General features: G+C 53.2%; 43 protein-coding genes (2 of these 43 running past the window's edge). 21 read left to right on the forward strand and 22 right to left on the reverse strand.

Going from position 1 to position 57,671, the window contains the following annotated elements:
- The 4 genes from SHEW_RS12245 to SHEW_RS12260 all read left to right on the forward strand — a co-directional run.
- Positions 1–216, forward strand: the 3' end of a protein-coding gene (locus SHEW_RS12245; RefSeq protein ID WP_011866160.1) for a 4-hydroxyproline epimerase. 786 nt of this gene lie to the left of the window's left edge; 216 of the gene's 1,002 nt are visible here — the last part of the coding sequence; its start codon lies beyond the left edge, outside the window; it ends in the stop codon at positions 214–216.
- Positions 217–242: 26 nt separating this feature from the next.
- A complete protein-coding gene (locus tag SHEW_RS12250; RefSeq protein WP_011866161.1) occupies positions 243–1,808 on the forward strand; it encodes an aldehyde dehydrogenase (NADP(+)) in 1,566 nt (521 codons plus the stop codon).
- 106 nt (positions 1,809–1,914) lie between these two features.
- Positions 1,915–2,586: a GntR family transcriptional regulator gene (locus SHEW_RS12255; protein WP_011866162.1), complete on the forward strand. Its 672-nt coding sequence runs from the start codon at positions 1,915–1,917 to the stop codon at positions 2,584–2,586.
- 99 nt (positions 2,587–2,685) lie between these two features.
- The gene (locus SHEW_RS12260) at positions 2,686–3,753 is read left to right on the forward strand and encodes a ketoacyl-ACP synthase III (RefSeq protein ID WP_011866163.1); all 1,068 of its coding nucleotides are present in this window, start codon (positions 2,686–2,688) and stop codon (positions 3,751–3,753) included.
- A gap of 102 nt (positions 3,754–3,855) precedes the next feature.
- Here SHEW_RS12260 and SHEW_RS12265 read toward each other — a convergent pair whose 3' ends face one another.
- The 13 genes from SHEW_RS12265 to smc form a co-directional block, all read right to left on the reverse strand.
- Positions 3,856–4,446 (reverse strand): lecithin retinol acyltransferase family protein, encoded by a 591-nt coding sequence (locus SHEW_RS12265; RefSeq protein WP_011866164.1) that lies wholly within the window; start codon positions 4,444–4,446, stop codon positions 3,856–3,858.
- A gap of 138 nt (positions 4,447–4,584) precedes the next feature.
- On the reverse strand, positions 4,585–5,217 hold the full coding sequence (locus SHEW_RS12270; RefSeq protein WP_049766527.1) for an exonuclease domain-containing protein: 633 nt from the start codon (positions 5,215–5,217) through the stop codon (positions 4,585–4,587).
- A 48-nt stretch (positions 5,218–5,265) separates the two neighbouring features.
- Positions 5,266–7,113: a DUF294 nucleotidyltransferase-like domain-containing protein gene (locus tag SHEW_RS12275; protein ID WP_011866166.1), complete on the reverse strand. Its 1,848-nt coding sequence runs from the start codon at positions 7,111–7,113 to the stop codon at positions 5,266–5,268.
- Positions 7,114–7,233: 120 nt separating this feature from the next.
- Positions 7,234–7,854, reverse strand: a complete 621-nt coding sequence (locus tag SHEW_RS12280) for a class I SAM-dependent methyltransferase (protein WP_041406654.1) — start codon at positions 7,852–7,854, stop codon at positions 7,234–7,236.
- A gap of 150 nt (positions 7,855–8,004) precedes the next feature.
- Positions 8,005–9,723 carry a sodium:solute symporter family protein gene (locus tag SHEW_RS12285; RefSeq protein WP_011866168.1) on the reverse strand — a complete coding sequence of 573 codons (1,719 nt, stop codon included), beginning with the start codon at positions 9,721–9,723 and terminating at the stop codon, positions 8,005–8,007.
- Positions 9,724–9,734: 11 nt separating this feature from the next.
- Complete coding sequence (locus SHEW_RS12290; protein ID WP_011866169.1) at positions 9,735–10,001, reverse strand: DUF4212 domain-containing protein; 267 nt, start codon at positions 9,999–10,001, stop codon at positions 9,735–9,737.
- A gap of 299 nt (positions 10,002–10,300) precedes the next feature.
- Positions 10,301–10,933 carry a thiol:disulfide interchange protein DsbA/DsbL gene (locus SHEW_RS12295; protein ID WP_011866170.1) on the reverse strand — a complete coding sequence of 211 codons (633 nt, stop codon included), beginning with the start codon at positions 10,931–10,933 and terminating at the stop codon, positions 10,301–10,303.
- Positions 10,934–11,170: 237 nt separating this feature from the next.
- Positions 11,171–12,070, reverse strand: a complete 900-nt coding sequence (locus tag SHEW_RS12300; RefSeq protein WP_011866171.1) for an SDR family oxidoreductase — start codon at positions 12,068–12,070, stop codon at positions 11,171–11,173.
- 63 nt (positions 12,071–12,133) lie between these two features.
- Positions 12,134–13,342 carry a cyclic di-GMP phosphodiesterase gene (locus tag SHEW_RS12305; RefSeq protein ID WP_041406655.1) on the reverse strand — a complete coding sequence of 403 codons (1,209 nt, stop codon included), beginning with the start codon at positions 13,340–13,342 and terminating at the stop codon, positions 12,134–12,136.
- 498 nt (positions 13,343–13,840) lie between these two features.
- Positions 13,841–14,311: a DUF2919 domain-containing protein gene (locus tag SHEW_RS12310; RefSeq protein WP_011866173.1), complete on the reverse strand. Its 471-nt coding sequence runs from the start codon at positions 14,309–14,311 to the stop codon at positions 13,841–13,843.
- A gap of 161 nt (positions 14,312–14,472) precedes the next feature.
- Complete coding sequence (gene ligA, locus SHEW_RS12315) at positions 14,473–16,482, reverse strand: NAD-dependent DNA ligase LigA (protein WP_011866174.1); 2,010 nt, start codon at positions 16,480–16,482, stop codon at positions 14,473–14,475.
- A 67-nt stretch (positions 16,483–16,549) separates the two neighbouring features.
- Positions 16,550–17,557: a cell division protein ZipA gene (zipA, locus tag SHEW_RS12320; protein ID WP_011866175.1), complete on the reverse strand. Its 1,008-nt coding sequence runs from the start codon at positions 17,555–17,557 to the stop codon at positions 16,550–16,552.
- A gap of 23 nt (positions 17,558–17,580) precedes the next feature.
- On the reverse strand, positions 17,581–21,006 hold the full coding sequence (gene smc / locus SHEW_RS12325) for a chromosome segregation protein SMC (protein ID WP_011866176.1): 3,426 nt from the start codon (positions 21,004–21,006) through the stop codon (positions 17,581–17,583).
- Positions 21,007–21,194: 188 nt separating this feature from the next.
- On the opposite strand from smc, the gene cysZ reads away from it, so the two are divergent.
- Positions 21,195–21,968, forward strand: coding sequence for a sulfate transporter CysZ (cysZ, locus tag SHEW_RS12330; RefSeq protein ID WP_011866177.1), 774 nt, complete (start codon positions 21,195–21,197; stop codon positions 21,966–21,968).
- Positions 21,969–22,018: 50 nt separating this feature from the next.
- Here the strand turns inward: cysZ and SHEW_RS12335 are convergent, their stop codons facing one another.
- The gene (locus SHEW_RS12335) at positions 22,019–23,263 is read right to left on the reverse strand and encodes an RDD family protein (protein WP_011866178.1); all 1,245 of its coding nucleotides are present in this window, start codon (positions 23,261–23,263) and stop codon (positions 22,019–22,021) included.
- Positions 23,264–23,526: 263 nt separating this feature from the next.
- Between SHEW_RS12335 and cysK the strand changes: the two genes are divergently transcribed.
- Positions 23,527–24,495: a cysteine synthase A gene (gene cysK / locus SHEW_RS12340; RefSeq protein WP_011866179.1), complete on the forward strand. Its 969-nt coding sequence runs from the start codon at positions 23,527–23,529 to the stop codon at positions 24,493–24,495.
- 62 nt (positions 24,496–24,557) lie between these two features.
- Here the strand turns inward: cysK and SHEW_RS12345 are convergent, their stop codons facing one another.
- Entirely contained in the window at positions 24,558–25,214 is a 657-nt protein-coding gene (locus tag SHEW_RS12345; protein ID WP_011866180.1) for a TetR/AcrR family transcriptional regulator, read from the reverse strand.
- Positions 25,215–25,469: 255 nt separating this feature from the next.
- On the opposite strand from SHEW_RS12345, the gene SHEW_RS12350 reads away from it, so the two are divergent.
- Entirely contained in the window at positions 25,470–26,537 is a 1,068-nt protein-coding gene (locus tag SHEW_RS12350) for a methyltransferase (RefSeq protein WP_011866181.1), read from the forward strand.
- Positions 26,538–27,516: 979 nt separating this feature from the next.
- Positions 27,517–30,204: a TonB-dependent receptor gene (locus SHEW_RS12355; RefSeq protein ID WP_011866182.1), complete on the forward strand. Its 2,688-nt coding sequence runs from the start codon at positions 27,517–27,519 to the stop codon at positions 30,202–30,204.
- Positions 30,205–30,276: 72 nt separating this feature from the next.
- On the opposite strand, the gene yfcC is transcribed toward SHEW_RS12355, so the two are convergent.
- Complete coding sequence (gene yfcC / locus SHEW_RS12360) at positions 30,277–31,806, reverse strand: putative basic amino acid antiporter YfcC (RefSeq protein WP_011866183.1); 1,530 nt, start codon at positions 31,804–31,806, stop codon at positions 30,277–30,279.
- A 342-nt stretch (positions 31,807–32,148) separates the two neighbouring features.
- On the opposite strand from yfcC, the gene SHEW_RS12365 reads away from it, so the two are divergent.
- Positions 32,149–33,063: a LysR substrate-binding domain-containing protein gene (locus SHEW_RS12365; RefSeq protein WP_011866184.1), complete on the forward strand. Its 915-nt coding sequence runs from the start codon at positions 32,149–32,151 to the stop codon at positions 33,061–33,063.
- Between the two features lie 134 nt (positions 33,064–33,197).
- On the opposite strand, the gene focA is transcribed toward SHEW_RS12365, so the two are convergent.
- Complete coding sequence (gene focA / locus SHEW_RS12370; RefSeq protein WP_011866185.1) at positions 33,198–34,724, reverse strand: formate transporter FocA; 1,527 nt, start codon at positions 34,722–34,724, stop codon at positions 33,198–33,200.
- Between the two features lie 960 nt (positions 34,725–35,684).
- On the opposite strand from focA, the gene SHEW_RS12375 reads away from it, so the two are divergent.
- The 3 genes from SHEW_RS12375 (at position 35,685) to pflA (ending at position 40,908) form a co-directional block, all read left to right on the forward strand.
- Positions 35,685–37,217, forward strand: coding sequence for a DUF3360 family protein (locus SHEW_RS12375; RefSeq protein WP_011866186.1), 1,533 nt, complete (start codon positions 35,685–35,687; stop codon positions 37,215–37,217).
- A gap of 564 nt (positions 37,218–37,781) precedes the next feature.
- Positions 37,782–40,064, forward strand: a complete 2,283-nt coding sequence (gene pflB / locus SHEW_RS12380; RefSeq protein ID WP_011866187.1) for a formate C-acetyltransferase — start codon at positions 37,782–37,784, stop codon at positions 40,062–40,064.
- A gap of 103 nt (positions 40,065–40,167) precedes the next feature.
- On the forward strand, positions 40,168–40,908 hold the full coding sequence (gene pflA / locus SHEW_RS12385) for a pyruvate formate lyase 1-activating protein (protein WP_011866188.1): 741 nt from the start codon (positions 40,168–40,170) through the stop codon (positions 40,906–40,908).
- Positions 40,909–40,914: 6 nt separating this feature from the next.
- On the opposite strand, the gene yfbV is transcribed toward pflA, so the two are convergent.
- On the reverse strand, positions 40,915–41,358 hold the full coding sequence (gene yfbV / locus SHEW_RS12390; protein WP_011866189.1) for a terminus macrodomain insulation protein YfbV: 444 nt from the start codon (positions 41,356–41,358) through the stop codon (positions 40,915–40,917).
- 195 nt (positions 41,359–41,553) lie between these two features.
- Between yfbV and ackA the strand changes: the two genes are divergently transcribed.
- The 4 genes from ackA to SHEW_RS12410 all read left to right on the forward strand — a co-directional run bounded on the left by ackA (position 41,554) and on the right by SHEW_RS12410 (position 46,699).
- Entirely contained in the window at positions 41,554–42,750 is a 1,197-nt protein-coding gene (gene ackA / locus SHEW_RS12395; RefSeq protein WP_011866190.1) for an acetate kinase, read from the forward strand.
- A gap of 96 nt (positions 42,751–42,846) precedes the next feature.
- The gene (gene pta, locus SHEW_RS12400; RefSeq protein ID WP_011866191.1) at positions 42,847–44,985 is read left to right on the forward strand and encodes a phosphate acetyltransferase; all 2,139 of its coding nucleotides are present in this window, start codon (positions 42,847–42,849) and stop codon (positions 44,983–44,985) included.
- Between the two features lie 327 nt (positions 44,986–45,312).
- Positions 45,313–45,744, forward strand: a complete 432-nt coding sequence (locus tag SHEW_RS12405) for a hypothetical protein (protein ID WP_011866192.1) — start codon at positions 45,313–45,315, stop codon at positions 45,742–45,744.
- A gap of 730 nt (positions 45,745–46,474) precedes the next feature.
- Positions 46,475–46,699, forward strand: a complete 225-nt coding sequence (locus SHEW_RS12410) for a hypothetical protein (RefSeq protein ID WP_011866193.1) — start codon at positions 46,475–46,477, stop codon at positions 46,697–46,699.
- A gap of 103 nt (positions 46,700–46,802) precedes the next feature.
- On the opposite strand, the gene SHEW_RS12415 is transcribed toward SHEW_RS12410, so the two are convergent.
- Both SHEW_RS12415 and SHEW_RS12420 read right to left on the reverse strand, forming a co-directional pair.
- On the reverse strand, positions 46,803–47,720 hold the full coding sequence (locus SHEW_RS12415; protein ID WP_011866194.1) for a class I SAM-dependent methyltransferase: 918 nt from the start codon (positions 47,718–47,720) through the stop codon (positions 46,803–46,805).
- 63 nt (positions 47,721–47,783) lie between these two features.
- On the reverse strand, positions 47,784–48,953 hold the full coding sequence (locus SHEW_RS12420; protein WP_011866195.1) for an AI-2E family transporter: 1,170 nt from the start codon (positions 48,951–48,953) through the stop codon (positions 47,784–47,786).
- Positions 48,954–49,028: 75 nt separating this feature from the next.
- On the opposite strand from SHEW_RS12420, the gene folX reads away from it, so the two are divergent.
- On the forward strand, positions 49,029–49,394 hold the full coding sequence (gene folX / locus SHEW_RS12425) for a dihydroneopterin triphosphate 2'-epimerase (protein WP_011866196.1): 366 nt from the start codon (positions 49,029–49,031) through the stop codon (positions 49,392–49,394).
- 96 nt (positions 49,395–49,490) lie between these two features.
- A complete protein-coding gene (locus SHEW_RS12430; protein WP_011866197.1) occupies positions 49,491–50,420 on the forward strand; it encodes a TIGR01777 family oxidoreductase in 930 nt (309 codons plus the stop codon).
- 134 nt (positions 50,421–50,554) lie between these two features.
- Here the strand turns inward: SHEW_RS12430 and SHEW_RS12435 are convergent, their stop codons facing one another.
- Together SHEW_RS12435 and SHEW_RS12440 are read right to left on the reverse strand one after the other, a co-directional pair.
- Positions 50,555–53,005 carry an ABC transporter permease gene (locus SHEW_RS12435; RefSeq protein WP_011866198.1) on the reverse strand — a complete coding sequence of 817 codons (2,451 nt, stop codon included), beginning with the start codon at positions 53,003–53,005 and terminating at the stop codon, positions 50,555–50,557.
- Positions 53,005–53,745, reverse strand: coding sequence for an ABC transporter ATP-binding protein (locus SHEW_RS12440; protein WP_011866199.1), 741 nt, complete (start codon positions 53,743–53,745; stop codon positions 53,005–53,007). Before SHEW_RS12440 ends, SHEW_RS12435 begins: the two co-directional genes overlap by 1 nt.
- Before the next feature lie 34 nt (positions 53,746–53,779).
- On the opposite strand from SHEW_RS12440, the gene SHEW_RS12445 reads away from it, so the two are divergent.
- The 3 genes from SHEW_RS12445 to SHEW_RS12455 form a co-directional block, all read left to right on the forward strand.
- The gene (locus SHEW_RS12445; protein WP_011866200.1) at positions 53,780–54,373 is read left to right on the forward strand and encodes an arylesterase; all 594 of its coding nucleotides are present in this window, start codon (positions 53,780–53,782) and stop codon (positions 54,371–54,373) included.
- A 569-nt stretch (positions 54,374–54,942) separates the two neighbouring features.
- On the forward strand, positions 54,943–57,594 hold the full coding sequence (locus SHEW_RS12450; protein ID WP_011866201.1) for a parallel beta-helix domain-containing protein: 2,652 nt from the start codon (positions 54,943–54,945) through the stop codon (positions 57,592–57,594).
- 52 nt (positions 57,595–57,646) lie between these two features.
- On the forward strand, positions 57,647–57,671 hold the beginning of the coding sequence (locus SHEW_RS12455) for an SO2930 family diheme c-type cytochrome (RefSeq protein ID WP_011866202.1). 1,211 nt of this gene lie beyond the right edge of the window; only the first 25 of its 1,236 coding nucleotides appear in the window; it begins with the start codon at positions 57,647–57,649; its stop codon lies beyond the right edge, outside the window.

A 57,671-nucleotide genomic window follows, 5' to 3' on the forward strand; every position in this document is an offset into this window, starting at 1 on the left:
CAGCTCTATAGCCGCGGCGAGCTCAAGGTCGGCGATGAGTACACCCACGAGAGCATCATAGGCAGCCAGTTTGTCGGCCGCATCGAAGCCGCCACCAAGGTTGGCGCGTTTGACGCCATCATGCCAAGTATCAAGGGCTGGGCGCGGATCACCGGGCACAACGCCATCACGGTCGACGATAACGATCCCTATGCCTTCGGATTTCAGGTGGTCTAACCGGCCAGCCCAAAAGGACAATTGCTATGACACTAAGCATCACCAACAGATTAACCGGTCAGCATTACATCAATGGCGAGTGGCAGGGCGAAGCAGACGCCTTTCAAAGCTTTAACCCCGTCGCTAATACTCAGATTGATTGGCACTTTGCCAGCGCAAGCGACGAGCAGCTCGCCCAGGCCACCAAGGCGGCTGAGCAGGCCTTTAATAGCTATCGCAACAAGAGCGACAGCGAGCGCGCCGCTTTTCTGAGCTCCATTGCCGAGCATATCGAGGCCGACAAAGAGACGATCATAGAAGCCGCCCACCTCGAAACCGGCCTGCCTCTGGCCAGGTTACAGGGCGAAACCGGGCGCACCTGTGGTCAACTGCGCCTGTTTGCCCAAAATCTTGTTAACCCAATAGAGCAGTTAATTGCCGACATGGCTCAGCCAGAACGTCAGCCGCTACCAAAGCCAGATACCCGCCTAGGCAAGGTTGCCTTAGGGCCTGTGGCCGTCTTCGGCGCCTCTAACTTCCCGCTGGCATTTTCCACTGCCGGGGGCGATACCGCATCGGCGCTCGCCGCTGGTTGTCCCGTCATCGTCAAGGGCCACCCGGCGCATCCGGCCACCAGTGAGCTGGTCACCCAGGCCATAGAAAAGGCGATCAAGGCTTGCGACATGCCGGCCGGCGTATTTAGTCTGCTGCAGGGACATACCCCGGACCTCTCGACGGGCTTGGTCGAGGCGCCAGAGATCAAGGCGGTGGGTTTCACCGGCTCATTAAAGGTAGGCCGCATCCTGGCCGATCGCTGCGCGGCGCGCCCCGAGCCAATCCCCTTCTATGGTGAACTGGGCTCTACCAATCCACAATTCCTACTACCTGGGATACTCGCCGAGCAGGCAGAGACGCTGGCCGAGACTCAGGTGCAGTCTATGATGATGGGCCATGGTCAGTTCTGTACCAGTCCAGGGCTGATTGTCGCCGTCAAGGGCGAGGCGCTGACCCGCTACTGCGATAGACTCAGCCAGACCCTGGCCGAACAAGCCGCCAGCGCCATGCTCACCCCAGGCATCGCCGCCACCTATCAGCAGCAGACAGAGGCACTGCTGGCACACCCGCAGCTGACGCTTTTGTCCCAGGGCAAGGCAGCCGAGGCCAGCCACCATACCCGCCCGGCGGCGGTAAAGGTGGATGCGGCAGGTTATCTGGCCGACAGCGCCCTGCAACAGGAGGTCTTTGGTCCCTTCGCGATAGTAGTCGAGTGCCAGGACGCCGCGCAGATGCAAGCCGTTGCCGAGCAGATTGAGGGGCAGCTTACCGCCACACTTCATGGCAACGAGAGCGATTGGGCTCATGCCCATAGCCTAGTGGATGCCATAGGCCAGCGTGTCGGCAGGCTTATCTTCAATCAGATGCCAACAGGCGTCGAGGTGTGTCACTCGATGAACCATGGCGGTCCCTACCCTGCCAGCACCGACAGTCGCAGCACCTCGGTGGGCAGCATGGCGATACATCGCTGGACACGGCCCATCTGCTATCAAAACATGCCAACCGCTTTGCTGCCCGAAGCATTGCGAGATGGACAAAGTCTCCTAAAGCGCTTCTAACAGGCATATTAAATAAAGGGAAACCACGGTTTCCCTTTATTTATAGTGCTATAAGCGGTAATCTTATGCGGATCACATATAATAACGAAAAGACATTACGGGAACTATGAGCCGAACAACTCCAATCGTTCATAAAACGCGCACCCAGGTCGTGGTGGAAGTCTTAAGAGAGAAAATCCTTTCAGGCGAAATTGCCGCCGGCGAACCTTTACGCCAGAGCGCCTTAGCCGAGGCACTGAACGTCAGTCGCATCCCGGTAAGAGAAGCCCTGCTGCAACTCGAAGCCGAAGGACTCGTAAAGTTTGAAGCCCATAAGGGCGCTACCGCCACCGAATTGTCGGTCGATCAGGTCACCGAGCTGTTTGAGCTAAGGGCCCTAATCGAAACCGATCTGCTTGCCAAGGCGATCCCGAATCTCGATGATGAGATGCTGGCTCAGGCCCAGGGTTACCTGGATGAACTGGAGGCGGCTTTCCAACAGGAAGATGCCGTGAGCAGCTGGAGTGAACTCAATACCAAGTTCCACACCTGCCTGTATCAGGCGGCCGATCGTCCTCACACCATGGATGTGGTACACGGTCTAAATACCAACTGTGATCGCTACATACGTCTACAGCTTCTGCTGGCAGGCGGCATCCCCAGAGCGGCGCAAGACCATAGAGACTTGCTCACCTACTGTCGTAACCAAGAGATTGACAAGGCAGTAACGCTTCTGAGAGACCATATATTACATGCAGCCAATGCCATACGTGAGCTGGTTGCCCAACAGGTGAGCTAAATCACTGTAGCTTGCTTGACTTATTGCTAGGCTTATTAGATTAGTTTGATAAGGCAGAGCTGATGTACTCTGCCTTTTTATTTTTGAGAGAATATTCAGATGCAGTACGCCACCATTACCGGCTGGGGAAAATGTGTTCCCCCCGCAACGCTTACCAACCATGATCTTGCCACTTTTATCGACACTTCCGATGAATGGATTAAGCCGCGTACTGGGATCAGTCAGCGACACATCAGTCATGTCAACACCTCTGAGCTAGCGACCGTTGCCGCCCAGCGCGCCTTGGCCGCTGCCGGTGTTAAGGGCGAAGAGATAGATCTTATCATACTGGCGACCGCCAGCCCTGATACGCTGATTCCAAACATAGCATCAACCGTACAGGCCAACATTGGCGCCAGCTGCGGTGCGTTCGATATCAACGCCGCCTGTAGTGGTTTCCTTTATGGCTTAGGTTTGGCCAGCTCACAGATCAAGAGTGGTCAGTCGAAGAAGGTATTGGTGATCGGCGCCGAGCGCCTCTCCTTCTACCTCGACTGGTCTCGCCGCGAAACTGCGGTCCTCTTCGGTGACGGCGCAGGTGCCGTGGTCGTCGAAGCCACAGACCAGCCTGGCGGCGTATTGGGCTATGAGCTCAACAATGACCCAGCCGGTCGCGATATCCTCAAGGCGGGCTTTGGTACCGCCATGGACAGATTCAACGCCGCTTCACTGGATTTCTACATCGAATTCAACGGTCAGGAGATCTTCAAGCGCGCCATCGCCGGTATGGGTAAGCTCAGCAACACAGTGCTGGAAAAATGTGGCGTCGACAAAGACGAAGTGGATCTGGTGATCCCGCATCAGGCGAACGAGCGCATTATCGATACTCTGATCAACCGCATGAAGATCCCGAAAGAGAAGGCAGTGGTGAATATCGCCAACTACGGCAACACTTCGGCGGCCACTATCCCTATCGCCATCTGCGATGCGCTGGAGAAGGGTCTGATCAAGCCAAATCAAACCATCTTGTCTTGCGCCTTCGGTGCCGGCCTGACCTCGGCCGCAGTGCTGTTCAAGTGGGGCGAGCGCGTGACACCGATCAGCGAATCGGATGCCGAGCTACCGCCATGCGAACAGACAGGCATCGAGCTGGTCAAGCGCGCCGTGAACTACTTCTGCGGCGAATAATCGCCAGATTTAAAACAGAAAATGCCGACATGATGTCGGCATTTTTTTTTAGCTTAAGACTTAATGAATTGACCTTCGGACCAGGCCCAAGCTAAGCCTTTCTTAATCACACTTAGCTATTGCGGCCTCATCCCAATAGATGGCCTGGGCGAAATGGCTGGCCAGCAGACGATTAAACTTATCGAAACTCGAGATACTCAGCTCCTCGCCGGTAAGACAATACCAGACGAAGCGATGGCAGTTGTTATCGAAGAGATCATAGTCGCGATACTGATAGATGGCCTGCTGCGCCCTCTCAAGCACGGATTCACCAATTAAGGGTCTATGTTGATGGTCACAGGCGACGAAGATACGGCTACCGGTGCGCCCCGCCAAGAAACGCTTAGATGACACAGGCCGGATCAGACCGCAGCCGTGCAGCTCAACCAAGGTATCGTCGCCAAGCCAGATACCTGTATGCTCTATCACCCCGAAGACGAAGCAGCACACCATAGCGCCGGGAGGCGGCGTGACCTTGACCTCACCAAGGTGCAACACACTGGGGGCGAGTGGGCTCACCCGCTTACCCTCTGGCGCCTTGGGCGCACGGCCTAACCGCCTGTCTAAGGTCAACTGTCGTTGTTTCTGTTTGGCGTCGGCGATAAAGGCGGCCCCTAGTGCGGCCCCGCCGAGCCAGAGTAAAGGAAGCGCCATGATTAACCTCTTTGCTCTAACCGTTACACTGCCGGACACCTACTTGTCTCAATGCGTCCAACATCTTGTCTCTACTGAGATAATGGCGGAAAGTCGCCAAAGATAAAGGCGCAAAATGTAACCAAGTATAATCAGGTATTAAGGCAGCAGCTCGGCGATCTTCACCTTAGTTGCGCCGCCCATGGCCGCCACCTGCGCCAGCAGCAACTCGCCGCAGGCCAGCGCGTCGATGAGTGCGTTATGAGCGGCATACACGGGCAGACCATATCGGGCGCGGCTGCGCCCCAGGCGCAGACAGCCCTCTTGCAGATGTTCCTGTTGTCTGAGCAGTCGCTGCTTCTCTAGCAATAAGGTATCGATGGCTAGCAGGCGCGGCTTCTCTCCCAAACAGGCCTGCAGGCCAGATTGTAAGAAGGCGAGATCCAGCGGCGCATGGTGGGCCACCAACACCATGCCCTCACTCACGGATAAAAACCAGGCCATCGCCTGCTCCGGGGTCAAGGCCGCATCCAGATGGGTATCTAAGATGCCGTGTATGGTGGCGCTCTGGCCGACGCTGCCCTCTATCTGCACCAACTTATGCTGCGCCTCGCTGAGAATAAGCTGCCCCTGACGGATAGGCACCACGCCGATACTTAAGATCTGATCGAAGCTGGCATTGAGCCCTGTCATCTCGAGATCTATTGCCAGCAGCTCCGCCTCCGCGAATGGCTTGTCGATAACCGGCATCAGCGCCTGCTGATAGGCCTTGAGCCCGGCATCTTTTGCCATCAGGGCTCGCCAACAGAGCTGCGACCTGACCTTAATCCCTGCCAGCACCTAGAAGCTCCGGGTAAATTTAAGTTTTAGGCCCGCCTGCGCGTCATGCACCACCTTGAAGGCGTCTCGCAGCTGATGACGTACCAGAGAGGAGAGCTGCTGGGGCATCAGATAGTTGGTGAGGGGCTGGTTGTGAGTATACTGATAGCCCTGATTCGACAGGCGCATGTGAGCGATAAACTCGTGGGCATCGGCGAGATTCAGGGCATCTTTGCGATTGATGATGTTCTGCTCCATCAGCAGGCGAATGCGCTTGGCGGTGTTGACCTCGCTAATGCCCGCCGACAGGGCGTAGACTCTGGCGATGTCGTTGATGAGTGCACTGCCCTTGTGCTTAAGATCGATCCCCTTCACCTCCTGGCCGTCACGCTCCAGCACAAACTTCTTGAAGAAGCCTAGGGGCGGTGACACCTGTAGGGCGTTGCCCGCCATGCCCGCTAGGAAGATATCGTTATCCTTGGTGGATTCCAGCACCTGAGACTGCAGCCCCTCAAACAGGCTCGACGGCCCATAGACACAGCGCATATCGAAGAAGATGCTGGCATGCATCAAGGCTTTAGGCTCGGGGTGCTCGACCCAGTTGGCAAACTTCTGTTGCCACTGGGCTAGTGTCATTCGCCATTTGGGGTTCTGCGCCATGATATCCCCAGGGCAATAGACATAGCCGCAGCGATCCAGTCCGGCGCAGACCGCCTTGGTCAGGGCCTCGAAATACCCCTGAGCATGCTCGTCCATCTCATGTGCCAGCAAGAGGCCATTATCCTGATCCGAACAGGCCGCCTGATCCTGGCGCCCCTGAGAGCCAAACGCCAGCCAGCAAAATGGCATGGGCGCTTTACCGAGGATCTGCTGATTGAGCACGATCAGCCGCCGGGTCAAGGCATCGGTTACCGAGGTCAGCACCCTGCCTATCTCCTCGGCCCTGGCATCGGCGCTGATGAGGTTTTGCAGCAACAGCGGGATCTGTTTAGAGACATGGATCAGGCTCTCGAGATCATGCTGACGCTCTATCTCGCCAATGAGCAGCAAGGGCTGCGAGCTCTGCCCCCGCAAAATATCTGTGCTGGTGATCACCCCTATGGGGTGCCCCTCGTCCATGATAGGCAGATGATGAATGTTGTGTTGGCTCATCAACAACATGGCCTCGAACACCAGGGCATTGGCGCTCAGGGTGGTCGGGGTTACCGTCATCGCCTGGTGCACAGGTAGGCTGCCGTCGAGGGACTCGGCCAGCACGCGGTTACGCAGATCCCTGTCGGTAAGGATCCCCGCAAGCTTTTGGTTATCTATGATAAGTACCGATGAGACCCTGTTATCCCGCATCAGACGGGCGGCGTCGCTGACGCTGGCATTGATATCCAGACACAGGGGTTGCTTGGACATCAGGCTGCTGACCCTGTTGGTTGAACCAAGCTCCTTGGCCTTGAAGCGCCCCTGATGGCGCAGCCGCTTGGCAAAGGCGCGGTTAAAGAAGCGATCGAACTCGCGGCTCTCGCTTCTGAGCTGGTTAAACGTTTCTGGGTCTAAGTGATATACCAAACCATCTTCGAGGATCTGTACTCTGTTGCTCACCTTCTCGCCGGAGAGCAGCGAGGGAAAGCCGAAGAAATCGCCATCACCAAGCCTGTCGATCAGGTCGCCATCTTCGCCGCGCACCTCGAAGGCGCCGCTGCGGACGATATAGAGCTGAGGGTGCTCCTCATCCAGCGGTACATAGACGGAGGAGCGGCTGTAATAACCGACGGTGAGGGCGCGGCAGCAGCGCTCCAGGGTCTGCTCAGATAGGCTGTCAAAGGGCGTCAGCTGGCCAAGAAATTGGGTAATAGGTTGCAGTTCGCTCGCGTCCATGATCTCCCTCTTACGCTATGGTCGGCATCTCGCCCTGGACTCTCGCCAAGCATCGGCCGTTCTATTCACTATAGCCTTAACAAACAAACTCTTGTATACGACTAAAGGCCAGCCGATTCCCTAACGCAGCCTGGCAATGATGAAGAGATCCACATCGCCCCGCTCAGGATAGTCCTGACGATGACAGCTTAGCAGCTCAAAACCTGCCGAGCTCAGCTCAGCGCTGAGCCAGACGCCGCAGTGATAATAGATGAAGGCCTGATCGCCACTGCTGGAGGTCTGAAACTTAGAGGCGGCATAATCCCCCTCCATGGTGCTCAAATAGAGCAGCCCACCAGCATTCAGCCTTCTTGCCATCGCCAAGATCAATACCTTTGCCTCATCCCGACTGAGATAAGGTAGGCAAAATCCACACACTATGGCATCAAACATTTCCGTTAGACTGCCGATGGCCAGGCAGTCCATCACCTCAAACTGAGCGGTGGGATTATTCTCTCTTGCCAGGCTCACCATCTGCGGCGCCAGATCTGTCCCCAGATAATCGAGCTGAGGACGGCGCGCCAGCAGATAACGGGCAATGTTACCCGGGCCGCAGGCAAGCTCCAGCACCTTATCTTGCTCGCCGAGTAACTCACTCAGGCGGGCATAGGTGGGCTCGTAGAGCGGCATCTGCATATATTTATCCTGATACTGGCGCGCCAGCTTATTAAAGGTCGCCACAGATAATTGATAGTTACTCACCCCTACTCCCCTAAAACTCCAAACATGAATCCCAACCATAAACTCCAAACATCAATCCTGAGACTGCCAGACAAGCTAAAGATAAATCAATAAGATATGAAATAAAAAAAGGGAGCGCATTGCGCTCCCTAGGCCGATAAGCTTATCAACTTAGTGGTCGTGGGCCTCACCGGCTCCCTTAGGGAAGCGGATTGATTCAACCATATCAACCACATTCTGTGGTACCGCAGCCGTTACCTTGCTGACGATAAAGGCTACCGCGAAGTTGATGATCATCCCCAGCATGCCTATACCTTCTGGCGAGATGCCAAACAACCAGTTCGACGCGTTGTTATCACCTGGATTCACAAACTTGAAGTAGATGATGTAGCTCGCCGAGAACAGCAGACCTATCACCATACCGGCAATGGCGCCCTCTTTATTCATGGTGCGAGAGAAGATACCCATGATGATCGCCGGGAAGAGTGACGATGCCGCCAGACCGAAGGCGATTGCCACCACGGCCGCTACGAAGCCTGGAGGGTTGATACCGAAGTAACCCGCCATGACGATACCCAGCGCCGCGGCGATACGGGCATAGAGCAGCTCCTGCTTATCCGAGATATCCGGCATGAAGTTCTTCTTCAACAGGTCGTGCGATACCGACGTTGAGATAACCAGTAGCAGACCCGCAGAAGTTGACAGCGCCGCCGCCAGACCACCTGCCGCAACCAGCGCGATCACCCATGCTGGAAGATTAGCGATCTCAGGGGTAGCCAGTACCATGATGTCGCGGTCGATCTTCATCTCATTGGTTTCGCCCTTGGCATAGTAGATCTTGCCGTCGTTGTTCTTATCGTCCCACTTGATCAGACCTGTCTTCTCCCAGTTCTTGATCCAATCTGGCGCCGTTTCATAAGCCACACCCGTTGACTCTGGACCATTGATTGTCTCAATCATGTTCACGCGAGAGAAGGCAGCCAGTGCAGGAATAGTGGTGTACATGATGGCGATAAACACCAATGCCCAACCCGCTGAGACGCGCGCATCTTTCACCTTAGGTACGGTGAAGAAGCGAACGATAACGTGTGGCAGACCCGCAGTACCGAACATGAGTGCACCCGTGATGAAGAAGACGTCGATCATCCCCTTAGAGCCCTCTGTGTACTGAGAGAAACCAAGCTGAGCAGACAGACCGTCGAGTTTTTCAAGCAGGTAGACACCCGTGTTGTTGCCCGCGGCATCCACCAACTCGGCGCCGAAGCCAAGCTGCGGCAGGATATGCCCTGTCATCATCACAGAGATGAAGATAGCAGGTACCATGAAGGCGAAGATCAATACGCAGTACTGAGCCACCTGAGTATAGGTAATGCCCTTCATGCCGCCGAGTACCGCGTAGAAGAAGACCACGGCCATACCGATATAAACACCGGTATCGACCTCTACTTCCAAGAAGCGTGAGAACACCACGCCCACACCGCGCATCTGACCGGCGATGTAGGTGAAACAGATGAAGATGGCACAGACTACCGCAACGGTACGGGCCGCCTGGGAGTAGTAACGATCGCCGATAAAGTCAGGCACGGTAAACTTACCAAACTTACGCAGGTAAGGTGCCATACAGAGCGCGAGCAGCACATAACCGCCAGTCCAGCCCATCAGGTAGACGGAGCCGTCATAACCGACGAAGGAGACGATACCCGCCAGTGAAATGAAAGACGCCGCCGACATCCAGTCTGCCGCCGTGGCCATACCATTCATCACAGGGTGTACGCCACCGCCAGCAACATAGAACTCTTTAGTTGAGCCGGCGCGAGACCAGATCGCAATGCCAATATAGAGGGCAAAGGTAAAGCCCACTATCAAATAGGTTAACGTTTGAACATCCATCTCATTGCTCCTTAGTCTTCATGAACATTGTATTTTTTGTCTAAGGCATTGGCTTTCGCCACGTAGACAAAAATCAGTGCAACAAATACATACATGGCCCCCTGCTGAGCAAACCAGAAGCCCAGTTTGAAGCCCATGAAATGGATCTCATTGAGTACATCGACCAATAAAATACCGCAGCCAAATGACACTGCAGCCCAAATTGCTAGCAGTCCGAGCACTAGACGTAAATTTTCACGCCAGTAACCTTCTGCCTTTTCGTTATTTTCAAAAGCCATTGCGACTCCCCTGTGCTGATTATTATTAAGTCATGAATTAATCTAGCAAGCGCAGTCATTAGGACAATCGCGACTTTGGTCTAACGCCAGCGTCAACCTGAACGCAAATTAAAACATTTTCGTTACAAAACAATAAGATCGAAGTTGACGTCAACGTAAACCTAAAATTTTCATAGGTTTGCAAACTAGACTAAGGTCGAACAGAATTGTTAATGGATTGTACAAAAAAGCCGCCAAGCGGCGGCTGATGGGATAGAGAGGCTTCCCTGTTGAGAAGCTTCACTGATGAGAAAAGTGACCTATTTCAGGGTCGAGAGATAGGCAAGCAGATCGGCCAACTCCTCGGCGCTGCGCTGCTTATTGCTCACCAGATATTTACCGTTTACCAGTAGCGAAGGCACCCCGCGGATCCCAGATAATTGTGCCTGAGTATCATAGTCGGCGACCGCCAACTTGTTATCTACCGACGCCAGCGCCTTGTCGACCTCTGCCTTCGACAGGCCCTGCTCGACAAAGAACTGACTCAGCTCCTCCTGACGCTTAAAGGCGCCATTACCCTCATGGATCCGCTTAAACAGATTGCCATGGGTCTGTTCGGTCACATGGAACTTCTTCGCTAGGTAGTAGGCTTCCTGGCTCAGCTGCCAGGCCGCGCGGCCGCCCGCCACCGGCGTACGCTCAAATGCCAGCTTCTCACCCAAATCGGCCTTTAACTTGGCCACGGCCGAGGTGATCAAGCCATCCTGACGATAACAGTGGGGGCAGTTATAGGAGAAGAACTCACGCACCACAGGCTGATTCACCTCAGGGATCCCCGCCACCTTCACATAATCGACCCCTTCGACATACTTAGCCTGAGCGCTAACCTGAAAGGCGGCCAGGGCGATAAACAACAGACCCACATAACGACATAGATTCACGACTCTTTTCATAACCAACTCTTCTTATTATTGAAAAAATGTTTGCTCCCCAGGCTTAGCTGAGGCTATTTATTTATCTTGCAACCTTATCTCACAACCTTCTCTTACTATCTTCTCTTACCATCTTCTCTTACCAAGACAAGGACTCATAAATTCAGTCAAAAGCGCAACCAAATACGCTTCGGCCTTTTGAACGCAAACCTTTATGAACATTAGCCTTCACGAACACTAGCTTTCACAAGCATTAGCCTAGCAATGGGTCAACATGGCTAGGGGATCGGTAAACTTATACTGATAGTTTAACTCCCGGGTGATAAGGCCTCCATCGACGCGCTTATCTTCAGCTAAGTCTCCCTCGATAAAGCTGGGCGGCGTGAGCCCCTGCTGAGTCGCCGCTTTTTGATAAAATTCAGCTTTGGTGGGATGCAGCGGCGCGCAGAGATTATAGGCTGGCGATAAAGCCCCCTCGGCTTTCAGCAGCAAGGTCACGGCACCAATGCAATCATCGAGATGCACCATATTCACCGCTAGGTTACCGCCTGGCACATCTTCTCTTCCCGCCAGGAATCGTCCTGGATGCCTTTTGGGACCAATGAGACCGGCGAAACGCACGACGACGCAGCTATTGTTAGACTCGCTACCATCAGAGTGATTGTTGGACACGCCATCGGCAGAGTTAGCACCTGAGAAGAGCGCCTCGGCGGCCAGTAAGGTCTCGCTCGCCGGGCTGTGGACCTTAGCATCGCTCTCGACGCAACCACTGCCAGAGCTGTCGCCACCGGCAGGATAGACACCAGACGTGCTGATAAAGATGATGCGCTGATATTCGTGAGTCCCCATTAACGCCTTGAGGCGCTTGAGGCGGTCCAGATAGCCGTTATCACCACGGCGAAGTCCTGGGGGAATGTTGATCACTATGGCATCACAGGCGAGGCCTTGGGTTATCGCTTCGCGGGTCTGAGAGGACAAATCTTCACTCTCAAGCGTTTCTAAATCCAGCGCAAAGCCAGTGATTCCATCGGCTGATAAGGCCTCGGCCTCCTGTGGCGAGCGCTTGGAGCCCGTGACCTTTAATCCTTGGCTTAACAGGGCCTTGGCCAAAGGCAGACCAAACCAGCCGCAGCCGACGACGGCAACAGAAGTTATCATCTTGAATGCTCTAAATTAAAATATTTTGACTTGAAACCAGACTTCTAAAATAACGCAAGGGGACTAGGGGGTGCCAGCAAAATAAAAACTAATTCCACTGTCGGCCTGTAACACGCGCATTGCACCTTCGGTTAATTCTTCTAGCTTTAGCACGCTATCGACAAACACCTCCTCCTGACTGAGGAAACGCAGGCCGGGCTCGCTGCCGTCGGGATGACAGGCCCACACCTGAGGCTGTTTCACCGATTGAGTGGTGACCATCACCTTACCGACATCGCCATCGCTGAGACGCACCAGAGTGCCCGGCGGATAGATCCCCAGCAGCTTGACCAACACGGCGATCAGCGTTTCCGAATGTTTCCCCGCATGATTCTTAAACAGATAACCCAGGGCTATCTGAGGCGAGCGGCTCTCTTCGGCCCACAGCTGACCGTCATAATCATTCGCCAGGCTCACCAGCTGGGTGATGATGGGGATCTTCTTCTCTGTCAGGCCATCGGGAAAGCCAGAGCCATCGATAAACTCGTGATGATGCAGGACGATGCTGAGCACCGCCTTATTAAACAGGCCCGTCTTGTTGAGCATCTCGTAGCCAAAGTTGGGGTGCATCTTGAGGAAATTGGCCTCGGAAGCCGTTAACTGTGTCTTCTTGCGCCGGATAGACTCGGGTACCTTGAGCTTACCTATGTCATGGAACAGGCAGCCCAGGGCGATGTCGCGCATATCCGATTTGGGCAGCTCCATGGCCCTGGCGATCATCAGCGCCAATACCGCCACCGAGATGCCGTGTTGGGTCACGCTATTATCGCTCTCACCTGCGGTCACTAACGCCAGGTGGGTCTGTTCATACTCAAACATATGCTCGATGAGGGACTCCACCAGCGAGGCGGCCTCACGATAGGCGCCCTCGGGATCGCTGGCTATCTTGCTAAAGGTCGAGCGACACTCGTTGACACAATCGATGAAGCGCTTCTGACTCAGACGCAGAGACTTCCGCACATTACGTTTGGCTTCTACGATGGGATCCACCACCTCTTCAGCCTTTTCAGCCTGCTCGTCCCCCTCCTCACTCTCCTCTTCCAGCAGTTCTTCGCCCGACACCAACAGAACATAGGGCACGCCAAGACTCTTGATCAGCTCTATCTGCGCCTCTTCTTCAATCTTGATGCGGTTAAAAAGGAAAGGATGGTTTTTCCAAGACAAGGGTAACTTAACAGTGATACCTGTTTGTAACTTAGACAGGGGTAATTGTATCGGCTCAGTTCTGGCCACTCGAAGCAACTCCATTGATTTTCCCCATACCCATTAGGTCCCCTCATCCAGATCTGGATACAGGATGATCCCCTAAGAATATGAAAAGCAACCTAACTTTAATAACATAACTATAGTCAATAGCAACTCAATTTGTACAATCTGTCATTAAATTGACCACTTACGCACAGATTGACGCCAAAGTGCACCGAGAGACGATTAGCTGCTGGTTATAAGATATGCAAAAAATCTAAACTAAGATTGAAATTACTTATTGTATACAATATCCAACTAGTGTTAGTATGCTTCTGTTCTTTAGAGAGACGTAGCAACCCCGGATTATGTTTCTTTAAAGAGTGTTGCTGTCAATTGTCCTTAATATAAGTCCTGTGAATTTGTTGTTTTTCACATTGATTTATAAGGTATTTTGTAACATTCCGATATCTTGAGACTGAATTTTCATTCAAAGAGATATGCTTAGCGCTGCATCTTGCAGCGCTTTTTTTTGCCCGCGATTTGCTAATCCGTCTGATTGCGCCAATCCTGCAGGTAGTATTTGAGGTGCTTCGACTTGGCGATATAGAGCAGGCTCCAGAAGAGAAACAGCGCGTCCAGACCGAAACTCCAGCTATAGAGAAAATGGTTATGAATCAGGCGCTGCAACAACAGGCCGGCATCTACCATCAAGAGCGCGATCAGCAGAGGTTTAAGTTGATTAAAGGCGGGTCTTAACCAGAGTGGAGCGCGTTTACGCTCGGCGATCACTAATCCATAGAGAAATAAGCCACCGACGCCTGCGGCCAAGGCCATCAGAAAGTCAGACTTTTGCGGATAGATGAGGGCGACCAAACCGGCTCGATCGCTGGCCTGAGTCAGGGAGGCGATAAACACGCACCATCCCCTGGCGATAAAGGCCAGCATCAGGTACAACATAAGCGGCGGCTTAAAGTGTCCCTTATCGTCTAACCAATTAATATGTCCAAAATTCAATAGCGTTCTCCCTCCCCCGTTTCTCTCTATATGGTGATGATGTCGCGGATTTCAACATCTGATAACAATTGGTGGCGGTGAACGATAAAAAAAGCGCCATCTCTCGATGACGCTCTCGTTTAGCTTCAACCTAATTTAGTAGGTTAATTCACACTGCCAATTTAAGAGCCTAGGATAGCCAAGAGCTCTGCCTCATCGATCACCTTAACTCCAAGCTCCTGCGCCTTGGTCAACTTAGAACCAGCGGCCTCTCCGGCAACCAAGCAATCGGTATTTTTCGAGACGCTGCCTGCCACCTTGGCACCTAATGCCTGCAGCTTAGCCTTGGCATCGTTGCGATTGAGTTGCGTCAGGGTGCCGGTTAATACCCAGGTCTGCCCCTTCAGGGAGAGCGCCTCTTCGGCAACCTCTTCGATGTCGGGCCAGTGCACACCGGCCTGCAGCAGGCCATCGATCACCTCAAGGTTATGGGGCTGCTCGAAGAAGTGCACCAGATGCTGGGCGACGATCACCCCGACATCGTCAACCTTCATAAAGGTCTCGGCGTCCGCCTGCTTGAGATGCTCAAGAGTCTTGAAATAGTTAGCTAGGTTGGCGGCGGTGGCTTCGCCCACCTCCCTGATCCCCAGCGAATAGAGGAAACGGGCAAAGGTAGTTTGCTTGGCCGCTTCCAGGGCATTGACCAAATTAGTGGCTGACTTCATCCCCATGCGATCCAGCATAGTGATCGCCGAGGCGGTCAGCTTGAAGAGATCCGCAGGGCTGGCCACCAGCTCCTTATCGATCAGCTGCTCCACCACCTTGTCACCCATGCCATCGATATCTAACGCCTTGCGAGAGGCGAAGTGCTTGATTGCTTCCTTACGCTGGGCCTCACAAACGAGGCCGCCGGTACAACGGGCAACCGCTTCACCCTCGACGCGCTCTACGTCGCTGCCACACACGGGGCATTGCGGCGGGAACTGGATCGCCTGGGCATCACTCGGGCGCTTCTCGGGCACCACGGCAACGACCTGAGGGATCACATCGCCGGCGCGGCGGATGATCACGCTATCGCCTATCATCACCCCGAGACGGGCGATCTCATCGGCGTTATGCAAGGTGGCGTTGGAGACCGTAACCCCACCGACAAAGACAGGCTGCAGGCGCGCAACCGGGGTCACGGCGCCGGTACGCCCCACCTGGAAGTCAACTCCTTCGAGCTGGGTGATCTCCTCCTGGGCCGGAAACTTATAGGCGGTGGCCCAGCGAGGCGCCTTAGCCACGAAACCAAGAGTCTGCTGCTGGGCGATATCGTTCACCTTAAGCACCACGCCATCTATCTCATAGGCCAGCTCGCTACGACGGGTCAGTATGTCCTGATAATAGGCCAGCACACTGGGGATATCCGCACATACCTTGACTTCACTGCTCACCGGACAGCCCCACTCTTTAAGCTGCACCAGCTGCTCGAAATGGCTGGCTGCCAGCGGCCAGGTTTCTGGCTCCACCACGCCCAGAGCGTAGGCATAGAATGCCAAGGAGCGACTGGCGGTGATCTTGCTGTCTAGCTGACGCAGGCTACCGGCGGCGGCATTACGCGGGTTGACGAAGAGCTTCTCGCCCTTGGCGCGGGCCTTATCGTTGACCGCCTCGAAAGCTGCCTTAGGCATAAAGACTTCGCCGCGCACCTCTAGCAGTGGCGGAAAACCGCTGCCTCTGAGTCTCAATGGCACAGATTTGATGGTGCGCACGTTCTCGGTAATGTCCTCACCGACAGTGCCATCGCCGCGGGTGGCGGCGCGCTCAAACACGCCATCGCGATAGAGGATACTCACCGCCAGACCGTCGAGTTTAGGCTCACAGCAAAATGCTGGCGTATCCGGCAGCTTATCGCCGACACGCTTATAGAAGGCGTTGAACTCCTCTTCGCTGAAGACGTTATCCAGGCTCAGCATGGGCTTGAGGTGAGTCACCTGATTAAACTTGCTCAGGGCCTCGCCGCCGACTCTCTGGGTTGGCGAGTCGGCCAGCGCCAGCTCGGGATGCTCGGCCTCCAGCTCCTGCAGGCGACGCATCAGACGGTCATATTCGGCGTCGGGAATAGAGGGCGCGTCATCGACATAGTAGCGATAGTTGTGCTGATTAAGCTCGTCGGTTAACTGTTTAATCTCGTCTTGTATGGCTTGCATGTTTGTTATCCAGTTTAAGCAACAGAGGCCGCTGATGCGGCCTCTATCTTGAATATCCGATTAGGTATCACATCTGCGCGCGAATGCGCTGCAGGTAAGACTGTTTGGTCTGCTCGCTCCAGGCGCCGCGACCACCGTCGAGCACTTCGCCGCCTAGATCATCGGCAAGCTGATGGGCCGAGTTAAGCATGATGGAGAAATTCATCAGAGGATCGCCATAACAAGGCAGCGTCATAAAAAGCACTATGCCCTGAGTGGTAAACTGCTCCATCTCATCTGGGTTGAATACCCCAGGCTTAACCATGTTAGCCAATGAAAACAGCACCTTGCCTGTACCAGCATTATCCTCATGACGATGGAAAATATCCATATCGCCAAACTTGAAGTTGAGGGTTAGCAGGCTAGGTAGCAGCTCGGCGCCATTAAGGGCCTCACCCTCTTTAGCCACCACGTGCAGCACCAATACATCCTGTGGATCGCCAAGCGGCGTCTCTTCGGCCACTTTTGGCGCTGGCTCTGGTTCAACAGACACTGGCTCTACAGACGCAGGCGCTACTGACTGAGGCGCTTCGACTCTCGGTGCGGGACGCACTGCTTCCTGCTTACGCTCGGTAACCGGATCTTCAAACAGCGAAGGCTGCGCCGGAGCCTGACCCAGGCCAAGCTCCATCTGCTCGAGATGGGCGTCGCTAACTTCCTCGTTAGGAGTGGCCGACATCACCGGCTCTTGACGCGAACGCGGCGCCTTCTGCTTAGGCTCATCCGACAGGGAGAAGCTAGGCGAGACATCTGCTGGCTCGCTCTCTTGCGCGCGTGCACCAAAAGGTGTGGCACGACTGGTCGAGGTGGCCTTGGGAATGCCTTGCTCTGCGTTGTTTTTAACGACTCTTACAGGGCCAACGCCATCGGCGTCGAAACCGTCACTGTCACGTGTCTTATCTGTGTATAGCCCTGTCATGGGCGATTCTTTTAATGATTTAGGTTGCTGCCGCCTAATGGACCAAAAACCATGCACAAGTACCGCGATAATGGCTACCGCGCCTAACACGAACAATACCAGTTGCAAATTTTCCATTGATTACCCTGTTTTTCCCAAAATTATACTGCGTCGGCTAATGCCACCGCCTCATCGATATCGACGGCAACTATGCGTGAAACCCCTGGCTCGTGCATAGTGACACCTATTAGTTGATCGGCCAATTCCATGGTGATCTTATTGTGACTAATATAAACAAATTGCACGCTCTGAGACATCTCTTTTACCAGTCGGCAGAACCTGTCGACATTGGCATCATCGAGCGGTGCATCGACCTCATCCAACATACAAAAAGGCGCCGGATTCAGCCTGAAAATCGCAAATACCAATGATAAAGCGGTTAATGCTTTTTCTCCACCCGAAAGCAGGTGAATCGTACTATTCTTTTTCCCCGGCGGTCTGGCCATGATGGTCACGCCAGTCTCCAGCAGATCATCATCGGTCAGCGCCAGATAGGCACTGCCGCCGCCGAACACCTTAGGAAACAGCACACCAAGATCTTGGTTGACCTTATCGAAGGTCTCCTTAAAGCGCGTCTTGGTCTCGCGGTCGATCTTGCGGATCGCCTCCTCCAGGCTGCCGAGGGCCTTGGCCAAGTCCGCATCCTGACTGTCGAGATAGGCCTTGCGTTGACTCTGCTGCTCGAACTCTTCAATCGCCGCCAAATTTATCGCGCCAAGATGTTCGATCTGCGCCTTTGTGCGCTCAAGCGTCTTCTGACGATGACTCAGGCTCACAGTCAGATCCAGCGTTGCCTGCACCTCGGCGATATCCACCTCCTGGCTCCTGATCTGGGCTAACTGACTGTCAATTTGACCTTTTATCCCTTCGCGACGTAACTTTAACGCGCTGATGGCTTGAGTCAAGTGCTCTAACTTGCCAAGTTGTTGTTTTTGTTTGGCGCCGATCTCGTCTGCTTGATTTTGCAGCTCAGCCTGCTGCAGACGCAATGCATCGAGCGCCGCCTGCACCTCCCCCTGACGCGCCAAGGCATCATTGAGCTGGGCCGCCATGGCATCGGCTTGCAGCTTACCATCTAGCTTATCCTGCCCCTCGAGTTGCCCTTGAAGCTCGCTCAGCTCTTGGGCCAGCTCCTTCATCTGCCGCTCGAGCTGCTCACCCTGCTGACGGCTAAGCGCCTGCTCGGTATTGATCGCCTGCAGCGACTGCTGTAGCTGCTGGGACTGCAGCGCCAACGCCTGACGCTCGCGGCCCAGCGCCTTATGCTGAGCGCGGCGATCGGCAAGTCCTGCCACCTGGCTGTCGGCTGAGCGCGTCAGCTCAGTCAGCTGCGCCTCGTCTTGATCGCGACGACTTGTCAGCTCACTTAGGCTTTGCTCCACGGCTTCTAGCTCGCCGATCTGCTCTTCGAGCAAGGCCTTCAGCCTGGCTTGCTGCTCCCCTTGCTGGGCGATACGCTCCTGAGTCGCCTGAGCCTGTGCCATCAGGCGTTCACGCTCAAGCTGCGTCCCCTGCAAACTGGTATTAAGCTGGGTGAGCGCCTCACGCTGCTCATCCAAGGCCTGATTGACCTCGGCAAGCACCGCCCTGCGCTCATCTATCGCCTCGACACTGGCCGCTATGCTGAGCTCAAGCGCCTGCTGCTCGGCCTTGAGCTGTACCAGCTGGCGGCCCTGCTCGGCCTTTTGCAGCACAAAGCCGTTACCGACGATGTAGCCATCGGCGGTCACTATGCGCTCGTCATCTTCGATTGACCCCAGCATGGCCTTAGCCTGACTCAGGCTATCGGCCCAATTGAGTCTGGACAGCCAGGGCGCCAGGTTGACCTCGCTGCTGAGGCCAGTCCACTTCTGAGATCTGCTTAACTCAAAGCCGCTCTCATTCTCTGTTTCCATTCCGCTGTGCTTGTCACTCACCTTCTGGGTGAGCAGACCGTCGAGCAACAGGTCGACCGCCGCTTCCCAGCCAGGCGTGACCTGAATCGCCTGCCAGAGGGCGCGGCCCTGAAGCGCATCTTCCTGAGGTAAGATACGTTTGACCACCGCCAGGCGTCCCCGCTCCTCGGCCAAGGACTGCGACAGGGCTTCGACCTGCGCCTGGGTCTGGCGCGCCTGCTCCTGTCGCTGAGACTGAGTGGCGGCCCCCAGCTCTATCTCGCCCTTCAGCTCATCGAGCCGCTCGGCGAGCCGTTCACACTGAGCATGTTGCAGCGCAAGATTGTCGGTTTCATCCTGATGGGATAACTGCTCAAGCTGGCGTGACGCGCTCTGATGTTGCGACTTTACCTGAGCCAGGGCGCTCTGCTTATGCTTGAGCTCCCCCTTGGTGAGCTCCAGGCGTAGCTGACATTGGTTAACCGCCTGCTTGGCTTGGCTCTCGGCTTCCTGTGCCTGCTCCAGGGATAACTCAACCTCGCCAAGCTGCTCATCGAGTAGCTCGAGCTGCAGCTGCAACGCCTGATGAGCCTCCCTGGCACCGTGCTGACGTTCATCGAGATCGCCGCGCGCCAATATGAGCGCCTGCTCCTGAGCCTTTAGCAGCGCCAGCTTCTCTTCGTCCTGTTTGATACGCTGCTTGAGGTGCGCATCTTGCTGCTGACGATGCTTGACCTCCTGTTCGAGCTTGGCGATCTGATTGCCATTGAGATAGAAGGCCTCGACCTGTTGCTGCTCCTGGCGCTCAAGCTCATCGAGTTTGAGTTTAATCTCGGTCAAGTTGCGCGACAGGGCTTCTCGCCCAGCGTCGCCCTCGCTCTGGGTCAGCGTCTTAGCCTCTATCTCCTGGGATAACTTGTCAGACTGGGCGCTCAGCTCCAGATATTTGGCCACCTCGAGCTGGGCATGTTGATCCCGCTCCGTCTGTTTCAATGCCCGATATTGACGCGCAGCCTCGGCCTGCTCGGCGAGCTTGTCTATCTGTCGGCCCAGCTCCTGACGGATATCCCCTAAGCGTTCGAGGTTCTCGCGGGTATGGCGGATGCGGTTTTCCGTTTCGCGTCGCCGCTCCTTGTAACGGGAGATGCCGGCGGCCTCTTCTATGAAGACCCTCAGCTCCTGAGGCTTAGATTCGATAAGCCGTGAGATGGTGCCCTGCTCGATAATGGCGTAGCTGCGCGGACCGAGTCCCGTGCCCATGAAGAGATCGGTAATGTCCTTACGACGACACTTCTGGCCATTGAGGAAGTAACTGGATTCACCGTCGCGGCTCACCTGACGTTTTACGGCGATCGCCTGATAGCTGGCGTACTGACCGCCCAGACGGCCCTGCTGATTGTCGAAGCTGAGCTCGACACTGGCCACAGAGACAGGGCGTCTGGCCGAGGAGCCGTTAAAGATAACGTCAGCCATGGAGTCGCCGCGCAGGTGCTTGGCAGAACTTTCGCCCAACACCCAGCGCACCGCGTCGATCACATTGGACTTGCCACAGCCATTGGGGCCGATAATTGCCGTAAGCGGTTGGTTAAAAGGGATTTTAGTGACATCGACAAACGACTTAAATCCAGCAAGTTTTATCTGTGTGAGTCTCATTGTGCCAGTTTGGTCGTCTATTGGGAGGCGCGCTTGGTATCGCTGTTATTATTGCTAGCCACTTTATCAAAGCATGCCGCATTTTGTAACGTTTTTTCTGTTACGCGGCGTGATTTCACCCTTGTTTTTACAACAGGGCTGACACACAATCGGCCTTAAGCAAGACATAAGGATATTCTGATAAGACTATGAATCAAAAAGCAAGCAAGCCCGCTAAGAGTGGCGTGAACTATTTTCTCGACGGCTTTCGGCTGATCAAACAACCGGGGCTGAGACGCTTCGTCTTCATCCCGCTGAGCGTCAACCTGGTGCTGTTTGCGGCGGTGATCTACTTCGCCATCGGCCAGCTGGAGCAGGTGTTTCAATGGATCAATGGTCAACTGCCAGAGTACCTGAGCTGGCTGAACTTCCTGCTCTGGCCGCTGGCGGTGCTCACCCTCTTGGTGGTGCTCTCCTTTATCTTCAGCTCCGTCATGAACTGGATAGCCGCCCCCTTCAACGGCCTGCTGGCGGAGAAGGTTGAGCAGTATCTCACCGGCAAAGACCTCAATACCGGCGGCACCATAGATTTGATTAAAGATCTGCCACGCATCCTGGGGCGCGAGTGGATAAAACTGAAATATTACCTGCCCAGAGCCATATTGTTTCTCATCCTCTTCTGGGTGCCTTTTATCGGCCAGACCGCCGCGCCTGTGCTCTGGTTCCTGTTTAGCGCCTGGATGATGGCGATCCAATACTGTGACTATCCCTTCGATAACCACAAGGTGCCTTTTAATGATATGAAGTTTGCCCTCAATCAGACCAAGGGCAGCAGCTTTAGCTTCGGCGCAGCGGTGACCCTGTTTTCGATGATCCCCATTATCAACTTTATCGTGATGCCGGTCGCCATCTGTGGCGCCACCTCTATGTGGGTCGACAAATACCGCGCCGCCTATCGCAATGAGCAGATTGCGCCTGAATAAAGCTCACTTCAAAAGAAAAGGCCTGCAGTTGCAGGCCTTTTTATTACGAATCAGGCGCCACCGTATACCTCAGGGGAGCTCTCCTCTGCTGGGATTTCTCTTGGCTTAGAGAGATCAACAACGACAGTTTCTGAGATCTTATCTTGAATCGCCTGACGGTTAGCATCCCAATATATCTGTAGGAATCCGAGTAAACCTGTGGCGAAACCGGCGCCATAACCACCATATCGCCCAAAGGCATCCCATAACGAGATAGATGAGGCATCCAGCGGCACCACCCGAATGTTGAGCAGCTTCTTACCCAGTGTCTGACCATCGAACCAGGCGGTAAAGATAGTGAAGTAGAAGGCGGCCCAGCCAAAGCCGAGCCCGAGATCGTTTAAGATGCCTTTGGCCCATTCCAGCAGGCTGTAGGGCGAAGGCTTATCTTCCTCCTCATCAAGTTTATCCGGGTCAATCCCGAGCGCTGCTGGCTCATCCATTAAGGCTTGTTGGCTTGACTCGCTTGCCTCTTGCTCCACCGTGCTTTGTTTCACCGTCTCTTGCTTCAGTGCTTCTTGCTGCAGTGCTTCTGGCTTCACCGCGTCTTGCTTAACCTCGCCTTGCTTTACAGCAAAGCCATTAGGGTAAGCCTGCTTTAGGCGCTGCATCAGTGCTTGTTTTTCCTGACTCGGCAGAGACAGCTCGTCGATCAGCTGAGATGCCAGCGCCACTTTCTCCCTGTCGCTTGCCTCTAAGCTGTCCATCGCGCTAAGCAGCTTAGTTAATTTCTCGTCGGCGCAGCTTGCCTCCTCACACAGGCTAAGGGCTATTATCTGCGGCATGACCTTAAGTGCATTCAGCGACTCCGCCTGCTGACCCGTAGTTTGCGCCACTTTCTCCCCGTCTTTACCTTTATCCGCATCGCCGTAGGAGATGATGTTGTCGCTGGTGACCCAGATTGTCATCAAGAGCATGGCAAGATAGAGGCCCCACTTCAAAGCCTTGCCCAGTTGATGGCTGCGACGCTCAATCACTAAGGTTAAACCGACCAGGAGAATAAACAGGGCGCCGGCCTGCTCAGCTAATACGCTAATCAGCAAACCATCGATCAGCATCGCTAGGCCACGCTTGAGTGGCGAGGCCAGCGGGGTATAGAGCAGCTCTGGCGCTACATGAAAGGCGAAGGGGGTGACTATTGTCTTAGGGTCCTTGCTCTTAGGATCTTTGGTCTTACGATCTTTGGAGTTTGGAGCTTTTGTCTTAGATTTTTTAGCTGAATCAGGGCTCGCAGATTGATGCGCTGTGCTCGGCATATTTGCCACATCCCCTATCCTATCGTTTGTGCTGCTCACTCATCTGCTCCCTGCGATTTATTCTGCTTATTTTGGCTAGCGGGCTTGATACATTTCGCTAACTTATCAATAGGATCCCCATTAGACCAGCCCCCTTAGCGATGTAATTATGATATAAGTGACAGCTTTTATAACAGAAAAGAATAACGAAGATGAAACTATCATTTCTAATGCGCCCAAACCACACTATGATTTAGCTGTATACATTAAGGAGCAAGTAATCCATGAGTAAAATTTTCGAAGACAATTCATATACCATAGGTAATACACCTCTTGTTCGCCTAAATCGCGTCAGCAAGGGAAATGTGCTCGCCAAGGTTGAGGCCCGTAACCCTAGCTTTAGTGTAAAGTGTCGTATTGGCGCGAATATGATTTGGGACGCCGAAAAGAAGGGCTTGCTCACTAAAGACAAAGAATTGATTGAGCCGACCTCAGGCAACACAGGTATTGCACTGGCCTATGTCGCCGCGGCCCGTGGTTATAAGCTAACCCTGACCATGCCAAACACCATGAGCCTCGAGCGTCGCAAACTGCTTAAAGCCTTGGGTGCCAATCTTGTGCTGACCGAAGGTGCCAAGGGTATGAAGGGCGCCATCGACAAGGCTGAAGAGCTGCGTCAATCTGCGCCAGAAAAATATCTGATCTTGGGCCAATTCGATAATCCAGCAAACCCAGAGATCCATGAGAAGACCACAGGTCCAGAGATCTGGAACGACACAGACGGTGAAGTCGATGTGGTTGTGGCGGGCGTGGGTACCGGCGGCACCATTACCGGTGTGAGTCGTTATATCAAGCAAACCCAAGGCAAGGCTATCACCTCGGTTGCAGTTGAGCCTGCAGACTCTCCTGTCATTGGCCAGACCATGGCCGGTCAACCTGTGCAGCCTGGTCCACATAAGATCCAAGGTATCGGCGCAGGTTTCATCCCAGGCAACCTAGACCTTGACGTGATCGATCGCGTAGAAGCCGTGACCAACGAAGAAGCGATCGAGATGGCCCAGCGCCTGATGAAAGAGGAAGGTATCCTGGTAGGTATCTCTTCGGGTGCAGCGGTTGTTGCGGCAAACCGTATCGCCGACTTGCCAGAGTTTGAAGGCAAGAACATAGTGGTGATCCTGCCATCTGCGGCCGAACGTTACCTCTCTTCTGTCCTGTTCCAAGGCCAATTTGGCGACGCGGAAAACGTTCAGTAAGACTCGCCTAATAAGGCTGGTTAGCTAACTTGAGGCCCCGATAGTTTTAAACTATTGGGGCTTTATTTTATGGCGCGCAGGATCTTGTCGATACAGGCGCCAAGGGTCTGCTGCAAAAAGTCGCTGTCCAGATTGCCACTGATAATGCTCTGATACTCCACCCAACGAATCAGCCCCAACAGCTGATGGGCATCGGCATTGGCCGTGGTTGATCCTAAGGCGGTAAAAAACTGCTCGATAGTGCTGACAAAGCCATTGTCCAACAGTTGAATCGCTTCGGCGAGCGCGGGATTGCGCAGCGCCTCTTCGTGAAACGCCACCTCCAGAATACGATCGTCCCTGTGACTCACTTGGGTTTGAATATGTTCACAGAGAAATTCGGTCAGATGCGCCGCCACCTTGTCCGGGGCCACTTGGTGACTGTCTGCCTTAAGCACCTCGAGCAGCTGAAAACTCTTCTGCTCTAGAGTGTTGTTCATCCACAGAGTTTTTTCGGCAAAGTAGGTTAAGGCGTCGCTGATCAGATCTTTGATATCTTTAAAGTAATAGGTGGTCGAGGCAAGCGGTACCTGCGCCTCTGTTGCCACGGCGCGATGACGCACGCCGCGAACCCCCTCCTTGACGATCAACCTTAGAGTCGCCTCTAAGATAGCCACGCGCCGCGCCTCACCATCGGCCCTGTGGGTGATACGTCCAACATAACTAAGAGGTTGCTGCATTTATTCTATCCTTATCGATCTAAACCATCGGCGACAGAGCTGATGCTATGTTAACACCGGAGTAACACTTGACCTAGCACAGCATCGTTACACGCCCCTCTCAACGATCAATAACGCCTTGTATCGTAGATAATTTCGGCTATCTTGGGACTGTTTTCGCGAGCCAGGTCGATAAAACGACATAGACTTGATGTCCTCAGCAGGGGATCGGGCTAGAGTGGATGGCATTTCACTCACTCAAGCGTCAGGACTCTGATGGACTTTTACCAATCGCCGAAACAGATATCGGCATTTGATGCCAAATTTGAAGCACAAAAAATCGCATTCGCTCCAATAACCTTCCAGGTTGCCCGTTGCCTGCTGAAATTCGATCTATTAGCCCAAATCGAAGCTAAACCTGGCTCGAGCCGCCCACAGCTCGCGAGTCTGGTTGATCTATCAGACTATGCCGTCGGTGTCCTGCTGGATATGGCCCTGAGCATGGGACTCGTCTGGCAAGATGATCAAGGCTTTCACCTGGACAAGATAGGCCACTTCCTGCTTCACGATGAGATGTCCAGAGTCAACCTTAACTTCAACCATGACGTTTGTTATCAAGGGATGTTCGAGCTCGACAAGGCATTGGAGAATGGCGAAGCCAGTGGTCTGAAGGTGTTTGGCGATTGGCAGACCATCTATCCTGGCCTAAGCCAGCTGCCACCGGCGGCCAAGCAGAGCTGGTTCGAATTCGACCACTTCTATTCCGATCACGCCTTTGGCACTGTGCTGCCACTGATCTTTAAGGCCGAGCCGAAGACACTGGTGGATATAGGTGGTAACACGGGAAAATGGGCACTCGCCTGCACCCGCTACGATGCCGAGGTCGAAGTCACCATCATGGATCTCCCGGGTCAGCTGAAGGTCGCCATGGAAAATGCCAAAGACAAGGGCTTGAGTGACCGTATCCATGGCTTCGAATGCGATCTGTTAAAGGCAGATACGCCCTTCTTTAAGGGAGGGGATCTTTACTGGATGAGTCAGTTCTTAGATTGCTTCTCCGAGGAGCAGATACTGACCATATTAAAACTAGCCGCCGCCAATATGGCTTCCCATAGCGAACTCTGTATCTTAGAGACCTTCTGGGACAGACAACCCTGCGAAGCCGGTGCCTATTGTGTCAATGCCACCTCGCTCTACTTCACTGCCATGGCAAACGGCAATAGCCGCATGTACCACTCGAAAGATCTGCTCAAGCTGATCTCATCGGCGGGCCTCTATGTCGACGAGGATATCGATAACATAGGACTAGGTCATACCTTGCTGCGCTGTCGTAGAAAGCCTTAAATACTTAAACCTAAATTCTTAAATCTTTAACCTTAAATCTTTAACCTTAAAAATCTTAGGTAGACCAATGACCTCAGGTATGCGGTCTACCTAGCTCTCGACTTTCTCTAGTCTCTATAGTACCGATGTGTACTCTGTTAAATAGCGCTAGGTTTGGGTTAATAGATGTATAGACGCTAGATTAATTAGCTTAATAGCCAATTCGACAGGGCCAACTGTGTTGCTAAGCACCTTCTCAGCCAACAAACCGTCGCCCGTCAAAGTGACTTCTCTTTCCCTTTCCCTTTCCCTTTTCCTTCCTTTTGCCCTCTCATTGGTGCAAATAGTCGAGCGGAAAAGAGCAACACAGATTTAACAAGCCTAACCCTCAAACTTAATAATAATGACTTATCATGAGCGCCAAATAGACCATGAATTAAGAAAAACACCGCACATTAGTATTAGAATTTAATCCCCTCACACCTTGCCGTTAACAATATACAAACAATTAAACAGACATGAATAGCGGTGATTTTGGTCACAAACAAATCATTTCCACAATATTTTTCATATTTTTTGTATTTTTTTTAAATAACAAACAGCACAAGTAAAAAACAACTAGACACAAAAACAAAAACAAATGAAAAACAAATAATCGCACAAGATTTCACGCCACCTTTACAAGCGACCACAAAAAATAACATTAGGAAGCGTTTTGAAATAAATCGCTTATTTAACACCCATCTTGCAATGTTAATTGTTTTTTCTTTGTTAAAAAAAGGATAAAAATCTAAGTGCGTGAGTAGGCGTATCGGCTGTAGCCACCTTGTTGCAGTTGTTACCTCTCTATGATTATATCGAGCACGAGGTAAAGATTTATCAATATAAGTAAATATTTGAAAAGTTTTTACTAAATAAAGATCGACACTTAGATCGAATACAAACGGTCAGTCCATAAGTGTTAAATCAAAAATTAAAATAAGTCTCAGGGAGAAACACAATGCAGCCTAATTCTATATTGGCTAAAGCTGTTCGTTTCGCATTAATTGGTGGTGCCGCGACGGCAGCACTAAGCGTACCTGCCGTTTATTCGGCGGACGAAGACAGCGTAGAACGTATTCAAGTAACAGGTTCACGTATTAAGCGTACCGATATGGAAACGGCTACACCTGTTACCGTCATGAGCGCAGAAGACATGGCGAAACAGGGTTTCACTAACGTTCAAGATGCGTTGGAAAGCCTAACTTCAACCACCAGTGCAATGACCACCCAGTCAGTTCATGGTTTCACACCAGCCGCCTCATCTATCAGTCTACGTGGCGCCGGTGCTAACCGTACTTTGACACTGATCAATGGTAAGCGTCTAAACCAATATCCAAAGCCATCTGGTGGTACCGATAACTTCGTAGATACTGCTAACCTACCTATGGAAGCGGTACAACGTATCGAAGTACTGCAATCTGGTGGTTCTGCTATTTACGGTGCTGACGCCGTTGGTGGTGTGATCAACATCATCCTGAAAAAAGACTTCGAAGGTGTAGCACTTAAGTACCGTCACGGTGACACCACAAACGGTGGCGGCGGAAGTGACCGTATCGCGCTTTCTCTAGGTGCTTCATCTGATCGCGGTAACGTATCGACTTTCATCGAATTTACCGATAACGAGCAGCTAAAAGCGACTGATCGTGAAAACTTCGGTCTACACACTGACAAAGTACCATACAGCGAATTTTCTGCTTACAGCTCATACGGTGCTCGCATCGTAGGTTCTGGTACTGGCGCACGTCAACTGACTGAAGAAGAATGTACCGCTGGCGGTTACCTGTGGACTGGCTCTCTGTGTGGTTTCGACCGTTCAGAATGGCGCGACCTACAACCTAAGAGCTCACGTTTCATCAGCTCAACCAACTTCAACTATGAGCTGGCCGATGACATTAGCTTCGTAGGTCGTTTAGATTTCGCCGAAGCGAAATCTACCACTAACATCGAGCCTATGGCGATCAATGACTACGACATCAAAGTCGCAGGCAACAGCGTCACCGTAAGCAATGGCGATCTAAGCAAGACTTTCAACGACAAGACTACTGCCCTAGGCGGTGACTTCGCCAACGCAACCGATGGTGATTACAACTACCTACGTCGTCTACACGAGTTCAGCAACCGTGCTGGCGAGACTAAGACGCGTAACTACTTCTTCACCGCTGGTCTGGAAGGCACACTGGCTGATGAATACAGCTGGGATGCATCAGTTAACTACGGCCGTACTAACGTAGACGTGTTCCGCAGTGGCTATGCTACTGTTGGCGGCATGTTCGACTACATCACTGCCGGTGAAAACGGCAACTCTCTGCTGAAGAACATGAGCGCAGAAGATGTAGAACAAGCCTCTTACTCACCATTTGAGAAGGCTCAGTCTACTCAGAAGAACATCCAGGCTAACATCTCTGGTATGGCGTTCGAAATGCCAGCGGGTGACGCTCAGTTTGCATTCGGTGCTGAGTACACAGAGCAAGACTATGAAACCAACACAGATTCAGAGTCTAAGAAAGGTAACATCCTTACCACTGGTGGTTCTTCAGGTGCCGGTGAGCGTTCTTTCTGGGCAACTTATGCCGAATTGAGCCTACCTGTTCTTGACGTACTGACTGTCGACGCGGCACTACGTTATGACCGCTACGATGATTTCGGTGGCAACCTGTCTCCACAGTTGACTATTGAATACCGTCCACTAAGCGAACTATTGGTTCGTGGTTCTATCAGCTCAGTATTCCGCGCACCAGACATGCATCGTGTATATGGTGATGCGACTAAGGGCTTCTCTACTGTTATCGATTTCAAACAGTGTCAAGCACTTGGTGGTATTCCAGGTCAGGGCTACCCAGGCGATGAAACACTGAATGCTGTTTGTAAGGAACTTCACGTAGACACTACAACAGGTGCTAACAAAGATCTGGAAGCCGAAACTGGTTACACAGCTAACATAGGCGCGGTATGGGGCGGTGATGCACTCAACGCATCATTCGACCTATGGGAATGGAAACTGGATGACATGGTTAGCGACATCAGCGCTAGCAAGGCTGCTCGTGAATACGAACAGTACGAAAGCATGCTGACTCGTGATGCAAGCGGCACTATCACTCACGTGAACGCCGTTGCACAGAACCTGGCATTCCAAAAAGTACGTGGTTTAGATATCACTGCTGGTTATAGCTGGGATCTGGACAACATTGGTGAGCTGAAGCTTAACTTCACCGGTACTTACATCCTGTTGTCTGAGTACCAACTGTCACCAACTGATCCAGTTGAAGACGATCTAGAAAACGGTGGTCTGCCACAGTACCGTGCAAACGTTGTACTGGGTTACTACATCGATGACTTCGAAGCGACCTTAGGTGCTTACCACACTGCGCGTATGCACGGTGTTCAATACAAGACGTTCAAGCAATCTGCTATCGACAACAACGAAGCATTCGACGAAAGCGCACACGAAGTGGCATCACAAACTAAGTGGAACCTGACTGCAGGTTACAACATCACTGATGCTATCAAGGTGAAAGCTGGCGTAGTTAACCTGTTCGATGCAGGTCCTAACTTTGACCCAACCGATACTTCTTGGCCGCACTACCCACGTTCAGTGTACAACGCACGTGGTCGTGAGTGGTTCCTAGAAGGTGAAGTGAAGTTCTAATCTAACTGAACTTTAATGAAAAAACGGCATCCTAGGATGCCGTTTTTTATTGCCAAAATTAAAAACTTGCTCTTAGACAAAGCCGAGATAATGAGCGGCGACTACCACTAGGCTAGAGACCAAAAACAGCGCTAGCATGAAACGCCAGATAAACTTGACCCAAATACCCCAATCGACACGGCATACCCCTAATGTGGCCATCAACGACGCCGACGTCGGCACCAGCACATTGGTGAAGCCATCCCCCAACTGAAAGGCCAACACGGCCACCTGACGCGACACGCCGACGATATCGGCAAGGGGCGCCATCAAGGGCATGGTCAAGGCGGCCTGGCCCGATCCCGAGGTCACAAAGAAGTTAAACACCGACTGGAACAGCAACATAAACCAGGCCGAGGCGACCGCAGGTAATTGGCCAATCAAGCTGCCTGCGCTGTTGAGTAAAGTGTTGAGTACGCTAGGTTCATCAGGCTTACCGCCACCGAGAAGCAGCAAGATCCCCGAGGCGCAGCCTACCAGCAGAGCTGGCTCAAGCATGGTGCCAGCACCTTGCTTGAAGCTGGTCGCCATACGATTCAGCGTCATACCATTGAGCCTGAAGATCACCGCAATCATCCCCACCACAATCCCCATGGCAAAGAACTGACTAGCAATTTCAGGAATAAACCAGGCGTTAGCGACAACGCCCCAAATCACCCAGATAACCGTTAGCAAGATGGTGAGCAGCACCAGACTATCGCCAAGGTTAAACCGGCTCTGTAACTCGTTCGCTCCATGATGCTCGCGAAAATATCTGTCCGACTCATAACAGAGTGAGCTTTGGGGGTTGGCCTGGATCTTGGCGCCGTAGCGCATGGTGAAGATCACCCCCATCAGGGTGAAGCCTGCCCACATGACGCCCCTCACCCCAGCGCCGGAAAGCACTGGAATCCCAGCGATGCCCTGGGCAATCGCCACGCTGAAGGGATTCATCCAAGAGCTGGCAAAGCCCACCTGAGTCGCCACATAGGTCACCATCACTGTGGTGATGCCGTCGAACCCTAAACGTATCATCAAAGGGCAGATGATGATGGCAAAGGCGATCGCCTCCTCCCCCATGCCAAACACGGCGCCGCCAAGGGAGAACAGGATAAAGAGCACGGGAATGAAGAGGCGCTCGTTACCCTGGGTCTTATCAATAAGCCTTATGATGCCGTTATCTATGGTGCCAGTCTCCATCACTATGCCGAAGGCGCCGCCTATCACCAGCATAAACATGATCACCCCTATGGCGGTGCCCCATTTAGAACCCGAGGTTAAGCCTTCGAAGGCAAAGTTAAAGAAACCTACGCCTCCCCCTCCCTCAAATAGGGCTACCGGTTGCTTGAGATGCTCTCCGGCCTCATCCAGGCTAAAGCGAAACGAGTTCGGGTCGACCACACTACGCTGTTTTTCGACGCCATCGGCAAGATAATGGATCTCCTGGGTCTCGAAGGAGCCAACAGGTACCAGATAGGTCAACAACATGGCGGCTAGCGCCACGAAGAAGATGATCACTAAAGTATCGGGTAAAGGAATTTTCTTTTGCGGGTTCACCGCCGGGGAAGGCGCTTGATTTGCCATTGTTTTTCCATGGTTATTCTTGGAATCTAAGTTGTTGCCCGCCAATATAAACCAATTCCCTTTTCACTGCACAAGAATCCCCCGCGCTGGCCAATAATGGATAACCCTCAGACCAGGCGGCCATATTGCTCAAGCATCCCTGGATAGGATTCACGTATTGGTCAAAATTGTCATGGGGCGCACAAGACGCCGCCAAAGAGTGAGGCAGGTCGAGTAACTTAGATAAAATCAACGCTTTACTTGTGAAAGCACTCGGTCGCTCATACAATCAATATCACACAAGCATCAATTTTATTGATAGTTTTCTTTATTGTTTAAATCAGTTAGGACGCCAAAAGCTCGATGAAGTACTCACTAAAACAAATCATGGTGTTCGATGCCGTAGCCAGCCTGGAAAGTGTGAGTGCCGCGGCGCGAAAACTGTCGATGACTCAGTCTGCAGTCAGCATGTCCCTTGGCCAGTTGGAAAACCTGCTCGGCCGCCCGCTGTTTATCAGACAGGGCAATCGCCTCACCCTCAGCCACTGGGGAAACTGGTTACGCCCAAGGGCAAGACGCCTGCTGCAAGATGCACAACAGATCGAACTAGGCCTTCACGAACAACACCTTATAAGTGGTCGTTTCCGTTTATGCTCGAGTCAGACGGCCGCCGAACATCTGCTGCCTGAGCTCATCAGTAAAATCGATACCGATTTTCCTGAACTTAGGATCGAGCTCACAGTGGAGAATACCGAGAACGTGGTCGAGGGCTTACTTAATTACGAATATGACTTTGGCATCATAGAAGGCCGCAACGACGACAGCCGTCTCTATCAGGAGCAATGGTTAGACGATCATCTGGTGGTAGTCGCCTCGCCTCACCACCCCTACGCCAAGCAAACCAACATCAGCCTGGCGCAGCTTGAACAGGCAAGATGGGTGCTGCGCGAACAAGGCGCCGGGACCCGCCGCATCTTCGAGGGAGCCATCCACGGCGTCATCGAAAAGCTTCACGTATGGAAAGAGTATGAGCATGTCTCCCTGCTCAAGGCCTTGGTGAAAAATGGCCCCTATCTGAGTAGCCTGCCTTTCCTGGATGTGGAGAAAGAGGTCGCCGCCGGCGAGCTGGTTATCTTACCAACGCCGCAACTCAATATGCAGAGGCACCTCTCTTTCGTGTGGCGCTGCGATTCAGGCGAGAATCCGCTACGTGACTGCGTGATCACCGAGGCCAGACGCCTGAGCAAACATCGCCAGCACGCCAAAGGCAATAAATAGCGAATTTGGTTAGTTGCACAACTCACTGCCTGCTTAACTCATAGGTAATATGAGTAGGCAATTCGGCTAGCTGTTCGGTAAACATTAAAAAGGGGCATTCGCCCCTTTTTAATGTTTACAGCTGGTCTTGGACACTATTCGTAGATGGCGCATACCTTGGCTACGATGGACTCTCGGTTAATCACCCCAACTAACTTGCCTTCACTGACCACAGGAAAACAGCTGGGCTTACTGGCGCTGGCATGGCGCAGTCGCTCCTCGTAACTGGCATAGGTATGGCCAGTCAGCACCCCCATGTCACTCACGGGAAACAGCTTGTCACGGTCTACCACCATCACCTCAATAAGATCGGCCACCGCATCATCAGGGGTTACCGTCAGCACCCTGGTCTGCATCAGATCGGCCACCTTGTAGCTAATGCCACGAACAAACTCTTCTGACCATAGGCTACGCAGCAGATCTTGCTGAGAGACAAACCCCAGCAGGCGTTGCTTAGCATCAACCACGGGCGCGCCGCGGAGCTGCTTCTCGTTGAGCTGCTTAAGCCCCTCATATACAGACAGCTCGGGGGCTAGGGTAAAAGGTGTCTGCTCCATCAGCACGCTGACATTTAATTTTTGAATCGATTTAGGCATTTGGGTCTCTCCCCTGCAAGCTTTACTAGATAATATTGAGATTGAATTTGCAGCGAGTTCGCTGCCGTTGTCCTGTCTGTTACTCTGATCACTGCGGCTTAACACAGGTTCGAGATGCACCGTCATAGATGTCACCTGAGCGAGTGGGCCAACATGTGCCTTACTTGAATCTATCCACCAGTAACCCAGCCCCACCACTAGGCCACCGCCGACGATATTGCCCGCGGTCACAGGGATAAGGTTATTGGTCAGAAAATGAAGCAGCGTCAGATCACTAAATTGCTCGGCGGTAAATCCGGGGATCTGATACCAGTCCCAGATGGCCAACTGCTTAATGGCGATCCCCAGCGGCACCATGAAGAGATTGGCTATGCTGTGCTCGAAGCCGCTGCTGACAAACATCGCCACGGGTAGCATCAACAAGATGGCCTTAGTCAGCGCCTCCTTACTGGCGAAGGTCATCCAAACCCCTAAACAAACCAGCATGTTACATAAGATGCCCAGTGCGAACGCCTGGCCCCAGGAGTGGTGCAGCTTATGTTGGGCGACCTTCAAGGCGTTGAGTCCCCAGAGTCCACCGTCTAACAGATACATCTTGGCACTGAGGATCAAAGCCAGCATGATCATGGCGCCGCAAAAGTTACCCAGATAGACGCGTCCCCAACAGGCCAGCAGCTCCCGCGTGCTGACACGTTTCTGCGCCCAGGCGACGCTGCTCAGTACGCTACTGGTAAACAGCTCACCACCACAGATCACCACCAACATCAGCCCCAAGCTAAAGGCCAGGCCGCCAACGAGTCGTACCATGCCCCAATCGCCAGATGCCCCCGTGGTAACGGTGAGATAAAACACGAAGGCGAGCGCGATAAAGGCGCCGGCAAACATCGCCTGGCCGATAGACTGCATCGCCTGCTTAGTTACCTTCTCCTGACCATAAGTCGCGACGCGTTGACACAGACTAGGCTCGCTCGAAGGCGCTGGCTCGACCCGCCTGGCTGCAAGTGGCACTAGATTAGGTATCGTCATGGCGCGTCCATCTCCAGCCGAGCGTAAAACAGGGGTGAAATTTCATTAACATCATCTCCGCAAGTGCCAAGTCCCGAAAGACGGCTATTGATTAATAAATGTTTTTACAAAGAGTTAGCCTATTGCTTCACTCTCTGATGCCGAGATTAGCCATTAAAAAGGCGAAATAAAATTTGATAATAATGAATGAAACAATCAGTAAAATTGATAACCAAACCTGGAGGTAATCAAGTTGTTAAGTCAGCAACAAATAACCTTTAAAACGATTAAATACAATAAGTTATAAGAAAACATGTGTTAATTAGGAAAATAGAGATAAAAGCGCCCATGAGGTGTAAAGGCGTGCGGCTCACCAAGCAAACTGGCAACTAACCACCTATTGCCTAAGCTATAAGGCATCTTGATTAACATCCCTGGCGAGTCCTTTGTGTGGGCGCGCTGGAGGCGAAGCGGCAGACGCAGATGAGCATTTTCGAGACGCGACGCACATCGCACAGGCTTTTTGTGAAGCCTGCCCCAGCCAAAAATGTGAGCCGTGCGAGGCATCTCTAATTTGCTGAGAATGGGGGGAGTGGCTCCCAAAAGTGACAAAAGGCGCGATCCATATCCAAACGCAATATATATGCCTAATGTAAAAATTGATCTGAAATGGCGATACAAGATGTTAACTAGCTCCCAAATCATCTAATCACCAGTTTCAAGTTTATTGATAGTTAATGTCAGGTGAAATTCACTATGTTAAGATTTATGAGGTAAATTGGTCAGACCAATTTTAAACAGCGTTAGGGATGCAACTGCTCGCCGGATTTAGGGTGTTTTATCCATTCTAGGGGGCGGACAAGTTACTCGAGTGGCACCTGGGGGTTTTTCAACAAACGACACTCGCTGACTTGCAAGGATTACCTCTAAGTCTTCATCGAATTGATGAGTCAATAAGTTCTTTTCGGAGAATGAGAAATTATGTCAGAAACAGTCAAAAAAGAAGAGATGGAAGCCTCTGAGCTGACTTACAAGGCGCTTCACCGTCCTGCCAGCGAGTTTGCCACTCGTGAAGAATATTTAGACCACGAATTACAGATCATGAAGCCCAGACGTTGGGGCCTCAACCTGCCGGGACGCGACTTCCGCTTCGAGTGGGAAGACTTAGTACCCGCCATCGCTGGTACTATCGGCATCACGGTAATGTATTCCGCCGTAATGGCCGCCTGGGCTTCGGGCCTGAGTGAGCGCTGGGAACACATCAACCTGGGCGCCGAATTCGCCATTCAGGTGGTTCGCGTCGAAATGCTCATCCCCGCCCTGCTCTTCTGTATCATCAGTTCCGGCTTTATCAACCCTCGCGCTAACCTTGGCGGCAACCACGGCCCCATGATCCCACTTATCGGTACCATCGCCTTAGCTGGCGCGCACCCATTAGCGCTTGCGATCCTACTGGGTATCTTTGGTCTGTTGCTCAGTTACTTTAAAGGTGGCTCCAGGTTGGTGAACCTCACCTCCAGCGGCGTCGCGGGGGGACTCTTGGTCTTCCTGGGCTTCATGGGCGCCAAGAGTCAGATCACCTCGCTGTTTGACTGGGCCGGTGGCCTGCAGGCCAAGCACGCCCTGGACTATAGCCTGGGTTATGTTGCCTTCTTCATCCTCTTGGTGAACGTTGTCCTGTACGCCTATCTGGCCAAGGTGGGTAAACGCTGGCTGGCTATTCCGCTTTGTTCAATCGCGGCAATTGCGCTGGCCTTCGCCCTCGGCGCCGGCTTAGATCTGCAGTTTGTTACCGCACCTGGCATCCCTAACCTGAACCCAGTGTACTGGTGGGGCTCTACCGAACACGGCTGGCAGCTAGGCTTACCTAACTTCGAGCACTTCATCGCGTCGCTGCCTTTCGCCATCCTGGCGGTTGCCATGTGGTCACCAGACTTCCTCGGTCACCGTATCTTCCAAGAGCTGAACTACCCTAAAGGCACAGAGAAAGTGCTGATGGATGTGGATGACACCATGACCACCTGCTCACTACGTCAAATCGTCGGTACGGCTGTGGGTGGCGGTAACATCACCTCTTCATGGGGTACCTATATGATCCCGGCGGCGATCGCTAAGCGTCCTATTCCTGCCGGCGCCATCTTACTGGGCAGCCTGTGTATCATAGTCGCGGTACTGGGTTACCCAATGGATGTCACCGTATGGCGTCCAGTAATGTCAATCGCGCTGCTGGTTGGCGTATTCCTGCCACTACTGGAAGCCGGCATGCAGATGGTGAAAGACACCCAAAGCAGCCAGGCGGCGGGGATCTGTATCTTCGCCTCATTCGTCGCCAACCCTGTGCTGGCCTGGGCGCTTACCATGCTATTAGACAATAACGGCCTGATTGGTGATAAAGAACGTGCCGCTAGCCTGAGCCTAGCCGACAGGCTGATCATTCCGGGTCTGGCCTTTGTTATCTGTCTCGCCGCCATGCTCGCGGTGGGGATGATTCAAGGGATCCCGGCGCTACTTTAATCGCGCAAACGACAACGAAGAGGGCTTAGGCCCTCTTCATTTTTATCTCCCCTATACTTACATCAAACTTGCTGATAACAGGCATCAATATGCCCTATGGGCATGGTGCTCATAACGCCAGGGAATCGCCCTTATCCTCGATGTCATTGGCAGTCATACAAAGGTGTGAACCACCTCGCGCAAATAACCGACTCTTAGGTGAGATGCAAACGAAATTTTGCGCCAAAAATGATAACCCGATAGCAATTTTGGCATTAACTCGGGCAAAAGCGGACCGATTCAGATGCAGCGTCTAGGGAGATATGGTACTATGCACATGGTTAATTGGTCTTACCAATTTAACGATAACCGAATCGATTTAGACAGTGAGTGTCAAACGGCTTCGGATATCGCGTAAAACAGATTCAAATCGACACGGTTTACCGGTTCGATAATTCAGTTCCCATCATCCGGGTAATACATTGAAGGGAGCTGCGAAGAATAGCTATTGGTGTATCGCAACGTCTGCAGTGACAGCCTCTCGATAACCAATAACCTTTATCTCAAACAGAAGGTATTAGTACGATGACCGAAAAAACTGAGCTGTTCACCAAAGCGTGGGAAGGTTTTACTCCTGGTGATTGGAAGTCTGAAGTAAATGTACGCGACTTTATTCAAAAGAACTACAAGCCCTATGAAGGAGACGAATCTTTCCTAGCAGGCGCCACCGAAGCGACCAGTGCGCTTTGGGACAAAGTGATGGAAGGTATCAAACAGGAAAACCGCACCCACGCGCCGGTTGATTTCGATACCGACAAAGTCTCTACCATTACCTCTCATGCTGCAGGTTACATCGACCAAGATCTTGAAACCATTGTCGGTCTACAAACAGACGCGCCACTTAAGCGTGCCATGTTACCCAATGGCGGTATCCGCATGGTCGAAGGTTCATGCGCTGCCTATGGTCGTGAACTGGATCCAAACATCAAATATGTCTACTCAGAGCTGCGCAAGACCCACAACCAAGGCGTGTTCGACATCTACACCCCTGAGATCATGCGCTGCCGTAAGTCTGGCGTACTGACAGGTCTGCCAGATGCTTACGGCCGTGGTCGTATCATTGGTGACTACCGTCGTATCGCCCTGTACGGTATCGATTATCTGATGCAGGAAAAATTTGCCCAGTTCAGCTCACTGCAGGCGCAGTTTGAAGCGGGTGAAGATCTTTCAGCCACCATGCAACTACGCGAAGAGATCGCCGAGCAGCACAAAGCCCTGGGTCAGATGAAGCAGATGGCTGCCAGCTACGGCTGTGACATCTCAGGTCCTGCAACCAACGCTAAAGAAGCGATTCAGTGGACTTACTTCGGCTACCTGGCCGCAGTGAAGAGCCAAAACGGCGCCGCCATGTCTCTTGGCCGTACCTCTAGCTTCCTGGATATCTACATCGAGCGTGACATCAACAATGGCGTGTTGACCGAACAACAAGCCCAGGAGATGGTTGACCATTTCGTGATGAAGCTACGTATGGTGCGCTTCCTACGTACCCCTGAGTACGACGAGCTATTCTCTGGCGACCCAATCTGGGCTACCGAGTCTATCGCGGGTATGGGTCTTGATGGCCGTACTCTGGTGACTAAGTCTAGTTTCCGCTTCCTGCACACCCTATACAACATGGGTCCAAGCCCTGAGCCAAACATCACAGTGCTTTGGTCAGAGAAGCTACCACTTAACTTCAAGAAGTACTGCGCTAAGGTCTCTATCGATACCAGCTCTATTCAGTACGAAAACGATGACCTGATGCGTCCAGATTTCGATTCTGACGACTACGCCATCGCCTGTTGTGTGAGCCCTATGGTTGTTGGTAAGCACATGCAGTTCTTCGGTGCCCGCGCCAACCTGGCCAAGACCATGCTTTACGCCATCAACGGCGGTGTGGATGAGAAGCTTAAGACACAGATCGGCCCTAAATTTGAGCCAATCAAAGATGAAGTGCTGGACTTTGACGATGTGATGGGCCGCCTGGACACCATGATGGAGTGGTTAGCCACCCAATATGTGTCTGCACTGAACGCTATCCACTACATGCACGACAAGTACTCTTACGAAGCGGCCCTGATGGCGCTACATGACAGAGACGTACGTCGCACCATGGCTTGTGGTATCGCTGGTCTGTCTATTGCTGCCGACTCACTGTCTGCCATCAAGTTTGCCAAGGTTAAGCCAATTCGTGACGAAAACGGCATCGCCGTCGATTTCGACATCGAAGGTGAATATCCTAAGTTTGGTAACAACGATGCACGCGTCGATGACCTGGCTACCGAGCTGGTTGAGCGCTTCATGGCTAAGATCCGTCACAAGAAGATGTACCGTAACGCGATCCCGACTCAGTCTATCCTCACCATCACCTCAAACGTGGTTTATGGTAAGAAGACAGGGACGACACCAGACGGTCGTCCAGCCGGCGCGCCATTTGCACCGGGCGCAAACCCAATGCACGGCCGTGACGAGAAAGGCGCTATCGCCTCACTGACTTCAGTTGCCAAGCTGCCATTTGCTCACGCACAGGACGGTATCTCTTATACCTTCTCTATCGTGCCAAATGCCCTGGGTAAAGATGACGACGGTCGCCGCGCTAACCTGGCTGCGCTGATGGATGGTTACTTCGCTCACAATGAGACCCGCGAAGGTGGTCAGCACCTGAACGTGAACGTGATGAACCGCGAAATGCTGGAGGATGCAGTGGTTAACCCTGACAAATATCCACAGCTGACTATCCGTGTTTCTGGTTACGCCGTGCGCTTCAACGCACTGACACCAGAGCAGCAACAGGACGTCATTACACGTACTTTCACCAAAGGGATGTAATTTCCGTCAATCGAGCGGTCAAACGCTAGATTTTTGGTGAATATAAGCTAGGCTGTGCACTAATTTAGCACAGCCTACTTTAATTGAAGTTTTCGGAGTCACAATGACAGTAAAAGGGCGGATTCACTCACTGGAATCCTTTGGCACAGTTGACGGTCCCGGCATTCGGTTTATCACCTTTATGCAAGGCTGTTTGATGCGCTGCCAATACTGCCATAATCGTGATACCTGGGATCTTCACGGTGGACATGAAATCGAGGTCGACGTGCTGATGGAACAGATCATCAGCTATCGACCTTTTCTCGAGTCCAGCGGCGGAGGCGTCACCGCCAGTGGCGGCGAAGCCATACTGCAAGCCGAATTTGTCGCGGCCCTGTTCAAGGCCTGCAAAGCGCAAGGCATACACACCTGCCTAGACACCAACGGCTTCGTACGTAAATACACACCTGTTATCGATGAACTCCTCGATAACACAGACTTGGTGCTGCTCGATATCAAACATATCGATGACGACCAACACATCGCCTTAACCCATGTCAGCAATCATCGCACGCTGCAATTTGCCCAGTATCTCCAAAAACGCCAACAAAAAGTGTGGATACGCTATGTGGTCGTGGGCGGCTATACAGATGATATTGCTTCGGCAAAGGGCTTGGCAGAATTTATTAAACCTATGACCAACGTGGAGAAGGTGGAGCTACTGCCCTACCACGAGCTAGGAAAACACAAATGGGAAGCCATGGGCGAAGAGTACACCCTCAAGGATATCTCTCCCCCATCGCGCGAAACCATGGAACAGATTAAACAGGTGTTTGTGGAAGCCGGCATAACTGCCGTGTACTAACAAAGGTTAGAGCGCTTCCCAGTAGTGTTTATCGAGACGCTCGAAGGCCATCTTCAAGATGACCGCCATGTCCAGATAACAGGCACTAGCACCTAGCGGGGGACAAGCCACCCCCATCCCCTGGAGCTTGGCGGACAGATTATTGCCCCAATCCAGCAGAGAAAGTGGCAGCGGATGCTTAGCGCGCCAACCGAGCCAAAGCAAGCCTTGAATAGGCAAGCTGATAAAGAATAAGGCGATGGTGATAGCCTGAGGTAACCAGGCCCAGCCATACAGATAGAGTTGACTGCCGCCGGCCAGCAGGGCCAGCAGAGGCATCAAGCGAATCGCCAGAGCCGTCGCGCGGATCACGCGATACTCTGGAAAATAAAAACTAAGTTGTCTAACCATAGGCCAAGTCTTCATATAGCGACGACCGACCCCTAAGGTTTTTAACACTTGAACAGTCAATGATGACACCTAACACTTAAGAGACTGTCTTTACCATAGCACAAGGCGAGCGTCAGCCCCAAGCGACATCGCCTTGGCAGAGACCGAATCTTAATCTCAGGAACGAGAATTTAAAGCGACACCGGCCCTAGGCTTTGTGGTCATTTAATTTTGGTGAATGCCAGTCATTCACTCACTTTGCAAAAGGTTTTAAACATGTCTAACAAACTGGTTTTGGTACTAAACTGCGGCAGCTCATCACTGAAGTTCGCCATTATCGACGCGCTTACGGGTGACGACCAGATCTCAGGTCTAGCAGAGTGCTTTGGTCTGGAAGATTCACGCATCAAGTGGAAAGTCGATGGCAACAAATTCGAGTCTAAGCTAGGGGCCTTCACCGCCCACCGCGAGGCGGTCGAGTTTATCGTTAAAGAGATTCTGGGCCAGTATCCTGACGTCGCCGCCCAGATCCAGGCAATCGGTCACCGTGTGGTTCACGGTGGTGAGAAGTTTACCCATTCGGTGGTGATCGATGACAGCGTGATTGCGGGTATCGAAGATTGTGCCGCCCTGGCACCGCTACACAACCCAGCGCACCTTATCGGTATTCGCGCCGCCCAGGCCTCTTTCCCTGGCCTGCCACAGGTTGCCGTATTTGACACCGCCTTCCACCAAACCATGCCAGAGCGCGCCTTCGTGTATGCCCTGCCCTACAAACTCTATCGCGAACATGGCATCCGTCGCTACGGCATGCATGGCACCAGCCACCTGTTCGTGAGCCGCGAAGCCGCCAAGGCGCTGGGTAAAGAGTTAGCCGACACCAACGTCATCTGTGCCCACCTGGGTAACGGCGCGTCTGTCACCGCGGTTAAAGGCGGTAAGAGTGTCGATACCTCTATGGGTCTGACACCGCTCGAAGGTCTGGTCATGGGTACCCGCTGTGGTGACATCGACCCATCTATCATCTACCACCTGGTAGATCGTCTGGGTTACACCTTAGATGAAGTCAACAACCTGATGAACAAGCAGAGCGGTCTGCTGGGCATCTCTGAGCTGACTAACGACTGTCGCGGCATCGAAGAAGGCTACGCCGAAGGCCACAAGGGCGCGACGCTGGCGCTTGAGATCTTCTGCTACCGTCTGGCCAAATATATCGCCTCTTACACTGTGCCACTGGGTCGTCTGGACGCCTTGGTATTCACCGGCGGTATCGGTGAGAACTCAGATCTTATCCGTGAGAAGGTGCTTAACCTGCTCGCTATCTTCAACTTCGAAGTGGATCCAGCACGTAACCAGGCGGCACGCTTTGGTAACCAGGGTCAGATCACCACAGACAATGGCCCAGTTGCCATGGTGATCCCAACCAACGAAGAGTGGGTGATCGCCGAAGACGCCGTTTCACTGCTAAAGTAATGTTACCGAAGCAGTAAATGCTATCGCGGCGCCCTGCGCCGCCACCAATTTTGACAAGACCCGGCCGTATGTCTGGCCGGGGCATAAGAGGTAACTATGTCTCGCAATATTATGCTCATCCCCAATGGTACCGGCGTCGGCCTGACTTCTATCAGTCTAGGCATGGTACGCGCGCTGGAGCGCCACGGGGTAAAGGTGAGATTCTTCAAGCCTATCGCCCAGCAGCGCCCAACCGATAAGGGCCCTGAGCGTTCGACCACCATCCTAAGCAAGTCGCCGACGGTTAACCCGCTCGAGCCTTTCGACATGGCTCACGCCGAGCACTTGATCCGCACCGATCAGACAGATGTCCTGATGGAGCAGATCATCGCCCGCGCCACCGAGTGTGCCGACCCAAGCGAAACCCTGATCGTCGAAGGTCTGGTACAAACCCGCAACCACCCTTTCTCTGACGACATCAACTACGAGATCGCCAAGGCGCTGGATGCTGACATCATCTTCGTCGCCGCGCCGGGTAACGAAACCCCGACCGCCTTGATGAACCGTCTCGAAATCGCCCACAACGCCTGGGGTGGCAGCAAGAACAAACGTCTCATCGGCGCCATCATCAACAAGATTGGTGCCCCGGTAGACGATGAAGGCCGCGCCCGCCCGGATCTGTCAGAGGTGTTCGATCACCAGGATGTGCAGCGTCCAGACGCCGCTAGCATGTTCCAGCTTCCCGGTAAGAGTAAGCTGCGTATCCTAGGCAGCGTGCCATATAACTTGAATCTGGTCGCACCACGCGCCTCAGATTTGGCCAAGCACTTGAGTGCCCGCATCATCAACGCCGGCGAGATGAATACCCGTCGTCTGCGCAAGGTCACCTTCTGCGCCCGCAGTATTCCTAACATGGTTACCCACATCAAGACAGACTCTCTGCTGGTGACCTCGGGCGACCGCTCAGACGTTATCGTCTCTGCCTGTCTGGCGGCGATGAACGGCGTCAAGGTGGGTGCACTGCTGCTGACAGGTAGCTACGAGCCAGAGCCTGAGATCATGGCCCTGTGTGAGCAAGCCTTCGAGACAGGTTTGCCGGTATTCTTGATCGACACCAACACCTGGCAGACCTCGCTCAATATCCAGCGCTTCGACCATGAGGTGCCTGTGGATGATGCCGTGCGTATCGAAGAGGTGCAGGAATACGTTGCCAGCCATATCGACCAGAGCTGGGTAGAAAGCGTCACCATGAACTCACCGCGTGAGCACAGACTGTCGCCACCTGCGTTCCGCTATAAGCTCACCGAGCTTGCCCGCGCCGCGGCCAAGACAGTGGTACTGCCTGAGGGTGACGAACCAAGAACCATCGAAGCGGCCGCCATCTGCGCCGAACGTGGCATTGCCCGCTGTGTGCTGATTGGAAACCCTGAAGAGATCCAGCGTATCGCCAGCCAACAGGGTGTAACCCTGGGCGAAGGCGTTGAAATCATCGAGCCTGAAACCGCTCGTGAGCGCTATGTTGCGCCTATGGTTGAACTGCGTCGACACAAAGGCATGACAGAAGTGGTCGCCCGTGAGCAGCTGGAAGATAACATGGTACTGGGTACCATGATGCTGGCACAGGGTGAAGTCGACGGTATCGTCTCTGGTGCAGTAAACACCACGGCCAACACCATACGTCCGCCACTACAGCTGATCAAGACGGCGCCGGGTTCTAGCTTGGTTTCCTCTATCTTCTTCATGCTGATGCCGGATCAGGTACTGGTTTATGGTGACTGTGCCATCAACCCAGATCCAAACGCCGAGCAGCTGGCGGATATCGCCATTCAGTCGGCAGATAGCGCCGCGGCCTTCGGCATCGAGCCTAAGGTAGCCATGATCAGCTACTCAACCGGTAGCTCAGGCACAGGTTCAGACGTTGATAAGGTACGCGAAGCAACCCGTATCGCCAAGGAGAAACGCCCTGAGCTGGTGATCGACGGCCCATTGCAATATGACGCCGCCGTGATGCCAAACGTAGCTCAATCTAAGGCGCCAAACAGCCCAGTGGCCGGTCAGGCAACCGTGTTCGTCTTCCCGGATCTGAACACAGGTAACACCACCTACAAGGCGGTTCAGCGTAGTGCGGATCTGATCAGTATCGGCCCTATGCTACAAGGTATGCGCAAGCCGGTTAACGATCTGTCTCGTGGCGCCCTGGTAGACGACATCGTCTACACCATCGCACTGACGGCGATTCAAGCCTCACAGAACTAATCTGTACTCGCCATAAGATCGAAAAAGCCTGTCACAAGACAGGCTTTTTTTATACTCAAACGGTTTGGAAAGATTAAAAAATATTCAGAGATGCACAATGCGTCAAAAAATGACCACACAAATTTACCAATTAAGTTCAGTCACTTAAGAGTTATGCATCGACTCTTCAACATACTTGTCCACAGATTCTGTGGATAACCGTAACAATTTGTTCATTCAGATATGCCAGCCCAGCTCCTAAGAGTCAAGTACTTTTGACTGACGCGCCCCGCTTGCCAAGGCTTTAGAGAATCGCGATACTAGGCCAAAGCCTTTCGATTAAACCCTATGAAAAAATTACTCTTTATCTTCATTTTATTCTTAACGGCCTGCAGCCCAGACTCGGAAACCGTGTCGGGCGTCATGACACCTGAGCAGGTCTCATTAGGATTCTTTCGCGCTATCTATGTCGACAGAGATGTCGAGAAGGCCAAGCAGTTTGTCGATGAGCCGATGCAGAAGGTGCTGTCGCACTACTATATCGCCGCCTCGGTGCAGCGCCACGTGTTAAACCTTTCCATGCGCGACGTGACCCTGGAGATCGAAGAGATAGATATCGACTTCTTCCGCAAATTTACCAAGGATGTCACGGTGATCGTCAAGATGACGGGACTCAAGGGCGGCCAACCTTGGATAGACGATCGCACCATACGCCTGCACAAGGTTAATAAACGCTGGGTGATAGTGGAAATTTTGCCGGAGAAAGGCAACCTCAACTAAGCGCTAGTCTCTTCAAGCCCTAATCTCAACAAGCACTGGTCTCAACAACCTCTTGTCTCAACCTGAGTGGCCGATGCCAGAGTTCTAGCTTTGGAGGCCTAGCTTTAGAGACAGACCTAGCTTAGAGATCGAGCCTACACACGGGCAATAGTGTCGCCCATAAAGCGGCAAAACAATTAGCGTCACAACCACAAAAAAGAGCAGCCCTAGGGCTGCTCTTTCTGTCTGAAGACTCTCACCTTAACGCACCCAGTTAGACTCGGCACCTAAGTGAAAATTCAGTTTGGATATTTCCTTAATCCAAAAACGCTTCGTCATCCATCTCAACGGGTAATGACTCAATTACTTCATCTTGTACTTGGTAATAAGCGCTCTCGTATTCACGGGCTTCCATAACGACTCCAGATTTTTGTGTAGGGTACAGGCATGCTTTTTTATTGGTGCATTTTGCCTTGGGTATAAGCTGCAACTATCTGCTAACTCATGGGCGCTAGTGTAACACTAAAAAAGTGGGACTTACAGAAAACTTTCAGTATTGTGGCCACATTTAGCAAAAAAATGCCTAAAAGTGTCAATATTCAATGAACAGGGTGAAAGTCTTTCATTTTTTTACTGCTGCAAAAACTAAAAAACATTTTCTTTACAATAAAACGATCTAATGACTCAAATGAGAACTGCTATCAATTAATTAATAGCGAATCGTTTGCGCAAGCAGGAGTGAGGTGATGCAATGAACACGCTGATCGAATTTGAGGCCCAAAGGCTAGCCGACCTGTTTACGCAGGGAGACACCTTATCTATCCACCTATTCATGGACTCGATGTCCATGCCCTTTGACGTACAAGAGAAACTGTTTAACGAAATTTCGGCATTAAAAAACCTGGACCACCAACAGATAGCCCAGGTCATCGAATCTCACGGTCAGTCCTTGATTCAGGAACTCTACCGCTACTAACTCTAACGCTAATAACTCTACCCCTACTAACTCTGCCGCTACAAACTAGAGGCTCATGGCTTGAATAGATCTGGCCATGAGCGCGGCTCATTAGCCCTATAGTTTATACTGCTTGGCGCTGACGATAGCGCAGCACCTTCAAGGCCTTGTCGGGATCTTTATCCAGGAATACCTCGGGATTAGCCAGCTGCTCAACAAACTCCAGCGTCGGACTCTGCTCTGCCACCTGCTGTTTGAGAAAATCTATGCCAAGCTCGGGCGCGTTGAGACACAGCAGGACTTCGCCTTGCGGCGCCAACAGTTGAGGCAGACGGCGCAGCAGGCGCGCATAATCCTTAGTCGCCACGAAGCTGCCGCGCTGATTACTCGGCGGATCGGCGATGATGAGATCATAAGGCCCCATCTTGGTTAGCTTGCCCCAAGACTTGAAGATATCGTGCCCCAGGAAGCGTGCACCATGGGGGAACTCGTTGAGCAGATGGTTCTGCTTGCCTATGGCTAACGCCCCCTTGCTCATGTCGATATTGACCACCTGATCCGCACCGCCCTGCAGCGCCATAACAGAGAAGCCGCAGGTATAGGCAAACAGGTTGAGCACATTGGCCTGGGCGGCATTAGCCTTCACCCAGGCGCGCCCGGCGCGCATATCGAGAAACAGGCCATGGTTTTGCCCGCGCAGCAGATGGATCTGAAAACGCGCCCCGTTTTCACTCACCAGATGTGGCTCAGGCACCTCACCATATAGCAGATGGGTCTGGGTCTGCCCAGCGCATCTGTGCTGGAATACCAGGTTAAAGCCCTGCTCTCCCTGCTCTTCTCTCCAACGCGCCTGAATCGCCTGAGTTAGCTCCTCAAGCGCCGCCTCATCGATCTCTTTGAAACTGGTGAGCAGGAGCACAGGGGGAAACCAGTCGAGACACAGATGCTCGGCGCCCTCATAACGACCACCACGGCCATGGAACAGCCGCTCGGCCTCGTCAGAGAATTGCACCTGCTGTATTGCTTGCTTAAATGACTCCATCTAACGCTATTTACCTATTACTTTATGCTTTAACTAATGCTATTTGCTTTATCGAATAATGAACTACTTTTCCACGTCGGCTTGTTCGCCGGCATCGGTTTGCTTGCTGGCCTTGCCACTTACCTGAGCATCGGCGTTAACCTGTACCTCAGCGTTAACCTGTACCTTGGCATTAACCTGTGCATCGGCGTTAACCAGGGTCTCATCGACGCGATCGGCCAGTAAGATGGCCAGCCAACCACCGCTCTGACTCGACTCTAGCGCTATCTTGACGATCATGGTCAGCGGCACAGAGAGCAACATGCCCACAGAGCCCAGCAGCCAGCCCCAGAAGATCAAGGAGAGGAACACCACCAGGGTCGAGAGTCCCAGGCCGCGCCCCATATATTTGGGCTCGACGATATTCCCCATCACGGTATTGGTCGCCAGATAGAGCAGCGCCGTGCCCCCCGCCCCCGCAGGGCCGAGTTGAATAAAGGCCAGCAGCACAGGCGGAATCGCGGCGATGATAGAGCCTATGTTGGGAATATAGTTAAACAGGAAGGCGACAACGGCCCAGAGCAAGGCGTAATCGACGCCCATCAGCGCCAAGCCCGTCCCGACCACCACGCCGGTCCCCACGCTCACCAACGTCTTGATCACCATATATTGGTTAACTGACTGCAGGAACTTGTCTATCTGCTTGATGCGCATGTCAGGATCGTCCAGCGCGAAATGCAGCTTCTTGGGCAAGTCCTGAGCCTCAAACAACATAAACACTACGGTCAGAATGATCAGAAACAGGTTAGCCATCACGCCGCCGACACTGGACAACATGTTGGTGGTCATCGACAGCGCAATACCCGGGTCGAAATAGGCCAAGATCTGCTCCTTGGAGACCTCGATATTCAGCGCCTGTAACTTGGTCAATACCCAGGAAAACTGCTCCACCAGCTGATCCCGATAAAGGGGCAACTGACGGGAAAATTCGTTGATTGAGCTCCCCACCAAGGAGGCCAGCCAGAGCCCCATCAGCACGATAAATACCATCATGATGGCCACCGCCAATGCGCGGGGCAGCTTAAGGCGGGTCATGCCATTGATTGCCGGGTTGCAGATCACCGCAATAAAGGCCGACAACACAAAGGGAACCACGATAGGGCTGGCGGCTTTTATCCCTGCCAGAATCACGACGATAAACGCCATGATGGCAAAGCCTTTAAACGCGACCCCCTGATTATCAAATCGAGTCATCTAAATAAAGTCCTTCTGAATTACCCATAATATTGATAGGCTTAACTTAAATCTTACACAAGAAAAATTACGATCATGAAACCAGAAATCGCCATCATTCGAATTAAAAATCTCCGTCTTCGTACCTACATTGGCATCAAGGAAGATGAGATCAACAACAAACAGGACGTCACCATCAACGCAGAAATCCATTACTGCGCCGCTAAGGCCCGTAACAGCGATAACATGCAAGACGCCCTGAATTATCGCACGATAACGAAAAAAATCATTGCTTTAGTTGAAAACAATCGCTTCTCACTGCTCGAACACCTCACGGATCAGGTGTTAAGCATTGCCAGCGATCATGAATGGGTCGATTTCGCCTCGGTCGAGATAGACAAGCCCCATGCCCTGAGATTTGCCGATTCGGTCTCGATGCAGCTCTGCTACCAAAAGGGCTAAGCCTCACCCATTCCCTAATTACCTGCCGCCTAAAAGTGATCCGAATCCCTCGCTATGGTGTATATTTTTGATATCCCCTAAAAAATTGGAGTCGGCATGCGGATTTTGATCACCGGCGGAACCGGATTCATAGGCAAGGCCTTGGTGAAGGCCTTGGAAGGCGAACATCAACTCACCTTGCTCACCCGCTCGGCCGGCAAGGCCCACCTCACCCTTGGCAACCAACATAAGTTACTGGGTAACCTCAGCGCCCTGGCCAATCTCGACGGCTTCGATGCCGTCATCAACCTGGCGGGCGAACCCATTGCCGATAAGCGCTGGAGCCTGGAGGTAAAGCAGAAGATCTGTGACAGTCGCTGGGATACCACAGCGCGTCTGGCCAAACTCTTCGAGGCCAGCAAGACGCCGCCTAAGGTCTTCATCAGCGGCTCTGCCATCGGCATCTATGGCGATCATGACAAGCAGGTGCACCTGGATGAGAGTTTCGACCTCGCCCACTTCAAAGACACAGGCAAGGAGGAGAAATTCCCCCATAGCGTCTGCGCCAAATGGGAAGAGTTAGCCCTGCAGTGCCAAGGGCTGACCCGAGTCTGTGTGATGCGTATCGGCCTGGTGCTCGGTTTAAACGGCGGCGCGCTGAAGAAGATGTTGCTGCCCTTCAAGCTGGGCGCTGGCGGCGTGGTGGGCTCGGGCAAACAGGGGATGAGCTGGATCCACAGAGAAGATCTTATCGCTATCATACTGTTTCTGTTAAATAACGAGCAGTGCCAGGGGATCTATAACGCCACCGCCCCTAACCCGGTCAGCAATCGCGAATTTACCAACTCTTTGGGCACCGCCCTGAGCCGCCCCACCCTGCTGCCTATGCCTGCCCCTATCCTAAGCCTGGCCTTAGGTGAGATGTCTCAGCTCTTGCTTGAAGGCCAATATGTCTACCCCGATCGGCTAACCCAGGCGGGCTTTAGTTTTCACTACACTCATCTGGATGACGCGCTGACAAATCTATTTGGCGCCTCCAAAAGCTAAAGTCTTACCCCTCGAGCCTTAAAGGCTTAAACCCTGAACCTTGAGCCTTGAGCCTTGAGCCTTGAACTTTGAACTTTGAACTTTGAACTAGCGGCGCGCTAACCACTCGCGCCGCTCTGCTCTTTTACTTCCCGCTAGCCCTGCAGGAGTTGTCGACAGGACTTCTGCAATAGCTGACGACAACGCCAGGTGCCGAGCAGCGCGACGATGGCCGCGCCGGCAAGCGGCGCCAACAGCCACCAGTCCCAATGCATATAGACCACCAGCTCAAACACCTGGGTCTTCAGCAGGTAGATGGTAAACTCGGCGACTATGGCGGCAAGCAGGCCGGCGATCAGCCCAAGCAGGGCAAACTCCAGTGCGGTGGCCATACGCAGCAGCCAGCCAGAGGCTCCGAAGGTGCGCAGTACCGCCAGCTCGCGCTGACGCGTCGCCATTCCCGCCTCGGTCTGCGCTATCATCACCAGGCTGCTGGCCAGCAGGACCAGTACCAGCACCAGGGTCAGCGACAGGGAGACCTGATCGATGATCTGCCTAAGCTGCTTCACCATGGCGCCGACATCTATGATGGATACCGTGGGGAAGCGTTTGATCAACTCGATCACCATAGGTCGCTTGCTATCGTCCAGATAGAAGCTGGCCATAGAGGTATAGGCAAAGGGCGCCAGGGCGTCGGGGTGGAAGATCATGAAGAAGTTAGGCTGCATCGTCTCCCAGTGTACGGCGCGAATGCTGGCAACTTTCACCGTTAGCGGCTGATTGTCGATCACATAACTGAGCTCATCCCCCAAGCCTATGCCGAGACGCTCGGCCACGCCGGACTCCACCGACACCTCATCGGCCTTTTGGTTAAAGTGACCCGATAGCAGCTCGTTATTGGGTGGCAGAGAGGTACGCCAGGTCAGATTCAGCTCGCGGGAAATCCCTACTCGGCCTTGGGCCCCCTCATCTGCCTGCTCGGCAGAGATCAGCTTCTCGCCATTGATCGCCACCAGACGGCCACGGATCACTGGATAGATATCGGTCGCCTTGACGCGGTTGTCGCTAAAATAGGCCTCCAGCGGCGCCTGCTCCTCGGGCGCTATGTTGACCAGGAAGTAGTTGGGCGACTGTTCGGGCAGCTGTTTATGCCACTCATCGAGCAGGTCTTGCCTAAGCGCTATGATGGTCAGCAGCAACACCAGGGCGCTGCTAAAGCCCACAAGCTGCACCGCATTTTGCCTGGCGCGGCGTCTGAGCCCCGCCAAGGCCAGCTGCATAGGGTTGGTGGTCTTCATGCCTACGCTGTGACCGGCGCGGATCAACAAGAAACCAAACAGACTCAGCAAGACACCGAGCAACATCACGGCAGCAACCACGGTTAGGGTGAGCACCAGACTCTGTGAGTAAAGATACCCCAGCAGTGCCATCGCCGATAGACTAAGCACCAGGTGCAGCCACATCCCCAGCTGAATTCCTTCTAGCTGGCGCTGCAACACCCTAAGGGGCGGAATGGCCAGCAGTCTCATCAGCGGATAGGCCGAGAACATGAAGGCCGAGATAAGCCCAGTGGCGACCCCTAAGGCGATAGGCCTAAACAGCGGCGGCGAGTACGCCGAGATCGAGGCTGGCAGATAGGCGCTGATCAACGTATCAAGCAGGAAACCGCCGATGAGCCCCAATGCGATACCCGCAAGGGTGACCAACAGCAGATGCAGGCCAAAGAGAATACGGATCTGACGGCTGGAAGCGCCGAAGGTCTTGAGCATGGCCACCACGTCGAAATGGCGCTGACAGTAGCGCTGGGCGGCGATCCCTATGGCGGCGCAGGCAAGCGCTATCCCCAGCAGGCTGGCGAGCAGCAAGAAGCGCTCGGCCCGTTTGACCGCACCAGCGATGGGCGAATCCCCCGACTGCACATCGACCCAGCGCTGACTGTTGTTAAGCAGCGGCTTAACTTCGGCCTCGAAGGCCTTGAGCTGGTCAGCCTCTCCAGCGAACTGATGGATATAACTCACCCGGCTGCCAGGTTGAATCACCCCAGTCTTGGGCACATCTTGAAGTCGCATCAGCACCACGGGCGATGAAGCGAAGGGATTAAAGCCCGCATCGGGCAGCCTGGCTATCTCGGCGCTCAGGCTGAAGTTGGCATTACCTAGCTCGAGCTGCTTGGGATAACCCAAGATCCCCCCCAGGCGGGTCTCGTACCAGAGCTGGTCCGCCTTGGGCAGCTTATCGGTCGGGCCATCGCTCAGCTCTATCACGCCTTTTAAGGGGTAACCTTCGCCAACCGCCTTTACCGTCACCAACTGAAAGGCATCACCTGCATAAGCCATGGAGTTAAACTGCATGCTGGCAACGTGTCTGAGCCCCAGCGCATCGGCCTTGGCTAAGATCTTGTCATCCAGCGGAACCGGCGAATTGATGATGCGATCGGCGGCGATAAACTTAGAGGCCTGGCCATTAATGGCCAGCTGCAGGCGCTCGCTCACCCGCGCAAGGCCAGATACCGAAAAGACCGCCAGGGTGATCGCCAATATGATGAGTAACAGCTGTCCCTGCAGCAGCTCTCGTTTAAACAACTTCCATGCGATGCGAGACTCCATTAACTCGCCTCCGCTGCGCTCGAACGGGCCATCTCTTGCTCGCCGCTGTTGTCAGTTTCGCTCATCACCTCACTTAACTGCCCCGCCTGCATGTTCAGGCGGCGCTGACAACGATTGGCCAGCTGGAGATCATGGGTCACCAGCACCAGGGTGGTGTCACTCTCGCGGTTGAGCTCAAACAGCATGTCCGCCACCCTGTCGCTGTTGGCCCCATCCAGGTTTCCCGTCGGCTCGTCGGCAAACAGCACCTTAGGCTCACAGATGAAGGCCCTGGCGATGGCGACACGCTGCTGCTCGCCGCCTGAGAGCTGGTTGGGGAAATGGTTGAGTCTGTGGCTTAGGCCCACACGCTCGAGCATCTGCTGCGCCTTCTGCTTGGCGTTACTGATCCCAGATAGCTCGGCCGGTAGCATGACGTTCTCCAGGGCGTTGAGGGTATCGACCAGCATGAAAGACTGAAAGATAAAGCTGACTTTCTGTTTACGCAGTGCGGCCTTGCCTTCCTCATCCAAACCATTGAGGGTCACGCCATCGAGGACTATCTCCCCCTTGGTGGGCGAGTCGAGCGCCGCCAGCAGTCCGAGCAGGGTCGACTTACCCGAACCCGAGGGGCCAAGAATCGCCACACTCTCCCCCGACTTGACATCCAGATTGATGCCATTGAGGATAGTAAGCTCTCCCTCTTGGGTAGTTACCGATTTATAGAGATCACTGACCTTGATAGCACTATTTTCTAACATAAATTCCTTCTCGCTTCGTCGCTTAAGCCGATTGGTGCAAGCCGCTTGCCTGCTTGTCTTCTTCTTGATCCCCCAGGCCCATGCTAACCCGATATTGATCTTAGGTGATAGCCTAAGCGCAAGCTACGGCATGGAACAAGACAAGGGCTGGGTGCATCTATTGCAGCAACAATCCCCCGAGGTCACCATCATCAATGGCTCGGTGAGCGGTGAGACCTCGGCCGGCGGTCTGCGCCGACTGCCCGCCCTGCTTGACTCGACCAAGGCCAAGCGGGTCTTTATCGAGCTTGGCGGCAACGACGGTCTGCGCGGATTTTCGCCTAAGCAATTGAAAAATAATCTTACAAAAATGATACTGCTCGCCAAGGACTCAGGCGCCGAGGTGCTGCTCAGTGAGGTGATGGTGCCGCCCAACTATGGCCCGCGTTACGCCAAACAATTTACCCAGGTCTATCAGGAGCTATCGAGCGAGCAAGGGGTCACCTTGGTGCCCTTCTTCATGACAGAAATAGCCATTCATCCCGAGCTGATGCAGGCCGACGGCATACACCCCAACGAGCAGGCACAGCCACAGATCGTCAGCTTTATCCGCCCCTGGCTTATCGATACGCAGCAACCGAGTGAATAGGATCACCTGAAGCACGCACCTGGGCAGACTATCCCGGTATGCTGATCTGTTCACCTGGGGGCATAGCTATTACGCCGAGTGCTGACCGTCTTCTCCGACTGTACACTTGGCGTTTCCCATTTTCTTTTGTTCAAACTGTTCAAACCTGCGCCCAGACTTCTCCAAGGCTCTGCTTGGTCAAGCCCATGCTAAATACCCCTCTGCCTATCGGTGGCTCGCCACAAATTGCCGCAAATGGCTTATAGCCTATATCCAGCCCTACCCGCTAAGCCCCAAGCCCCAAGCAACAGCCCCAAAACAACGGCCCCAAGGCTAACGGTTTAGGCTCCCTATCAGGCTTGAATGCTAAAATCAACTCCTCCTACCAGTTGAGTATCGCAAAATTTACCGTTTGATAAATTACACACCTCACTGTTTTCCCTCAATTTTATCTCAAACGCCTGTTTAAAAAATGTACTAAGCCACTGATTGTTACGGATGTTAAAAGTTTGTTGGCCAGATTTCACATTGCTTATCTAGTACGCCAGTGCAATCTAGAGTGGGAATAATAACAATAAGTAGGAGATACTATGTTCAACAAGATGCCTTCGTGGCTGCTCCCAAGTCTAGTGGCCAGTGCAGTGGCCCTCTCCATCACCGCCTGTTCCTCAGATGATGAAGATACCCCTAACGTCGAGACACCACCTGTTACCACCACACCAACGGATCCCGGCCCAAGCTTTCCGGTCGGTGCCATCATCATCGAAGATGGCGAGAATCTGACCACCCGCATTCAGGAAGCCCTGATCAACGCCCAGAGCAATGATGTGATCGTGCTGCCTAAGGGACACTTTAAGATAGAGTCGACCCTGCTATTTGACGGCGACGTGGACGGTGACGGTGCCTATGCCAAGAACATCACCATCATGGGCTACGGCATGGAAGAGACCGTGCTGGACTTCTCCGAATCGATCACCGGCGATGGTATCTTCGTGCAGAACGCCGTTAACATCACTATCCAGGATCTCTCGGTCAATGAGGCCAAGAACAACGGCATCAAGCTGAAAAACACCAACGGCATCATCTTAAGACGCCTGGCCACCGTATGGGAAGGTGCACTGGATGAAGATAACGGCGCCTACGGCCTCTATCCGGTGGAGTGTGAAAACATCCTCATCGAAGACACCTATGTACGCGGCAGCGCCGATGCCGGTATCTATGTGGGTCAGTCTGAGTACATAGTGGTTCGCCGTAACATCGCCAAAGAAAACGTCGCCGGTATCGAGATTGAAAACTCTAAATACGCCGACGTCTACGACAACGAAGCCATGGGCAACACGGGCGGCATCCTGGTATTCGATCTGCCGATCAACAACCACAGATATGGCTCCAGTGTGCGTATCTTCAACAACAAGGTGTATAACAACAATACCCCTAACTTCGCCAACGCCTCCTCTAACCCTGCCGGGGTACATATCGTGCCGCCGGGCACTGGGGTGATCATCCTCTCCACCAACGATGTGGAGATCTTCAACAACGAGATCACCGGCCACGACACATTAGGGGTGACCGTCTCCAGCTTCTTCATCGCCGAACCGGATATGACCAGCTTTGTAGGCAACTATGGCCAGCCGGGCCAGCCCATTGAAGATGGCTGGCGCCCGACACCACGCAACATCTATCTGCATGACAACGTCATCACAGACTATGGCAAGAAGCCTAATGGCTATCTGATTGAAGATATCATCAAGGCCTACCTGCTGAGCCACGGCGCCTTCCCTGGGATCCTCTACGATGGCCTGGGCGAGATGCTCTCCAACAACGGCACCGCCGCCTATCTGGGGCTTAAGGAGTTGCCTTTTGCCGATGATGGCAGCGACAACATCTGTGCCCGCGATAACGGCGATGTCTCCTTCGGTCGTCTCTATGCCAACAACAACACAGATATCAGCATCGCCGACGTCCTCTATGAGAAGACCCAGGATAAGATCATGAACTGTGCCCAGGTCAGTTTGCCTGTGCACACTGTCACCTTTGGCGATCAGATCTTCGGTTGCGGCGTGGATGACGATGTCGAGGGCTGTGACGGCGGCAACCTGGTCGGTGGTGGTGGCACCATAGGCGAAGGTGAAGGTGGTCTGGTGGGCGATGGTGACCTTAGCCTGTGTAGCACCACCCCCCCAGGCGTAAATTGGGATGCGCTGCTGGGCGCCAACTGCCCTAACCTCTCAGACTATCAGCTGTTTGCCGATACCAAGGATCCGAGCACTGGGGCGAACTCAGGCGGCATCCCTTACGATCTCAACACTCAGCTGTTTACCGACTATGCCAGCAAGTATCGCTTCGTCTTCGTGCCAGAGGACAAGGTGGCCAACTACTCGACCAACGAGAGCATGGACTTCCCGGTCGGTACCGTGATCACTAAGACCTTCGCCCTGCCAAGCGACACCAGCAAGCGCGGCGTGGCCAACGAGACACTGGTCGAGACCCGACTGCTTATTAAACGCGCCACAGGTTGGTCGGCCCTGCCCTATGTGTTTAACGCAGAGCAGACAGATGCGGTGCTGGCCAAGGCCGGTGCCATCCAGGCCAAGCAGGTGGTTCACAACGGTAAGACGCTGGACTTCGACTATGTGGTCCCCAGCATGAACCAGTGTAAGCAGTGCCACCAGTTCAAGAGTGACGATGCAAGTAACGCGGTATTCGTGCCAATCGGCCCTAAGGCGCGTCATCTGAACAAGGACTATGCCTATAGCGACGGCACCATGAATCAGCTGATGAAGTGGCAGGCCGCCGGTATCTTGCAGGGCGTGCCAGACAAGGCAAGCATCCCTACAGTACCCGCCTTCCACGATGGCGACGAGGCTAAGGTGGCTGCCATGACAGATGCCGAGTTGATGCAAACCGCCAAGGGCTACCTGGATATCAACTGCGCCCACTGTCACCGCCCAGAAGGCAACGCCTCTAACACTGGCCTGAAGCTGGAGTACTGGCGCACCTACGAGGAGGATAGCGGCTATTCTCACGGTACCTGTAAGTCGCCAATCGCCTATGGCGGTGGCTCGCTGAGCTACGATGTGGTGCCTGGCTCGAGCGAGACCTCTATCCTGCACTTCCGCATGGATAGCACGACACCTGGCGATCGCATGCCAGAGATAGGTCGCAGCCTGTCCCACACCGAAGGCACGGCCTTGATTGCCGAGTGGATCAAGCGACTACCGCTGGCCACCTGCTCTCAATAATCCCAATCCAAGGGCCGCCATCTGGCGGCCCTTTTTCTCACGAGCCGAAACTATGTTAACCAGCCCAGTAAAAGGTT

It is taken from the genome of Shewanella loihica PV-4 (genome assembly GCF_000016065.1).
GTDB classification, from domain to species: domain Bacteria; phylum Pseudomonadota; class Gammaproteobacteria; order Enterobacterales; family Shewanellaceae; genus Shewanella; species Shewanella loihica.

Coding starts and splice junctions, on each gene's coding strand:
- SHEW_RS12250 (WP_011866161.1), top strand. CDS start 243: ATGACACTAAGCATCACCAACAGATTAACCGGTCAGCATTACATCAAT.
- SHEW_RS12255 (WP_011866162.1), top strand. CDS start 1,915: ATGAGCCGAACAACTCCAATCGTTCATAAAACGCGCACCCAGGTCGTG.
- SHEW_RS12260 (WP_011866163.1), top strand. CDS start 2,686: ATGCAGTACGCCACCATTACCGGCTGGGGAAAATGTGTTCCCCCCGCA.
- SHEW_RS12265 (WP_011866164.1), bottom strand. CDS start 4,446: ATGGCGCTTCCTTTACTCTGGCTCGGCGGGGCCGCACTAGGGGCCGCC.
- SHEW_RS12270 (WP_049766527.1), bottom strand. CDS start 5,217: ATGGCAAAAGATGCCGGGCTCAAGGCCTATCAGCAGGCGCTGATGCCG.
- SHEW_RS12275 (WP_011866166.1), bottom strand. CDS start 7,113: ATGGACGCGAGCGAACTGCAACCTATTACCCAATTTCTTGGCCAGCTG.
- SHEW_RS12285 (WP_011866168.1), bottom strand. CDS start 9,723: ATGGATGTTCAAACGTTAACCTATTTGATAGTGGGCTTTACCTTTGCC.
- SHEW_RS12290 (WP_011866169.1), bottom strand. CDS start 10,001: ATGGCTTTTGAAAATAACGAAAAGGCAGAAGGTTACTGGCGTGAAAAT.
- SHEW_RS12295 (WP_011866170.1), bottom strand. CDS start 10,933: ATGAAAAGAGTCGTGAATCTATGTCGTTATGTGGGTCTGTTGTTTATC.
- SHEW_RS12300 (WP_011866171.1), bottom strand. CDS start 12,070: ATGATAACTTCTGTTGCCGTCGTCGGCTGCGGCTGGTTTGGTCTGCCT.
- ligA (WP_011866174.1), bottom strand. CDS start 16,482: ATGCAAGCCATACAAGACGAGATTAAACAGTTAACCGACGAGCTTAAT.
- zipA (WP_011866175.1), bottom strand. CDS start 17,557: ATGGAAAATTTGCAACTGGTATTGTTCGTGTTAGGCGCGGTAGCCATT.
- smc (WP_011866176.1), bottom strand. CDS start 21,006: ATGAGACTCACACAGATAAAACTTGCTGGATTTAAGTCGTTTGTCGAT.
- cysZ (WP_011866177.1), top strand. CDS start 21,195: ATGAATCAAAAAGCAAGCAAGCCCGCTAAGAGTGGCGTGAACTATTTT.
- SHEW_RS12335 (WP_011866178.1), bottom strand. CDS start 23,263: ATGCCGAGCACAGCGCATCAATCTGCGAGCCCTGATTCAGCTAAAAAA.
- cysK (WP_011866179.1), top strand. CDS start 23,527: ATGAGTAAAATTTTCGAAGACAATTCATATACCATAGGTAATACACCT.
- SHEW_RS12345 (WP_011866180.1), bottom strand. CDS start 25,214: ATGCAGCAACCTCTTAGTTATGTTGGACGTATCACCCACAGGGCCGAT.
- SHEW_RS12350 (WP_011866181.1), top strand. CDS start 25,470: ATGGACTTTTACCAATCGCCGAAACAGATATCGGCATTTGATGCCAAA.
- SHEW_RS12355 (WP_011866182.1), top strand. CDS start 27,517: ATGCAGCCTAATTCTATATTGGCTAAAGCTGTTCGTTTCGCATTAATT.
- yfcC (WP_011866183.1), bottom strand. CDS start 31,806: ATGGCAAATCAAGCGCCTTCCCCGGCGGTGAACCCGCAAAAGAAAATT.
- SHEW_RS12365 (WP_011866184.1), top strand. CDS start 32,149: ATGAAGTACTCACTAAAACAAATCATGGTGTTCGATGCCGTAGCCAGC.
- focA (WP_011866185.1), bottom strand. CDS start 34,724: ATGACGATACCTAATCTAGTGCCACTTGCAGCCAGGCGGGTCGAGCCA.
- SHEW_RS12375 (WP_011866186.1), top strand. CDS start 35,685: ATGTCAGAAACAGTCAAAAAAGAAGAGATGGAAGCCTCTGAGCTGACT.
- pflB (WP_011866187.1), top strand. CDS start 37,782: ATGACCGAAAAAACTGAGCTGTTCACCAAAGCGTGGGAAGGTTTTACT.
- pflA (WP_011866188.1), top strand. CDS start 40,168: ATGACAGTAAAAGGGCGGATTCACTCACTGGAATCCTTTGGCACAGTT.
- ackA (WP_011866190.1), top strand. CDS start 41,554: ATGTCTAACAAACTGGTTTTGGTACTAAACTGCGGCAGCTCATCACTG.
- pta (WP_011866191.1), top strand. CDS start 42,847: ATGTCTCGCAATATTATGCTCATCCCCAATGGTACCGGCGTCGGCCTG.
- SHEW_RS12405 (WP_011866192.1), top strand. CDS start 45,313: ATGAAAAAATTACTCTTTATCTTCATTTTATTCTTAACGGCCTGCAGC.
- SHEW_RS12410 (WP_011866193.1), top strand. CDS start 46,475: ATGAACACGCTGATCGAATTTGAGGCCCAAAGGCTAGCCGACCTGTTT.
- SHEW_RS12415 (WP_011866194.1), bottom strand. CDS start 47,720: ATGGAGTCATTTAAGCAAGCAATACAGCAGGTGCAATTCTCTGACGAG.
- SHEW_RS12420 (WP_011866195.1), bottom strand. CDS start 48,953: ATGACTCGATTTGATAATCAGGGGGTCGCGTTTAAAGGCTTTGCCATC.
- folX (WP_011866196.1), top strand. CDS start 49,029: ATGAAACCAGAAATCGCCATCATTCGAATTAAAAATCTCCGTCTTCGT.
- SHEW_RS12430 (WP_011866197.1), top strand. CDS start 49,491: ATGCGGATTTTGATCACCGGCGGAACCGGATTCATAGGCAAGGCCTTG.
- SHEW_RS12435 (WP_011866198.1), bottom strand. CDS start 53,005: ATGGAGTCTCGCATCGCATGGAAGTTGTTTAAACGAGAGCTGCTGCAG.
- SHEW_RS12440 (WP_011866199.1), bottom strand. CDS start 53,745: ATGTTAGAAAATAGTGCTATCAAGGTCAGTGATCTCTATAAATCGGTA.
- SHEW_RS12450 (WP_011866201.1), top strand. CDS start 54,943: ATGTTCAACAAGATGCCTTCGTGGCTGCTCCCAAGTCTAGTGGCCAGT.